The following is a 57,671-nucleotide window of genomic DNA, read 5'->3' as shown; positions in this document are numbered from 1 at the left end:
CACTGACATCAGCTCAGGGATGGGCTCCCACCCCTCCCGCTTCTCCCAGAGGTCAGCCCGCAACGCTTCGATACTGACTGCCTCGCCGAACTCTCGCGCGATCGACTCGCCCATGACGACCGCCTGTCGTGCCGACTCCGCCGGAACAAACATGCTCATGACGGGGCCGGCGCCCGGGTTACTGCCGATGGTTCCGTCGAACTCGTGCAGGCGGTCCATGATGGTGTCTATCTCGTCGTCATCGGGGAATCTTCGGTCCAGTTCGACCTCGACCCTGTAGGTGTTCATTCGTTTGCCTTTCGACGTGGTGGAGAATGAAGGGGCTGGGCCCCACCCGGGGCAGTTGGAGTGCTCCGGGCGGGGCTCTCGCCTACCGTGGCGGCGGCCACTGGAAGCCTGCCTTACGGCAAGCGATCAGGGCGTTTAGCCATGATTACTGCAAGCTGGGCGTTCCAGAGAACGTCGTCACGGGGACGCCGTTCAGGCTGACGAACAGGCGACTGTTGCTGGCCACTCGGGTCGTGAACCCCTGGGGCGCCAGTGCCTTGCGGTACTGGCGCAGCTCCTTCTTTACTCTTCCACCTCCTTCCTTGTTGACAACAGAACACCAACGCAAACTGTTGTTGATTAGCAACACTGGACCGTGACGATAAGGGCGCGACGAAAGGGGCCCCAGGGATAGCCCTGGGGCCCTTCACTATTTCGCCTGGTCACTCGCTCTGGCGAGGCCTGCTTCCACGCCGATTTTCGCCGCGGGTGCGATTGCCAGGACCTGGCCGACCAGCCAGCCACTCAGTGACCTTGTCCTTGTCGTACATAGGTGTGCGCTTGTCGGGCCAGGTCTCGGCAGGAGCACGCAGCTCAATGCCCTCCTGACGCGCACGGCTGGCCAGGCCACGGAGCGAACTAGGGGAAACCCCGACCAGCTCCGCTGCCTGGGCGGTGGTGAGCAGATTCACTGCGCCGCCTCCAGTCGCTTGTAACGCTCGGTGCTGATGAGCGTGGCGATGTCGGCGACGAGTAGCACACCGAAGACCACCAGGAACCACGTCGGCAGCTGGTAGGTCGTCAGGTGGATCGTCGTAATGACGGTCACCGCGAAGACATCCCTGAACCGGTATTTACGCACTGCTTGCTCTCCTTTCCGTGATGGCACCGGCCCGTGTCGGCTGTTGGACATGGTCGCGGGCCGCTCCACGGCCGCCGCGGCCGAACCCTGAAGAAGCGTGCCGGCGACACCCTGGCCTACTTTGATCGACCCGGCACATCCAACGGCCCCACCGAGGCCATCAACGGCCGCCCGGAACACCTGCCAGGCTCCGCCCTCGGGGTCCGCAAACTCACGAACTACATCGCCCGATCCCTCCTCGAGACCGGCGGATTCAGACCCCGACTACACCCTGCTTTCTGATGAGCCCCATAACAGCCGTGCTGGGGTTTGCACTTTCATATATATGCTGGGCTGAACAAGCCTCGTTCCGTCCCATTGCCCCGTCGCTTGCGCTTCGCAGTTTTGGTCTTCAACTACGAGTCGTGACGGCATCGGCGGAGAGAAGCGACAAATCCAACTCCGGAACATACAGCGATGACGAACATCATCAACAGCATGAAGATGCCGAAAGTCGACCGCTCACGAAGCACTAGGACAGTCGCTATAACTACACCAACCGTCGAAGCAGCAAAGGAGAACAGCCAAGTCGCTCTCATGATCACCCGCAATCATTCTTGATTGAATACAACGATCCTGCGAGTCCGGCCCACGACGCTTCATACCCGATCACCGACGCCCATAGTCCTGCAGTGGCCAGACCGCCGGAAGGAACTTCAGCAACCGTCGATGCGACCAGGCCTACGGTGGACGCCGCCAGACCTACAAGGGAGATGGCTCCGAACAAGAAATCCTCACCGCAGCCTTCGCCAGTGATATCGGTCTTAGCGCAGGTGTTTCCGCTGGCGTAGAGGTATTTGTTCTTTTCTTTGCCGCTCGGGTCGGGGGTAGTGAAGCGGCCGGTGGCGGGGTTATACCAGCGGACGCCGAACCGTGTGAGGCCGGTGGTTTTGTCCAGGATGCCGCCAGCGTAACGGTGAATGTTATACCCCGCGAGGGTGCCTGTTTCGGTGGTGGCGCGGGGTAGGCCGGTGGGGTCGTAGGAGTAGGACGCGATCAACGCACCGGTGTCGTTAGCCAGGCCGATGATCGTGCCGAGCCGGTCGGTCAGGAACCACGCCTGCCCTTCGGGGGCGGCATATCCGATGTTGCTCCCGTTGGGGTGGATCAGGTAGCGGATGGTTGTGCCGCCGGTGGTGTGGCTGGACAGGGCCAGCCCCAGAATCGAACGGCCATACCTGCTGCCATGGGCGCTCAACAGCTGGTTGTACATGCCCGGGCTGGTCCCGCCATAGCCGAAGGACAGCCCGGACCCGGCCACGGTCATGGCCGTGGTGTTCCCCACCGGGTCAGTGACCTGCCCGGTGCGGGCCGGGATACCCGTGCCGTTGGGCCCGGCGGGGGCGGTGGTTTCGTTGCCGTTTCGGTCATAGCCGAACGCCCCATAACTGTTCGAGGTCAGCATCGACGCCGCGTCATAGGCGGCGGTCTCGTTCCCCGCGGCCAGGCCGGTGGCGCCGGTACGGGCCAGGGAGGTTCGATTCCCCATCTGGTCATAGCCGTAGGTCCACGACGCCGCACTGCCGCCGGTCTCGACCACCTTGGTGAGGCGGTTCAACGAGTCATACGTGAACGTCTGCGACGCCCCACTAGCCGGTCCCGGGGACGAGGTGGCCGCGCCGGTGGACCAGGACTGCACGTTCGTCTTGTCCCCGCCGTTGTTGAACGAGTATCCCTGAGAGGTCAACAACGGCCCCGCGTTGTTCAACTGAGACGAGATCGCATCGATACGTCCCGAGGCGTCCATGTGCCGGGACTGGATCACCCCACCAGGGTAGACCCGGGCCAGCTCGGCACCGTTGTTGTCATACCGGAACTTCACACACCCCGCCTGAGCCTTCCCCACCAGATCCGTACCCGGCAAGGTCTGCGCCGGGGTCGCTTGGCGACCCCAATTACAGGAGGCGCCGCTGATCGCAAACACGTAGGCCGCCAAAGCAGACGACCGGCACTCCTATTTGTCCTCCCGTCTGGCTTCTCGATGGGCCCCATCCGGGGGAAACGTTGACTTGCGAACCAGACCGCAGCCGCCTTTTCGCTGATTAGATGGCTTGGGCTTGACTAAAACATGAAAGGCAGTCAAAGTCCCATCGTCGTTATAGACAAACCCCAGAGCCTGGGCCAACCTGCGGCAACTTCTTTTCATGAAACCTCCCACAATGCAAGCAATCTAGTAGCATCACATACCGTATTCGCCATAGCAGCCTCAGTAGTCTATCCAATGCCGTGGCCGACGTGCAGGCTCGAAATCTAGGTCCGCGATGCAGGTAACAACCCAACCGCCCGCGCCGACAAAAGTACCCGCAACAGCGCCATATCCGCCTCCTAGAAGACCACTTAACGGCCAGCCAACTCCCCCAGTTGCGAGACCGCCAATGAGGGCGCCGCCGACCCCACCGATGAACGTTCCGACAATCGTGCCCTTTCCCGTCCACTCCCAGAAATCACCACACACGCTGCTCGGATCCACCCGCTTGCAGGTGTTTCCGCTGGCGTAGAGGTAGTTGTTCTTTTTTTGCCGGTGGGGTCGTTGGAGTAGGACGCGATCAACGCCGCTGCTGGATTTCACGATCTTCCGTAGCCGAGCGGTGGTTGCCGGTGTCGTGGCGGCAGGGCTGGCCACATTCGTCTTTGCCGGAGTTGGGGAGGTGACTTCTCAACACTTTCAATTGACTCGTGGGTTCTCACCCCTGCAGAGTGGACTCCTGCTGGCGACGATTGCGGTGGGCGCGACGCGATCTAGTTCTGCAACGCCCTTTCGATTCAGGACGAACTCACGCCCGTCTACACGGTCACACGCCGCACCGTTCCCACGCCGACCCAGTGGCGCCCACACAATCAGCCCGTGGCCGATGACTGGGTGGTGGGATGGAACCACGAGGCTGACGGGTATCGACTACCCACGGTCGCGGAGTGGCAACTCGCGTGCCGCGCCGATACAACGGGTTCCCGATACGGGGAGTTGGACGACATCGGCTGGTACGCAGAAAACTCCGGCGGGCGCATCCATCCCGTGCGACTCAACCAGCCCAATGCATGGGGATTATTTGACATGCTAGACGGGGTGTAGGAGTGGTGCTGGGACCTCTACGACTGAGCGGTCTATGGCTCCTACCGGATCATCCGCGGCGGTGGATGGAGGGATCCGCAGTGAAGTTGCCGGGCAGGTGTTCGACGCAAAACGAACACCGCATCTTCATTCGGCAACCTAGGATTCCGTATTGCCCGTGGGGCTGCCACCTCGCCCGCCGTGCGACCAGAATGGATCAATTAGCACTCAATCGCTCAGCGTCAAAGTAGTGCGTTCAGTGGTGGCGCCCGTAGGTGAATTCTTGGTGCCCCGCCTCGGTGGTGTCGACCGGGCCAGTCCTCGTGAATCCTGCGGCTTCGAGGACCTTCTGACTGGCGATGTTGCCAGTGTGGACGCGAGTGGGGACCTCGGGCAGGTCCCGTTCCGACAGGGCCCAGTCGGTGACTGCGAGCAGGGCCCGGCGGGCAATGTGGCGATCTCGATGAGCGGGATGGACGAAGTAGGAGACGTTCCAAGCCCCCTCGTCGAGCTTCAGGTCGATGCCGCCAGCGAACCCGGTGGGTGCGCGGATGGCCCAGGTGTAGCTGTCGGGATCGTGGGCGCCGGTCACGTGCGCGAGGTGGTCGCGGCATCGTTCGACGGGTGGTCGGCATGGCCAGCCGAACCAGCGGGCGCACTCGTCGTCCTGGGCGTCAGCCTAGTCTTCCGCGTCATCCAGCGTCGGTGGTGTCAGGGGAGAGTTCGTCCACGATGAGCAGTGGCTGTTGCATGCAGGAAGCCTGAGGACAAACCCAGATTCAAACAGTGAATATTGGTCCCAATTCAGCGGCGGTAGCGTACGTCTCCGACTCCGCGCAGATGCCACTACCGTTGCAGCAGCCCCTCACTCGCCGTAGACGTACTGCTGGAAGCGAGCCGGGAGGCCATCGCTCTGACGATGTAGCTCATTCGCCAGCTGGGACCCTGACAGCGCTTTGCGCGTGTAGCCCGCGAGGCGGCGAGCATGCGCGCCCATATGGGCGATGGCGATCACCTGACCGCAGGCACGCGCGACGGCAGTCGCGGCGGGGTCCTCGCAGTCACGGGCCGCGGCATGGCACGTGAAGGCCAACTTGCGCATGGGCCCCACACCCAGGGACCCCTCACAGAAGTCGTCAACGGCTCCCAGCGCGTTGATCAGGCGATCATCGTCGGGTTGATGGGCCTCGAACACCGGGAGCAGTCGGCCTGCGCAATCCCGCGCCCATCTGATTAGCTCCTTCCTGTCCTGTTCGGCCAAAGTCAGGTCTGCGGGGTCTGGGGCATCTTGGAGTGTCACACCCATTAAGTTACAACTGAAGACTCTGTGTGAGATTTTTGCGACACTTCATGCATAGAGATTCCTCCAAACCTCAAACAGACGCTCAGGCCAGTCGATTTGGCGCGGGCTATAGGTCTTTCAACCCAAGCCATCCGCAACTACGAAGCTGAAGGCGTCCTTCCACCCTCACACCGGTTGGCATTGGGGCACAGGCGGTACACCACAACACACGCTGACGCGCTGCGCGCGTTCCTGGCCTTGACTCGAGCAGCCGGCCGGCCGCAGGCCGTCGCCATCATGCGTCCCATGGCCGAACGGGACTTGGATTCGGCCCTGATGGAGCTGGATCACGCCCATGCACAGCTTCTCGCGGATCGTCACGTCATTGATGCTTTCGTCGTCCGGATCTTCGAAGCCCCTCAGGACGACTCACAGGCATTCCACGAGCTCTTCACTCCCATCGAGCTCGCGCGAAGGGTCGGGGTGACTACGACCACCCTGCGTGCATGGGAGGATGCCGGCATCCTTCACCCACAGCGCGAACCGGGGAGTGGTCGGCGTCAGTACCGCGATGCCGACGTGCGGAATGCCGAACTTGCCCACCTCTTACGCCGAGCAGGCCACGGACTTCGCGAGATCGCGGAAACAATCAATGCCGTGCACACGCAGGAAGTGGCTAAACTGGAATTATCTCTATCGCGCTAGCGCGCACAACTCGAGATACGCGCACGTACTCTCCTGACCGCCGCTGCCGCCTTGGCCAGCTATGCGGACCAGCTTGAGATAACCGGTTCTTCGGACTTGAGCGTGGGTTGAGCGCGGCGGGGTGATGGCGGGTGTGAGGGTCGAGGTCCCTGGCAGGATCAGAGGACTTCTACCCCCTCTGTGCGCCAAGGACCTCGACTGTGCCTGACTCTACTTCGCCATACCCTGCTGCCGGTTCCTGCTCATCATGCGACACGTGGCTGGGCTTGCGGGCCTGCGGGTCCTCGACGTCGTGAATCGCCCCGGGTTCGTTGGAGGCTCTGATTCCTCGGAAGGATGATGAGTGTCATGGCGGCACCGAGGAAGTACAGCTTGGAGTTGAAGGAGCGGGCCACGCGGATGGCGGTGGAGGCCCGTCAGGACCCGGCGTCACGAGCTGGGGCGATCAAGCGGATCGATGATCGGCTAGAGGTGCATCCGCAGGCGTTGCGCACGTGGGTGAAGCAGGCTGAGATTGACGGCGGCCTGCGGGCGGGGACGACCACTGAGGGACGGCGCGTGCGGAAGTACGTCAAAGTGAAGACGCGCGAGAACGTCAGGGCCAAGCAACAGAGGTTGCAGGAGCAGGCACGCCGGGGGCCGGTGGATCCGGAGAGTCCCACGATCGATATGTACCTGCGTCGGTGGCTGGCGGAGGTCTTCGACCCGTGCCTGTCCGCTCACACTCGCGTGTGAAGGCGCGTTCCTCTGAAGCAGTGCTTCCGCTGCCTCAGACCTGCGTCGATGCGTTGCTCGATCCAGCCAAGAGGCAGGCGGTCGAAGCGGCTCGGCTCGGTGAGGTGTGGCAGCCCTCGGGGCTGGTCGTCACTTCCTCTATCGGGACCCCGATGGACCCGCGCAACTTCTACCGCAAGTTCAAAGAGCGCGCGGCCAAGTCCCGCGTACCGGTGATTCCGGTGCACTCGACGCGGCGGACGTGCGCCTCGTTGCTGGTCCACCTCGGGGTGCACCCGCGCGTGGCGATGCAGATTCTTCAGCACTCTCAAATCGCCGTGACGATGGACATCTACGCCCAGGTGTCTTCGGACTCGACCCGCGACGCCCTCGCCCAGCTTGACGCGTCGTTGGGGGTCCGGCTGTGACCAACTTCGGCGGCATAGATGCCGGGGCATGAAAAAGGCCCCTCGCCGGGAAGGAAAAGGGCCTCTGACCTGGGTGGGTGCCCCAGTCAATGCGCTGACAGGGGCCTTTGCGACCCCTCCGGTTGAGCCAGGTACGCCGTAGGTGGCGGAAACCGTACAACCGGATGCCGTTGGGATTGCGTCGCCCGCTCAGACAGCCTTCGGCGTCTCGTGGACGTTAGTGATCCCGTGCCGGTAGATGGCGTCGGAGCCGGTCAGAGTGTCGATCCGCTGGGCGAAGTCGATCCGCTGTTCCTTGGGCAGGAAGGTGGCAAGGTTCATGAAGGCCCAGTGCATGGACTTGGGGTGCACGTTCTTCAGCCGGTTATTGAAGAGGCGGGGCTTCTTGGCGCTGTCCGACGTGGGGCGCATCCACAGGCGGGCGTGGTGGGCCACTGAGTTGCGCAGGTAGGCCAGCGACTTGACCTGGGTCTCGAAGACCTGAGCACTGATCTCTAGGTCCTTGGCGACCGCCTTCCAGACAGGGGACTCGGTGTCCTTGTCGCAGTTCATGACGAACTGGCCGAGCAGCCCGAGGCTGAAACTGTCCACTACGGCCCACAAGGGAAGGTCGGTGGCGAGGTCGAGGCACGTGTCGTGGCACGAGGCTTCGTACCGGCGGGGCTTGGTCAGCGACTTCGAGGTGGCAGCCTCGCGGAGGCACTCATCGACGTAGGGCTCGTCATGACGGTAGATGTGCAGCAGGATGCCCTCCACCAGACGGCTCGGGCTATCGGCGTCGGTGGCCCGGTACTGAGCGGCCTGGAGGTAGGAGTTGGCCGAGGCGAACTTGGCGCAGTAGTGCTCCACAGCCGCCGCACGCAGTCGCCACTCGGCAGTCCGCAATCCCTCGTGAGCGAGTGCCGAGACCTTGGCGTCCAGGTCGATCACCCGGAACACGTCGTCAGGCGACTTGTGAGAGACCTGAACCTGCCGCCGACCCACGAGGGCACGGTAGTTCCGGGCGTAGCCGAGAAAGTAGTGAAAGTTGAGCCGGGAGAGTCGCTCTGCGTGCTCGTCGGTGACGGAGCCTGGCTCGAAGTACCCCCGCGCGTACAGATAGTCCACCCGCTCATCGACGGTGAGGAAGGGCGGAATCTGCACGTTTGGACCTAGAAAAAAAGAGGACCCCCGCAGTGTGCATCACCGCTGACGCGATGAGAGGCGGCGGGGGGACTATTGGTAGGAACCGTACCCTCCGCGCGGGCAGCGATCAAGTCCAGCGGGGCCGTGTCTCGCTGGGGCTGCGGGATCAGCGGGGCGTCTACCTCCAGCGGTCGGCACGGTAGTACGCAAGGGTCGAAGCCTTGGGAAGCAAGGCGAGAGGGTCCACGCCAGGCTACCGTCCAGGTGCATGACCAACGATGTCACGACATCTCAGCAGCCCTTAATCTCCGCCGTCTTCGAGGTAGCCGAGCGCGCGACGACCAGCCTCACCCACCTCGTCCCCGATCTCGACCGAGACCGCACCGAGTACGCGCTGGCGTCGTTACTGCTGGAGGAGGCGTGGGTGGCGCAAAAGTAGCGGCTCAGCAGCGGGCGTTCAGTCTCGGGGAGCGGCCCCACCGTCCGCGAAGCCGCCGAAGGCCCGGATGTCCCGCTTCGGCTCTGGGAGTCCGTCACGGCGGCGCTGAGCCTCGCGGCGGCGGTCTTCTCGGTCCTCGGCCTCGAAGACTTCAGCGAGCGCCTCCAGGTCGGCCTGGAGCGAGTCCTCGGGTTTGTGCTGGGTCATGACGGTCCTCTCTGGCCGGGCTTGTGTGAATGGGTGCTAGCGAGCGTAGATGTACAGGTGTTCGAGGAGACGGACCGTTGCTTCTGGATTATTCACACTCTTCATGCACCGTCATCCCCTTGGACACCTCAGCCGTGGGGAGCGCCGAACTATAGGCGAGCGACGCAGCGCTACCGCGATCCGGTTCTCTCCGGCACGATGCGCTGCGCGAACAACCCCGCCTCGCTGCGCCTCGACGCAGCCCGCTACCCGCAGACCCAGTGCGTCGAAGGCGATCCGTGCCATTGCGGCACCACCGTGACCCTTGGCCCCGACGACCTGCTCAACCTGCGCCAACGTGTCCTCTACGGCACCACCAAGTGGAAGGCTTCCTACGGTCGCCGCTCCGCCGTGGAGTCGACAAACTCCTGCGCCAAGGTGCACCATGCCCGCCTCACCCGGCACTCGACCCGGGTCCGAGGGACCGAGCGCAACGGCATCCTGCTGTCGTTCATCCTCGCGGCGGTCTACGCGTCGCTCCTTCTGACGCGCTACGGCTACGACGTGGGCGATCCGCCGCAGGTCGCAGACGACGAGGTGATCGAGCCGCTGCCCAGCGCAAGGCCGACGAAGGCCCTGCACCGGCAACGGAAGTTCAGCCGACCGCATCGCGCCCAGGCACCACCCGGTCTTGCCCACACCGGACCCCCGACGACGCCCTGGGTCACGGTGAAGCGGACAGCCCAGTCCCCCGGCAAGAGAAGCGTCAAGACGAAGTAACACCCATAGCGACGGCCCCTGCCCGGAAACACCCGAGCAGGGGCCATTTCGTGCCTTCAAGCGGTCCGCGCGCGCTCAACCGCCCGCCGTGACGACGTGGAGCGCTGGGTGGGAGGGTCGAGCGGGGAGATAGGTCTGGCCAGAGGCCCCGAAGGACCTCTGGCCAGCCATTTCCTGAGTCGATGGAGTCACATTGTCTGTGACAGCCTGGGTGGAGCCTAGGGGACTCGAACCCCTAACCCCCTGCTTGCAAAGCAGGTGCGCTACCAATTGCGCCAAGGCCCCGGCCAGCACCGGACTGGTGCTGTTCGGTTGGTCATCACCACGGCGTGGACGGTGACCTCCCTCAGGATACGTGGTTTCAGCCGTTTCTCCGCATCGGGGGCACCGGGTCGGTGACGGAGGCCCACAGCTGCTGCTCTTCGCGCTGCTCTTGGGCCTTGCGGTAGAGCACGAACCCGACGGCGGCGACAGCGGCAAGTGTGACGAGTTTTCGCATGTGAGCAACCTTACGCGACAGGCCTGGTGGGCTGTGTGGGGGTGGCGAGGAGGTCACAGATGTAGGTGTGGAATGCGGTGGCGTCGATGGCTTCGATGACGGTGGCGTTGGGGGTGAGTCCGTGGACGGTACGTCGCTCCGTGGGCGCCGTTGCGGCCGTCTCCTGGCTTTCTGCGGCCGAGGCCTCCGGTGGGAGCCAGGACATCGCCGCGTAGCCTCTGGTGAGCTCTGAGGAGGTGTCTACGGCCACGTGGTAGGGAGCGGCGGCGGTGATGAGTTCGGGGTGCAGCACGATCGCTGCGGACAGGGAGTCGGGGTGGGTGGATCCGGGGATGCCCACGGATTCGTCATAGGCGAGGGTCGCTGAGACGATCCGGGTGAAGAAACGCGACAGTGGGGTGTCGAGCGCGTCGATGCGGGCGAGTGCGTCTCGGCCGAAAGTGGCGTCACGCAATGTCAGCGGCGCCCAGGGCACGAACACCAGATCGGTGAAGCCTGCTTCGCAGACGATGCGGCCCGCTTCGGGGTCGACGTACAGGTTGAATTCGGCAGCGGCGGTGATGTTGCCGCGAGCGTTGTTGGAGCCGCCCATCACGACGAGTCGTTTGACGTTCGCCACGAACTGGGGATCTTTGACGACGGCGGAGGCGATATTGGTCAGCGGACCGATGGCGACGATGGTGAGTTCACCGGCGTGCTCTGCGGCTAGTCGGATAAGCGCGTCGACGGCGTGTTCGTCTTCGGGGTGGCATCCGTCGTCGTCCATGCTCAGGCCACCAGAGCCATCACCGTGGACGTCTTCTGCGGACACCCATTCCCGCATCAGTGGCCGACGGCATCCGAGGTATACGGGGACGTCACCGAGTTTCCCGGCTACTGACAGGGTCATCCAGGCGTTCTTGACTTGCCGGTCAAAACCGACGTTGCCAGCGACCATGGTGATGGCTTGCAGGTCTGCCTGGGGGTCGAGCAGCCCGACGAGTATGGCGACACAATCGTCTTGAGCAGTGTCAGTGTCGATGACCAGGGGGATCGTCACGTAGGGTCCTTTCCTCGCGGGTTTCTTCAGCCTACGGGGCATCTACCCCAGCCATGAACGGACCTCGTACGACGGGCCTGGGTCACGGGTTGGCGGCGAGGAACACGAATGCCGCTAACAACGCCAGATGCACTCCCCCTTGGAGTCTGGTGGCCCGGCCGGGAACGATAGTGAGCATGGTGACTGCGCCAGTGATAGCGAGCAGCGCCATTTGCAGGGAGTCCAGTCCCAGGTGGAGTGGCTCAGTGAACCAGGTCGAGGCGATACCGATCACGGGGATGGTCAGTCCGATAGATGCCATCGCTGAGCCGAGCCCCAGATTGAAACTGATCTGCATCCGGTCTCGCCGAGCAGCTTGGACAGCCGCCAGGGTTTCAGGGGCCAGGACCAGCATCGCAATGACAACGCCGACAAACGAATGGGGAAGGCCGGCGCTGCGAACGACAGCTTCAATGGCGGGGGATTCTGCTTTGGCTAGTCCGACGACGGCCACCAAGCAGACCAGGAGCAGCGCAAGGCTGGTCCATGCCGCTGTGGCTGTCGGCGGGTCAGCATGCTGCTCAGTGTCCTCCGTGTCGGTGTTGACGGGGAGGAAGAAGTCTCGGTGCCGTCCGGTTTGGGTCAGCACGAACACGGCGTACAACACCAGTGATGACACGGCAGCGAACGCCAGTTGACTTCCGGAATATCTGGGGCCGGGCTCGGCGGTCGTAAACGTCGGCAGCACCAAGCACAAGGTGGCCAAGGTGAGCACGGTTGCCAGAGCCGCGCCTGCTCCTTCAGCGTTGAACGAGACGATGTCATGTTTGACCGCACCCATCAGCAGGGATAGGCCGACGATGCCGTTGAGGGTCAGCATCACTGCGGAGAAGACGGTGTCTCTGGCCAGTACGGCGGCTCCTTCGCCACCGGCTGACATCAAGGAGACGATCAAGCCCACTTCGATGACGGTGACGGCGACGGCCAGGACTAATGACCCGTAAGGTTCGCCGACTTTGTGGGCGACGACTTCGGCGTGGTGCACTGCGGCGATGACGCTGCCACCGAGGGCGAGGGTGACGACGAGAATCGCAGTCCACGGCAGTGCGCGGCCCCAGGCGAGCGTCAGGACCGCAATGCCGACCAGGGGGACGACGAAGGTCCAGTCGTGTAGCAGCGACCTCGTGCGTTGGTCCATCGCCACTCCCGTCGTCGAGGTCGTCTGTTCATCGACGATCATCCCAGGCGGCAGGTGAACCAACGACGAAGGGCCCCGAAGCGGTGAAGCTTCGGGGCCCTTCGTCTGTTCTGCTAGTGGGCCTAACAGGACTTGAACCTGTGGCCTCTTCCTTATCAGGGAAGCGCTCTAACCGTCTGAGCTATAGGCCCATGAGAACCCGCTTGACCTTGTGAGTCGCGCGGTTCCCCAGGTTACCCCACTGTTTCATCAGTGACAAAACGAGAGGAGCTGGCGCCATGTCGAGCTGGCCCCGCCGGTCGACGATGGCCGCCAGATTCCTCAGTCGTCGGAAAGCACCATCTGCACTCCGCCCAGCAGAGCAGCGCACAGGTTGTAGATGACAGCAGTCAACGTGGACATCGCGGTGAGCAGGATGACATCGAAGACGGCGAAGACCACGGCCAGCGCCAGGACACGGGCCAGGCTGAACCAGTCAGCAATGTTGATTTTGGTGGCGCTGGATGCCCCGGACTGTAGTTCGTTGATCGTGTCAGTGACCGTGGAGAAAACCCCCATTCCGCTGAGCATCCCCCAGAGCACCCCCACCGCCACCACTGAGGCGATTCCCAAGGCCACAGACAGCAGGAAGGAAATCTTCAGCACGGAGAACGGGTCAATCCGCGACAAGGTGAGTTTGACGCGGCGAGTGTTTTCAGGGCGCGGTGTGCTCGGCGCTGATGGTGCCGGAGCTGGAGTGGGCGCTGCCGCGGTCGTCGCGGCTACCGGAGCCGGACGAGAAGGCTGCGGCGGTGCCTTCGGCGGAGGTGTGGCTTGTTTGGGTGGGGCCGGGGGACGAGCGGCCGCTGCCGGTTTAGTGGGCTGCGTCGGCGGTTTCCCTTGCGGGGCCGGCCGCCCTGGAGGCGTCGGTGGGCGTTGTCCCTGGGGCGGGCGGGCCGGTTGGGCCGGTCCTGGACGTGATCCCTGCGCTGGCCTGGGTGGTTGTCCAGCCGGGGGTTTCCCTGGTTGCGCAGGCCTGTTCCCTGGTTGGGCCGGTCGGCTGCCTTGCGGTGCCGGTCGCCCTTGCGGGGGCACTGGACGTCCAGGAGCTCCTGCCGGCCGGCCTGGTTGCGGCTGCGGGGGACGAGCCGCTTGACCAGGACGCGAGGGCTGCGCTGGCGGTGGCTGCTTAGCAGCCTGAGGCTGCTTTCCCGCCTGGGGGTTCTTTCCAGGCTGTGGAGACGGTTCGCCGGGACGTGAATTCCCTTCCGCTCCCGTCGTCGTACCTGGCACTTTCGTGCTCACTCGCCACCTCCGGCGTCGTCATCTTTCGGAACTACGCTACCTGCCCCATTCATCGACGGATCATTCCTGCCGTCGGTGCTCTGGACGCCGGTTTCAGTGGTTGCCCCGACCGTGTTCTCTGGCCCACCAGGAGTACCTGTCGCCTCAGGTTCCTCGTCGTTGCCATCATCTTCCTCTGTTTCCGCGTTACGGGCGACAGCCACGATCGCATCACCTTTATCGGGCTTGGCGAACTGCACTCCCATGGTGTTGCGACCGGTGCGACGGACTCCGTCGACGCGGCTGCGCACGATCTTGCCTTTCTCCATGACCACCATGACTTCGTCGTTCTCGCCCACAGCGAGTGCTCCGACGAGGTCGCCGCCGCGTTCCGACAACGCCGCGACACGGACGCCAAGGCCGGCGCGACCCTTGACGGGGTAGCCGGAGGCTGGTGTCCGCTTGGCCAAGCCATTTTCGAACACCACGAAGATGTCCGGGTCTTCCCCTTCGGGGATCAGACACATGGACAGCAGTTGGTCGCTGTCTCGGAACTTCATGCCGGTGACTCCACTGGTGGCACGCCCCATGGGACGCAGCACCTCGTCGGTGGCATGGAATCTCAGGCTTTGTCCCTGCTTGCTGACCAGCAGCAGGTCATCATCTGCTGATCCCACGCGCACTCCCACCAGCTCATCGCCGTCGCGCAGGTTGACCGCGATCAGGCCACCAGACCGCGGTGAGTCGTATTCAGCGAGGCGCGTTTTCTTCACCAGGCCGTTACGAGTGGCCAGGATGAGGTACGGCGCGACGTCGTAATCATCAATGGCCATGACCTGGGCGATGTGTTCGTCAGGTTGGAACGCCATGAGGTTGGCGACGTGCTGTCCCTTGGCGTCCCGTCCACTTTCGGGAAGTTCGTATCCCTTAGCCCGATAAACCCGTCCCAGGTTGGTGAAGAAGAGCAACCAGTGATGGGTCGTGGTGACGAAGAAATGCTCGACGATGTCATCGCCGCGAAGTTGGGCTCCACGTACTCCCTTGCCGCCGCGTTTCTGGGAGCGGTACGCCGAGACTTGGGTGCGTTTGGCGTACCCACCGCGGGTGATGGTGACGACGACGTCTTCTTGGGGGATGAGGTCTTCCATGGACATGTCGCCGTCGAAAGGCACGATTTGGGTACGTCGGTCGTCGCCGTACTTTTCGACGATCTCGGCGAGTTCTTCGGAGACGATGGTGCGTTGACGTCCCGGAGTGGCGAGGATGTCCTGGTAGTCGGCGATCAGTCGGGCGAGTTCGTCGTGTTCGTCGATGATCTTCTGACGTTCCAGCGCGGCCAGACGGCGCAGCTGCATGTCGAGGATCGCCTGAGCTTGGTCTTCGTCGATGGTCAAGAGTTCCATCAGACCGCTCTTGGCTGCATCAGCTGAGGGCGAGCGCCGGATGAGGGCAATCACCGCGTCGAGAGCGTCGAGGGCTTTGAGGAGTCCACGCAGCAAGTGGATGCGTTTTTCGGCCTGATTGAGCCGATATTGGGTCCGACGTACGACGACCTCGATCTGGTGCTCGACCCAGTAACGCACGAATGCACTGATCGGCAGGGTGCGGGGCACGCCGTCGACCAGGGCGAGCATGTTGGCCCCGAACGTGGTCTGCAGTTGGGTGTGTTTGTACAGGTTGTTGAGGACAACCTTGGCGACAGCATCCCGTTTGAGGACGACGACGAGTCGTTGACCGGTCCGACCGGATGATTCGTCACGGACGTCGGCGATCCCTGCCAATTTTCCGTCTTTGGCCAGCTCAGCGATTTTACGGGCCAAGGAGTCAGGGTTGACTTGGTAAGGAAGCTCAGTGACCACCAAGCAGGTGCGTCCAGCGATCTCTTCGACCTCGACGCTGGCGCGCATGACGATGGATCCGCGGCCGGTCCGATATGCGTCCTCGATGCCTTTTCGGCCCATGATGAGGCCCCGCGTCGGGAAGTCCGGACCTTTGATGTAGCGCATACACGCTTCAAGACGGTCTTCTTTGGTGGCGTCTGGGTGAGCTAGCACCCACTGCGCCGCTTCGGCGACCTCTCGCAGGTTATGCGGCGGGATTTGGGTGGCCATACCCACAGCGATTCCGGCGCTGCCATTGACGAGCAGGTTCGGGAACCGTGCGGGAAGGACGTCGGGTTCTTGGTTTTTCCCGTCGTAGTTGTCCACCAAGTCCACGGTGTCTTCGTGGATGTCGCGGACCATCTCCATCGCCAATGGCTTCAAACGACATTCGGTGTATCGCGCGGCGGCAGCACCGTCGTCACCGGCGTTACCGAAGTTGCCCTGCCCATCGATCAGCGGGTAACGCATCGACCAGGGCTGCACCAGCCGGACCAGGGCGTCGTAAATAGCTGAGTCACCGTGCGGGTGGTATTGACCCATGACGTCCCCGACGACGCGGCTGCATTTGTTGTAGCCGCGGTCGGGGCGGTAGCCGCCGTCATACATGGCGTAGACGATCCGTCGATGCACCGGCTTCAGGCCGTCCCGCACGTCCGGCAGCGCCCGACTCACGATCACGCTCATCGCGTATTCGATGTAGCTGCGCTGCATTTCGGCGTTGAGGTCGACCGGTTCGACACGGTCGTGGTCGGCGTGGCCTGTGTCGGGCTCGCCGGTGCCCGGGGTGATGTCGGTGTCCCCGGTGGGCGGGTTCTGCTCGTCAGTCACGATTCATCGTCCTGTTCGGATCGGTTCGTACGTCGAAGGGCTGGCGCTGTCCACTGCTCGTCCGGTGGCATCGTCACAGGTCCAGGAATCGCGCGTCGCGGGCGTTGCGTTGGATGAAGCCCCGTCGGGATTCCACATCCTCACCCATCAACACGCTGAAGATTTCATCGGCAGCGGCGGCATCATCCAGGGTGACCTGCAGCAACACTCGGTGCGCGGGATCCATGGTGGTCTCCCACAGCTCCTGTGCGTTCATCTCGCCCAGACCCTTGTAGCGCTGGATGCCGCCGTCCTTGGGCAGCCGCCATCCCTGGCTTTGACCAGCAATGACCCGTTCGTCGCGCTCTTTGTCAGAGAAGACAAAATCGTGCGGGTGGTTGCTCCACTTGAGGCGGTATAGCGGCGGCTGAGCGAGGTAGACGAACCCGGCTTCGATCAGGGGCCGCATGAACCTGAAGAGCAGCGTCAACAGCAGGGTGCGAATGTGCATCCCGTCCACATCCGCGTCAGCCATCAGGATGATCTTGTGGTAGCGGGCTTTATCCAGGTCGAAGTCCTCCCCGACGCCGGTACCGAAACCACTGATCAGGGCCTGAACCTCCTGGTTGGCCATGACCTTGTCGATGCGAGCCTTCTCGACGTTGAGGATTTTGCCTCGGATCGGGAGGATCGCCTGGTTGAAGGGGTTGCGGCCGTCCTTGGCGGAGCCGCCAGCCGAGTCACCCTCCACGATGTAAATCTCTGACACGCTCGGGTCTTTGGACTGGCAGTCCCGGAGTTTGCCAGGGAGGCCTCCGGATTCCATCAGACCTTTACGGCGAGTGCTCTCCCGAGCCTTCCGGGCTGCGATGCGGGCAGCTGCAGCTTGGACAGCTTTGCGGACGATGTCCTTACCTTCAACCGGATGACGTTCCAACCAGTCGCTGAACTCACTGGTCATGGCGCCCTGGACAAACCCCTTGACTTCGGAGTTGCCCAGTTTGGTTTTGGTCTGTCCCTCGAACTGGGGCTCACCCAGTTTGACGGAGATGACTGCAGTCAAACCTTCACGAATGTCATCGCCGGTGAGATTGTCGTCCTTCTCCTTGAGAAGGTTTTGCTTTCGGGCGAATTCGTTGACGAGCCGGGTCAGGGCTGCCCGGAACCCTTCTTCGTGGGTGCCGCCCTCGTGAGTGTTGATGGTGTTGGCATAAGTGTGCACCGACTCGCTATAGGCAGTGGTCCACTGCATGGCGACTTCGAGGGAGAGGTTCTTGTCCGAGTTCTCCAACTCGAAGGAGATGACGTCAGGGTGGATCGATTCACTGCGCTTGCTGTTGTTGAGGTGGTTGACGTAGTCGACCAGCCCACCGTCGTACCGGTAGGTGACTGTCCGTCCTTTGGCTCGCCCCTGCTCGTCGGTGGCGACGGCCTCGACAGGTGCTTCCTCAACTCGAGGAGCCTCGTCGAATCCCTCGGCTGCTGCGAGCTCAGACTCCTCTTCCAACACACTTTCAGCGGCCTGCACTGCCTGTTCACGCTCATCAGTGAGGGTGATGGTCAGGCCTTTGTTCAAAAAGGCGTACTGCTGGAAACGGGCCCGGACAGTCTCGAAGTCGTATCTGGTCGTCTCGAAAATATCTGGGTTGGCCCAGAAGGTGATGGTGGTGCCTGTTTGGTCACTGGGTTCCATCTGGCGCAGCGGCGCGGTGGGAACACCGTGGTCGAAGGCCATCCGGAAGGCGTGGCCTTTTTGGCGGACCTCAGCTTCCAACCGGGTCGACAAGGCGTTGACCACTGAGGAGCCGACACCGTGCAGACCACCGGAAACCTTGTAGCCACCGCCACCGAACTTGCCACCAGCGTGCAGCTGAGTTAGGACCAGTTCGACTGCGGAGACACCTTCTACCGGGTGAATGTCGGTGGGGATGCCCCGGCCGTCGTCGCGGACTCGGACGCCTCCGTCAGCCAACAAGGTGACATCGACCCGGGTGGCATACCCGGCCAATGCCTCATCCACCGCATTGTCGACGATCTCCCACACGAGGTGATGCAGACCGCGTTCCCCGGTGGAACCGATGTACATTCCCGGGCGCTTCCGAACGGCCTCAAGGCCCTCCAAAACGGTGATGGCACTGGCGTCGTACGCCGGATCGGTCTGGTGCGCACTGGTCTCGGTCACGACGCTCCTGCAGACATGGGCCGTCATACCGGCACACGCTCCGTACCCGGCGCAGCACTCTCCGGGCGTCGGCGTACGGCTCCGGCACGAACGACGAAACTGTTCTAGCCCGGCCATCCTACCGGGGGACCAGTCAGCTGACCGACCACCGGGGCACCGGCGAGCCGCCCTGAGGCGATAAAGGCCCTCCGTCGACTCCCCGTATGGGAGAGCGGTGGCTGAGCCTCAGAGCGCCGTTTTCAATGCACCTGATTGCATCAGTGAAGCCTGGACGTCGCGGTTCACCCATAGGTGTCGCGCGGTCCTCGCCCTCCTGGCGCGGCCCGACCTCCGCGCCGCCAGCTCGGAGCCGCTGGCCCAAGAATCTGTAATTCGGTGACCACCCCTGGTCCAACCTCGGCGGCCAGACGCTCCAGCAGCATCGGCGTCATATATCGCAAGGTGGTCGCCCAGCTTGTCGAATCCGCCTGGACCGTAAGGATTCCCTGGTCAAAGGTCGACGGGACCACATGGTGCGCGACGTCCTCTCCGACCACCGATGGCCATCGGGAGACCACTGACCCCACAGCAACGTCACTGGACCATCCACGCTCAGCCAACAGTCGACCTAGTTGGTCACCGAGAAGGACAGGATCACGGCCATCAGCTCGCGAGGAGCTAAAGGTGATGTCGCTGGCCGGTCGGCGGCGCCTGCGAGAGACGGCCCGTGAACTCGGACTCAGCCCAGCGGCTTTAGCTGCTGAGCGAGCTCGCGCCAAGGCACCGGCGGCAGCATCGTCCAACGGGTTATCCACAGGCTGTGGATCATCGTCCACATCCTGTGGATCGCGCTGAGAATCATCGTTTGACATGCTGTTTTCCTACTGTGGCGTTCATGAAGTCATCGACTTGTCCACCGATATATCCACAGATGTGGATGGCTCCTCCACCGAGGTTGGCCCCTCCATCGATATCACCTGTCCTGGCTCCACCCGGCAGGTCGCGCCCGACAATATCTCGGGGACATCTTCAGGGACCGCTGCAGTGATCACGACCTGTTCGGCGTCAACAATCATGGACGCCAGCTTCTCCCGCCGACGAGCATCCAGCTCCGCAAACACATCATCAAGAATGAGAACCGGGTCGTCTCTGAGGTCACGGCGAAGCAGCTGGAAAGCAGCTAGCCGCAAGCCCAAAGCCAAGCTCCACGACTCACCATGGCTGGCATACCCCTTCGCCGGCATATCGCCCAAGGTCAGCACGACATCATCTCGGTGCGGTCCGGTCAACGACACGCCCCGCTCGATCTCTGACGATCGCACTGCTGCCAAGGCGCGCAGCATCGCCTCTCTCAGCTCTTCCTGCTCGGGCACCTCTCCCTGCGCGATCCGTTCGGCATCGACGTCACCGAGCGAGGACTTGTACGCCGCATGGGCCCGCACCGGGGAAGAACTCACCTGTTCGTACGTGTCAGTCAAGAACGGCCGAAGATCTCGCAGGAGACGCAACCTCGCGTAGAGCAAATGCGACCCGACCCCAGCGAGCTGGTCGTCCCACACATCAAGGGTGTGAAGCGCGTCGGCCACCTGTGCGGACAGTGCCATCCCTGGGGCGCTGCGCGCTGAGGACCGTCGACCTGACTGCCGTAGTTGTGCTGTGGCGGAACGTAATAGCGCATTTCGCTGCCGGACAATCTTGTCGTAATCAGCTCGCACTCCAGCCCAGCGCGGCTGGCGGGAGACCAACAAGTCGTCAAGGAAACGCCGACGCTCAGCAGGTTCTCCCTTGACCAGAGTCAGGTCTTCGGGTGCGAAAAGCACCGTACGAATCGCCCCGAGCACATCCCGCGGCCGTGGCACCGGGGAGCGATTCATTTTGGCCCGATTCGCACGCCCTGGGACGATCTCGATCTCGAGGAGTTGTTCCCGCCCGTGCTTGACCACGGCACCGCGCACCACAGCTCTCGCAGCGCCGAATCGCACCAACGGCCCATCCTGAGCGACCCGATGGCTGCCTAACGTAGCCAGATAACCGATCGACTCGATCACATTGGTTTTCCCTTGGCCGTTGTACCCGACCAAAGTCGTCACGCCAGGAGAGAGCGCTAACTCCAAACTGTGATAGCTACGAAAATCACCCAGGGACAGATGCCTCAGATACACCCCAACCTGCCGCTGCCGGAATTACTGCGGCGCGACGTGGTCGGGAACGTGGTCTGGCGAGGGGGCGAACCCGTCGTCAATCATCGCGACCGCATGACCGCCAAACTGGCCACGAAGAGCCGAGACAGCCTGCATGGTGGGGGAATTTTCCTGACGAGAGGCGAACCTGGCAAACAGAGCTGCCGACAGCACTGGCATCGGCACAGAGTGGTCGATGGCCTCCATCAGAGTCCAACGCCCTTCCCCTGAATCAGGCGTGAACTCGTCTACCCCTTCAAGGTGCGGGATCTCTTCGACCGCTTTCACGAGCAAGTCCAGGAGCCACGACCGCACTACCGTGCCCCGGGTCCACGCTTTGAAACAGCCGTGCACATCAGTGACGAGATCCTTCGCTTCCAGGAGTTCCCATCCTTCGGCGTAGGCATGCATCAATCCGTACTCGATGCCGTTGTGCACCATCTTGGCGTAGTGACCAGCTCCGACGTTGCCTGCGTGGACAAATCCCTCGTCCCGCGGACCCTCGGGGCGCAACGCATCGAAGATAGGCATGAGCTGATCGACGTGCTCCGCCTCACCGCCGACCATCAGCCCATAACCGTTATTCAAGCCCCAGATGCCTCCGGAGACCCCGCAGTCCAGATAGCCGATCCCCTGGGCAGCCAACAGCTCAGCGTTGACAGCGTCGTCTTTGAAGTAGCTGTTACCCCCGTCAATGACGATGTCGCCCGGTGACAACACCTCCGAGAGCTCCCGGACCGTCTGCTGGGTAGCGGCCCCGGCTGGCACCATGACCCACACTGCTCGCGGAGCAGACAACGACCGGACGAGATCCGACACGCTCGAGACATCGCTGACCTCAGGGTTGCGGTCATATCCGATGACCTCATGCCCAGCGCGGCGGAGACGTTCGCGCATGTTGTGGCCCATCTTCCCCAGGCCGATCAATCCGAGCTGCATGGCGTGAGCCTCCGTTCGTGGGGTGCTGACTTCGGTGCGATGTGCCGGGTTGGTCTGGGCACCGGCCTGCACCTGAGACGACATTAACCCGCAGGAAGGTGGTCCAGCGGGGCGGGTGTACTCATCAACGAGTTCCCAACCGCTCCCCAGCATGACATCCCGATGGGGGTGCCTCGGGGTCAGCTGCCGAAGCGGACCGGCATCAACACATACCGGTACGACGTATCCGGCTCGGCATCCAGTTGCCCCTGACCTGACAACACCGCAGGACGGGAGCTTTGTGTGAAGGCCATTCGCGAGAACTGTGTCCCCACCGCGTGGAGACCGTCCAGGAGGTATTGCGGATTGAAGGCAATCTCAATGTCTGGACCGTTGAGAGAGCACTCAATGGCTTCTGAGGCCTGAGCGTCTTCACCTGCACCCGCATCAATGGTGACGTGGCTTTCAGCAAACCGCAGTCGAACAGGGGTGTTGCGCTCCGCAACAAGGGCGACTCGCTTGACTGCTTCGACCAGTGAGGCTGTCTCTAGCACCGCCGAGGTCTCCACCTTGGACGGGAAAATGGACGTCACCTTCGGGTACTCCCCGTCCAACAATCTGCTGGTGGTACGCCGTTGACCAGCTTCAAACCCGACCAGACCATCACCCCCTGCCGCATCACCGATAGCGATCTCAACAGAGGCCGAGGCACCGAGGGCTTTGGCCGTTTCAGCCAGTGTGCGAGCAGGCACGAGGAGCACCGCGGACATATCGCTGTGCCGAGGGTTCCATTGGAGTTCCCGCATCGCAAGGCGGTAGCGGTCGGTCGCGAGCAGGGTCATAGTGGACCCTTCAATCATGACCTTGACTCCGGTGAGGATCGGCAGGGTGTCGCTGCGGTCTGCCGCAACGGAGACCTGCGCCACAGCCTGTGTAAACAGATCTCCAGCGATCGATCCGCTCGGGTCTGGTGCCACTGGGAGCGTGGGGTAATCCTCGCTCGGCATCTGCAACAGGCTGAACCGGCTCGATCCACAGGTGAGCTGGACCTTGTTGCCCTCCGTCGCCACCTCGATAGGGCGCGCAGGGAGGTTCTTGGAAATATCCGCCAGCAGCCGACCGAGAACGAGGACCTTTCCGCCCTCAGTCACGTCGGCGGGCACGGTGATCTTCGCTGAGGTCTCGTAGTCGAACGCCGATAACGTCAACGTCCCTGACGGATCAGCCTCTACTAGCACTCCAGCCAGTACGGGGACAGGCGGTCGGTTCGGTAGGCCTCGCGCGGCCCAGGTGACGGCCTCGGCGAGGACGTCACGATCCACACGGAACTTCACGGGATTCTCCGCCTCTTCTGCTGCAGGTCAATGCCCCCGACTGTAGTGCGGTTCAGCGTACCGGCCAATCGGATCTGTCGGGGTGTCTCGGGGTCCAGGATGCACGGGAATCACGGTTTCGCTCAGCTCCGCCCCCGATCGGCCGATGAGGTCCCAAAGCCCGAGTTGTCCACAGCGCTCGTACTCAGAACCTTCATCTTCCTAGTTATCGTTCATCGTCATCATAGGCCCTGTGGATACTGTGGAAAACCGACGTAACAGCAGCTCAGGGCCTGTTTTTAGGTGTGGACAACCATGGGGATAACCCTGTGGATACACAAGGGCCCCTGTGGATGATCACACGCTATCCACAGGGGGGCCCTAATTTTTCCACAAGTTGTCCCCAACTTCTCCACAGATCTGAGGCAGTTATCCACCGGCCCTGCACAGGTCGCCGAGCCCCCTGTGGGCGGCATCGCAGGTCAGAGCTGCTGAATCGCGGGCTTGTCCACAGGTTTTTCCACAGGTGTGCATGACATCACTGCACGTCGCTGTGGATAAGGAGACGTTTTCCCCTGGCCTCATCGCCGAGTTGTCCACACCTGTGGACAAGTGTGTGGACAGGGTGATGATTCACAGTACTCCGGGCGTGTCGTACGGCTCCAAGAGCCGAATACAGTCGTAAATATCTGCTTTGACCTGGTCAAACGTGCTGTGCACAGGAGTTATCCACAATCCACAGGCTGCTTGTGGAGAACCTGGGGAACGGGCTCCGCGTCCACTCAGCCCACAACAGACCTGTGGATAGACATGACAACACCGTCCTGACACCGGCATCCCGGGTGTCAGGACGGTGACTTATCACGACGTCACCGGCCTCAGCCGACCGTGGTACGGATCCTCGTCGTCAGCTCGGTCACCTGGTTGAAGACGCTGCGTTTCTCCGCCATCAAGGTGCGGATCTTGCGGTCTGCATGCATGACCGTGGTGTGATCACGGCCGCCGAACTGCTGCCCGATCTTGGGGAGTGACAGGTCCGTCAGTTCACGACACAGATACATCGCGATCTGTCGAGCGGTGACCAGGACCCGTGATCGTGAGCTGCCACAGAGGTCTTCCACGCTCAGGCCGAAGTACTGAGCAGTCTGCGCCACAATCGCCGCAGCAGTGATCTGGTTAGCGTTACCGTCTGGCATGAGGTCGCGCAGGACGATCTCGGCCAGCGGCATGTCCACGCCTTGACGGTTCAAGCTGGCGAAGGCAGTCACCCGGATCAGCGCACCCTCAAGCTCCCGAATGTTGGTTGAGATCCGGGATGCGATGAAGTCCATCACTTCGTCGGGGATGGTGAGCCGCTCTTGTATCGCCTTCTTGCGCAGGATGGCTATCCGGGTCTCCAGGTCCGGAGGCTGGACGTCAGTGAGGAGCCCCATCTCGAACCGGGAGCGCATTCGATCCTCGAAACCCTGCAGCATCTTCGGGGCCACATCGCTGGTGATGACCACCTGCTTGTTGCTGTTGTGCAGGGTATTGAAGGTGTGGAAGAACTCTTCCTGCGTCTGCAGCTTGCCCCCGAGGAACTGAATATCGTCGATCAGCAAGACGTCCACCTCGCGGTACCGACGCTGGAAACTCGCAGCTTTGTCGTCGCGGATGGAGTTGATGAAATCGTTGGTGAATTCCTCGGAATTGACGTAGGTGACCCGGACATGCGGGTAGATCTGGCGGGCGTAGTGGCCGATGGCGTGGAGGAGATGCGTCTTACCGAGCCCAGAGTCTCCATAGACAAACAACGGGTTGTAGGCCTCAGCAGGTGCCTCAGCTACTGCGACGGCAGCTGCGTGAGCGAAACGATTGCTGGCACCGATCACGAAGCTGTCGAAGGTGTACTTCGGGTTGAGTCGAGCCTCAGTGGCAGCGTCCACGGTGGTGGGCGCTTCAGCTCGCCGTACCGGACCATCGATCTCGACAGGTGGCACCATCCGTGGGGAGGGCTCGTCCATGGTCGGGGCAGGTGACCCTGACCCGATGTCGGTCAGTGGCTGCTCTTCGACCGCACCGAGTTGAGTGCGCAGGTGGGGATCCACCGTGACCGCGACGTTCGTCGCCTCGCCCACCCGGGCACTTAAAGCGCGGGCGATGTCCTGACGGCACCGGGTTTCAACCACATCCTTGGTGAAGTCGTCAGGGACGGCCAAGATCGCCGTGCCGTTAAGAAGGCCGAGGAGACGGGCCTGATTCAAAAAAGCGCGATCGCGGGATGTCAGATCAAGTGATTCGAGAGCGTCACGCCAGACAGCGGCGTAGGCATCGGTCTGGTCTGTCACGTGGATATCCCTGCTGGTCGAGGCCTTGTCTGCCCGGTGGGGCAAGCAAGTATCGTACGCTCTCGGGTTGTCTTGCAGCTACTGACGTGACGAGTTGTCCACAGGATTATCAACAAGCTGTGTATAAATGCGCCTTGGCGGTGTCCCGGGTGTGAACCCTTGTTCTTGAATGTGTATCGATCATGTTCGGCGTCATCGTGTTGTCACCGCAGTTCTGTGCCGGGGTCACCGCGAACGATGCAAGCTGGATGTGGACATGCTGACGGATGTGCACCATGGCGAAGACGCGGGGCTATTCCTTTGTGAGCAGGCGCCGTTCATCAAGGCACGTCACAGTTGTTCTAGGCTGCTACAGCAGGATGGTTCCGTGATCGGGACAGGCAGTTTGACCTTGGTTCGCCAGGACAAGTAACGTGAGTTGCTGGCCTTCGTGGCCGTCTTCGCATGCCCGCATCCGGGTGCCGATGATTTTGCTCACGCGCCTTGTGCGGTTCATGAGCGTCGGCCTGACCGGTGTGGACGTCCGATTGCGGCCACAAAGAAGCCGTAAGCCGTACCCGCTCGTGACCGGAGACCATCGTGACCAAGCGCACTTTCCAGCCCAACAACCGTCGTCGCGCCAAGACGCACGGGTTCCGCAAGCGTATGGCTACCCGCGCCGGCCGCGCCATCCTCGCTGCGCGCCGCCGTAAGGGTCGCCTCGAGCTGTCGGCCTGAGCGCTGTCGGCGTGCTCCCTGCGCGCCATCGCCTACGGGACCGCACCGACATCACTGCTGCCGTGCGTGCCCAGCGCAAGGGCGGACCGCACCTCGTGGTGCATGCGATCAACACCGGCGCGCGGGCGGGTGCACCGCCCCGCGTCGGTTTCGTCGTGTCCAAAGCCGTGGGTACGGCAGTGGTGCGGAATCGGACTAAACGTCGGCTTCGTGCGCTCATGGCACCTCGGATGCTGCTCTTGCCCACCGGGCTGGACCTTGTCATCCGGGCGCTTCCCTCAGCTGCTGAGTGCGCATTCACTCAGCTCCAGGGAGACCTAGACCGACAGATCGCAGCTGTGTTGCGCCGGACGCCAGTACCCAGCCGCGCGCTGTCGGGCGACGGACCCAGCGAACAGGTCACTTGATGAACCTTTCATCAATCAGACCCATGCAGGTGATGACGCTTCCGATAGAGGCAGCGATCCGCTTCTACAGATCGTTTCTCTCACCACTGAAGGTCACACCGTCATGTCGGTTTTACCCCAGCTGTTCGAGCTACGCACTCACCGCTGTTCGCCGGTTCGGACCAGTGATCGGGGTGTGGTTAATGCTGCGACGACTGGTCCGGTGCCATCCTTGGAATGCTGGAGGTGTCGACCATGTCCCACCTCGAGGTGCTAATGGTCGCCCAAACTGGGAAGCTGCTCGTGCTGAGTTAGCCCGAAAGGAAGCTGTATGGGCACACACCGCACGCGGCGATGATCCTGATACCCCTGCTCATCATGAACCGTCAGGCCTAGCCTCGACGCGGCAATCCCCGATTGGTGGAGCGGAACATCACTCGATGGGAATCATGACCGACAGAGTCGACTCTGTCGTGACCGGCACGACAGACGCAATGATCGGGCGGCACAACGCCCCGAGACGAGGAATGCACTGATGTCTTGGTATGACCAGATGTTGTGGCCGCTGCGGTGGGCCGTCGAGTGGGTCCTCGTGGGATTCCACGCAGTCTTCAGCGCGGTGGGAGCCCCCCATGCCAGCGGATGGACGTGGGCCGCTTCCATCGCCGGTCTCGTTGTCGTCGTACGGATCCTCCTGATCCCGTTGTTTGTCAAGCAGATCCAGAGTTCTCGCCGTATGCAGCTCATCCAGCCGGAGTTGCAGAAGATCCAGGCGAAGTACAAAGGCAAGACGGACCCGGAGTCACGTCAAGCGCTGACCGAAGAAACGATGACGCTCTATAAGCGCACCGGTACCAACCCGTTCAGCTCCTGCATGCCGATCCTGCTGCAGATGCCGATCTTCTTCGCGCTGTTCAGCGTCTTAAATAACCTTGGACGGGTCGCCAGTAACGGGGTGCACGCTGCCGGACCGTTGACTGCTGACCTGGCGCGACAGGCTGACGAATCCACCCTCTTTGGTGCGCCCCTGAGCAGCACCTTCATGTACTCAGGATCTACCTCCGCGAAGATCCTCACGGTCGTCCTCATCATCTTGATGTCTGTGACGACGTTCTGGACCCAGCATCAGCTGATGCGGAAGAACATGCCTGCGTCCGCGCTGGACAACCCATTTGCCCAACAGCAAAAAATCCTGCTGTACGTCATGCCGGTGATCTTTGCCGTTTCAGGTGTGAACTTCCCCATCGGTGTGCTCATCTACTGGCTGGTCACCAACCTGTGGACTGCTGGTCAGCAGTACTACGTCATTAAGCGGATGCCAGCCCCTGGCAGCCAGGCAGAAAAAGACCTGGAGGAACGCCGGCGCCGTCAGGGTAAGGAACATAAAAAGTTCAGTATCCCTGGTCTGAGCCACGACAATGAGCAGGACTCAGAAGATCTGCCTTCTGCTGTACAGGAGCATGGATCTAAGCCTTCTGGGCAGCGACAGCAGCCGGTACGGCGTAAGAGCAAGCGCCGCTGAATTGTCCGATCGACATCGGTGTCCTGGCTGTTGGGTACATCGATGGATGTCCACCCAGCGGATGGATGAAATCCGCCCAGTCCCTCGAGGAGATCGCGATGAGTGAGCAGGAGAACAGTGCAGGCCTGAGCGCCGGTGCCACGGAGGTCATGCCAGACACCCCAGCTGTGTCGCGGGAAGACGAGAATGACATCTCCCAGGGCGAGGGAGGCGCTGTACGCGTCAAGCGACCTCTCAGCCAGGAACGCGCCGAAGAATTGGAGCGCGAAGGTGAAGTAGCCGCTGATTTTTTGGAACGGCTCTTGGACATCGCAGATCTCGACGGCGACATCGATGTCGATGTCGATGGTGATCGGGCTGCCGTGGCCATCGTTGACTCCGAGGACGGGCGCGTGCCCCGTCGACTAGTAGGGACTGAGGGCAAAGTTCTGGAAGCCCTTCAGGAACTGACCCGGCTCGCGGTGCAAGCATCGACTGGTGATCGCACCCGCCTCATGCTGGACGTGGCAGGGTACCGCGCGTCTCGTCGGGAGGCGGTACTGGTGGAGGCTCGGGACGCGATCAGCAAGGTGCGTGAAGGAGCAACCAAGGTCGCGCTGGAACCCATGACTGCGTTTGAACGCAAAGTTGTGCATGACGAAGTACTGGCTTCCGGATTGGTCAGTGAATCCGATGGTGCTGAACCTCGACGGTTCGTGGTGATTTACCCGCACTGATGTACCAGCAGACCCGCAGGATTCTGAGGATCCTGCGGGTCTGTCGTCCGACCACCATCGGTGAAGATTCGCAGGACGATGGGGGGCCGCTCCGATGGGACATGAGGCAACGCCGGAGACGCCACGGTGTGCAGGAAAGGTCAGAGACATGACAGATGAGGGGCAGCTGAGCGAGGGAAGCGGCCAGATCCCTCCGCCACCGCAGGCTGCTGTCGATCTCTGGGGGGATCGTCTCGGTCTGGCTCAGGCTTATGTCGATTTGTTAGCTGGAAGCGGCGTCTCGCATGGTTTGATCGGCCCCCGAGAGGTTCCTCGGCTGTGGGACAGGCATGTCTTGAACTGTGCCGTCGTCCAAGAGTTGATCCCTGCCGGGGCCAGCGTTGTCGACGTGGGTTCTGGGGCAGGACTGCCCGGCATTCCCCTTGCGATCACCCGGCCTGATCTTCAGGTGACCTTGGTAGAGCCGCTGTTACGGCGTACGAGGTGGTTGACCGCCACCATCGAGTCACTGGACCTGACGCAGGTGACTGTCCGTCGAGGTAAAGCTGAGGCTTTTGCGGGAGAACTCCAGGCTCCAGTGGTCACAGCACGTGCTGTGTCACGACTGAGCAACCTAGGATCATGGTGCTCTCCGCTGCTTCAGGACGGCGGACAATTGATGGCGCTGAAAGGAGAGTCTGCCCCAGAGGAGCTCCGCCAGGATTGGGCGGAGTTGTGCTCCCTCGGTTTTGTCGATGCTGAAGTTCGACAGGTCGGCATCGACGTGCTGTCGCAGCCCACCACAGTAGTGGTTTTGACGTACGACGCTCACCAGTCACGCCAGCCTCGGCCAGGCCAGCGCCGACAAGGCTCTTCCTCATCCACAGCTAGGGTGCCAGCGGCTGGTCGAGATCGACGCCGAGGAAGAATGCGCCCCCAACGGTAGATACCGATCGGCGCGGCCGCCACCTCTGATGTCCTTGACGCGATAGCGTGGGCAGTCATCGACCATGATCCGTCTTGATGACAGAGGAGAAGTCGGGATGCCCCATCGCGACGACGACGGTGTTGGGTGGCCACCAGTGGATCGAAAACGCGCCTACCAGGACCGTCTCGGATGGCCGTCTGTGTGGGGAACTGTCGCTGTTTCACGTGAAACAGTGTCACTGGACGACACTCATGCGACTGTTTCACGTGAAACATGGGCCAGCACCAGGTGGGAAGATGGCGAGGCTCTTGGTGATGTTTCACGTGAAACATCACCGTCCACCAGTCGTCGGCCGTGGATGCCAGCGTCATCGACAGTGCAGGATGACCCGGTGGATACATCATTGAGGGAGACTCGACTCAGGCCGGACCTCAGTCTCGCCGTCTCCTTGGACTCCCAGTCCACGGTGCTGGCTGGTGAGGTGACTGCTCCGATTCCTACGGGAATGCCGTTGTTGCCTCGCCCTCCGTCGCCCCGGGTGATTACGGTGGCCAACCAAAAAGGTGGGGTGGGTAAGACCACCACGGCAGTGAATCTGGCTGCCGCGTTAGCTCTGCGCGGACTCCGAGTGATGGTCATCGATGCTGACCCACAAGGTAACGCCAGCACTGCTCTGGGCATTGAGCACCGACCCGGCACCCCAGGGGTATATGAGGTGTTGATTGACGATGTCCCATTGCTGAACGTGGTGCGTCCTTGTCCTGATGTGCCAGGTCTCGACTGTGCGCCCGCCACGATCGATTTGGCCGGTGCCGAGGTGGAGCTCATCTCTTTCGTGGCACGAGAAACCAGACTTCAGCGCGCGATCAGGTCTTATCTGCAGCAATGCGGCGAACAGCGACCCGACTACGTCTTTGTCGATTGTCCGCCGAGTCTTGGCCTGCTGACCTTGAATGCCTTCGTCGCTGGCGATGAGGTGTTGATTCCGATCCAGTGTGAGTACTACGCCCTGGAAGGTCTCTCGATGTTGCTGAAAAACATTGAGATGATTCGCAAACACCTGAATCCGTCGCTGCACGTGTCCACCATGCTCTTAACGATGTATGACGCCAGGACCAAGCTGTCCTCCCAAGTAGCCGACGAAGTGCGGACCCACTTCCCAGAACTGCTGCTGCGAAGTCGGGTACCTCGATCCGTCCGAGTCTCCGAAGCTCCTAGCCACGGACTGTCTGTGATGACCTACGACCCAGCCAGTACCGGTGCCCTGTCCTATGCGGAGGCGGCAGCAGAACTGGCGATGCGTGCTTGGGGGCAGCGATGACTGAGAAGCGACGCGGCCTTGGTCGCGGCCTGGGAGCCCTGATCCCCACTGCTCCGGTGGTCGAAGGCAGGCCCACCGACGTCTTCTTTCCCGATGCGGGTGATGTTTCACGTGAAACCAGCGATGTTTCACGTGAAACATCGCGTGCAGACCTCCTCGTGGGCCGGTTCCCGATTCCCGACGTGGTTTCACGTGAAACATCACCGATGGACTCGCCAGTCGGGGATCGAATGAGTACGGCGTATGCGAACCCCCCGAGCTCCCCAGCGCCGCCGGGACAGCTGGCGTCAGACCGAGAGGTTTCACGTGAAACCGGCGATGTTTCACGTGAAACATCGTTGACTGATTCCCCGCAACGGACATCGGCTGAGTCTGACCCGACCGGTCTCAGAGATGTGCCTGGTGTGCACTATGCAGAGATTCCTCTTGACATGATCAGGCCGAATCCGCGACAACCGCGTACGGTCTTTGATCCTGACGAGCTCGCGGAGTTGGTGGCCAGCATCCAGGAGATCGGAGTTCTTCAACCTGTCGTCGTACGACGAGTCCCGATGCCCGACGCTGACTCAGCGGTGCTCTCGGGGGCTCCCAGCCCGGTGCAGTTTGAACTGATCATGGGGGAACGACGATGGCGTGCCTGCCAAGAAGCTGGCTTGTCTTCCGTGCCAGCACTGATCAAGGACACCGCTGATGATGACCTCTTGCGCGACGCTCTCTTGGAAAATTTGCACCGCAGCCAGCTGAACCCCCTTGAAGAAGCTGCGGCCTATCAGCAACTTCTCGACGATTTTGGGTGCTCGCACGAAGAGCTGGCTCAGCGCATCGGCCGGTCGCGACCACAGATCAGCAATACCGTCCGGCTCCTACGCCTTCCTCCTTTGGTTGCTCGTCGGGTGGCTGCAGGGGTGCTCTCGGCTGGCCACGCCCGGGCATTGCTCGGACTAGACGACGGAGCCGCGATGGAACGCCTGGCTCAACGGATCGTCGCTGAGGGTCTGTCGGTGCGTTCAGTCGAAGAAATCATCGCGATTGGTGGTCCCGGAGAGCCGGTGGCACCGCGGAAGGTGAGGTCCCTGCCAGAGCGGAATCACCGGCTTGATGACGTCGAGACCCGGCTCGCTGAGCGCCTTGACACTCGAGTCCGAGTAGCGATGGGGAAGCGAAAAGGGAAGGTGACGGTGGAGTTTGCCACGCTTGATGACCTCGACCGTATCTTGGCTCTCGTAGAAGGGCGCTGACCAGATGCCGACCGCTGTCGAGGGCCGATTTCGACTGGTCCCCGCGGTGTATGTGCTCCTGCAGCGGACTCATGGTGGTGGCCGCGAGGTCCTCTTGCAGTTGAGGCGCAACACGGGATTCATGGATGGACATTGGGCCAGTGGGGCGGCGGGACATGTCGAACTGGGTGAAAGTGTTCACGCCGCAGCAGTACGGGAAGTCCGCGAGGAACTCGGCATCACCATCACTGCAGATGATCTTGTCCCGTTAACGGTGTTGCATAAACGGGACGGAGATGACGCGCCTCTCAGCCAACGCGTCGATTTCTTCTTCACGTGTGATCGGTGGCACGGGGTTCCCACGATCCAAGAGCCACTTAAATGTGGTGGCCTCGACTGGTTTTCTCTCTCTGTCCTGCCGACGCCGGTTGCTCGCACAGAACTGTTTGTCCTGACTCAGCTGGCTGCGGGACAGGTGTCACTGATGTCGTCGCTGGGCTTCGATTCGGATTAGCAGCAGTGAACACTCTCCGAGATCCCATCCGGACGTCACATGAACCGATGGTGGGAGACGAGAAATCGTCTCCCACCATCCGGGTATCACCAGGAACGATTCGGATCAATGAATAGCCCTGGAGCGTGGATCGAACTCAGATAAAGTCGGCCAGTTCACGCAACAGCATTGGCTTGGGCCGAGCGCCAGTGATCGACTTGACGACCTGTCCACCAGAGTAGAGATTCATCGTAGGAATGCTCACGATGCCATACTCGGCAGCAGTGGCCTGGTTGGCCTCAATGTCCATCTTGACGATGGTCAGCTTCTCACCGTGTTCCGCTGCGATCTCTTCAAGGATCGGGCCGACCTTACGGCATGGACCGCACCACTCTGCCCAGAAGTCCACGAGGACAGGCTTGTCGCTCATCAGCACGTCCTCAGCGAATGTGGCGTCAGTGGTCTCTTTAAGTGTTCCCACAGAAGTTCCTTTCATCGATGTTCCACAACAATGTCGGTCCAGGAAGTGCGCTGCACAGCAACGCAGTGGGGGCTGGTCAGACACACTTCCGACACCGTCACGCAGATCTGAGCTAAATGATCAGACCGTCAATGAGGCCTCTGCTGCGACAGCTGTACCGGCATCCTCGAGCTCAGCGAGGAAACGCTCCGCATCCAACGCTGCTGAGCAACCCGAGCCAGCAGCGGTGATGGCCTGACGGTAGGTGTGATCGACCAGGTCACCACAGGCGAAAACGCCACGGACGCTGGTCATGCTCGACCGGCCTTGGCACACCACATATCCTTCGTCATCCAGCTCGACCTGGCCGCGCACCAGTTCATTACGCGGGTCGTGACCGATGGCGACGAAGACCCCTGTCACCGAAATATCGCGCTCGGCGCCAGTCTGGGTGTCCTTCAACGTGACTCCAGAAACTTTGTTGTCCCCATGAATCGCGCTGATCTGAGAGTTCCAGGCAAAAGTGATCTTCGGGTTACTGTGTGCCCGCTCAGCCATAATTTTGCTGGCACGCAATTCGTCGCGACGGTGCACCAACGTCACCGACTTGGCGAACTTCGTCAAGAAGGTCGCCTCCTCTACAGCGGAGTCCCCGCCACCGACGACGACAATGTCGTGGTCACGGAAGAAGAAACCGTCGCATGTGGCGCACCAGCTGACACCGCGGCCAGAGAGTCGCTTCTCGTCTTCCAAGCCGAGCTCGCGGTACGCCGAGCCCATCGCCAGGATCACAGCGTGGGCGCGATGCTCCACACCCGCTCCGTCAGTCACGACTTTGATGTCGCCAGACAGGTCCACTGCGGTGACATCGTCAGCCACGAGCTCAGCGCCAAAGCGCTCAGCCTGGGCCCGCATGTTGTCCATCAGATCGGGGCCCATGATGCCTTCGGGGAACCCCGGGAAGTTCTCGACCTCGGTGGTGTTCATCAACGCGCCACCGGCAGTGACCGAACCAGTGAAAACCAAGGGAGCCAGATTTGCGCGGGCCGCGTACACGGCGGCGGTGTAGCCGGAGGGGCCCGAACCGATGATGATGATCTGGCGTACGTCGTCCGTCATACATGCTCCTCAATCACGATCAGCAGACACCCGCGGGTGTCCAGTGGAGAGCACCGAGGCAGGTTGCCCGCGGTACAACCGTCGCCCGGCCCACTCGTCGACGATGAAACATCGCGAGGACTCCCATCATTCCAGGAACCCTCCGATCATCAGCGGCTTCGCGTCGATGTCGTAACTGCCGGCCAGAATCAGTGTCGAACGGAAAAGGACGGATGCTCATAATCCGTACGGTCCCGCGATCAACCCCGGATCCCCCTCGGTGCAACTGCGCCTGACGACGCGTACCTGCTCCACCCCTTCGTGCTGAGATGCCACTACTGCCACTGGTTTGCCTTCGTAGGTGGCAACGTCCACCACGACGGAGGCATCGCTGGGGATGTCCAACGCCTGAAGACATCGCTCCAACCCCGTCAAGGTCGAGAGACGCCCCGACTTTGACGTGACCGGACCGAGATGCGCAGTTGAAGCTGAGGACAGCAACTGCTTCGCCTTGGGGAGGAGCTCAGCCGGCACATAGGTGTGTGGCGACTCTCCCCACATCGTTAACCCTTGCCGCTGCGGACTGCTCGGTGGGTTGATTCCGCTCTGACCGTGTGCCATCACTGCCGATGAATCGTGGGATTCATGCGGATTTGCCCCGTGGTCAGGAGACTCACCGACCTCCGTGCTGAGTGACGGCGTACCCTCATCTGTGGGGCCAGGGCCGGTCAGCGCACGAGATAACGCGGACTCAGGTTGCTGCAATGACGTCGCTGCCATCACACCGGCAGCCAACACCGCCGTCGCCGTACCTAAGGCTCGCCAACACCGCCGAGAGATCGATTTGGTGCCTCGCCCAGCAAAAAGGGCGTAGTGGACATCCTCTGCACGCTGCGACTCCTCCCGCAACGATGCATTGATGCGATCGACGAGGTCTCGTGGCATCGGCGCAGGATCAGGAAGTGTCGACAGCAGGCGCTGCACGCCGGTGGGGTCGTCGTCGTGGGGAGAGTGCTTCGGCGTTTCCGGTTCCTTGCTGGCCACCTGGCGAATCCCCTATCTCCCGAAATGAGGGTTGAGTTCCTCCACCCGCAGCATGCCGTGACCTGTGCTCAACAGCGTGCCCCATTGGAAGGATTCCACTCAGAGGACGGTTCGGACCCCCGAAGAGGTTCCCAGAAAGTCTGAAAGTGATCTCCGTCTCGACGATGACGGGAAAGATGATGCAGCTCAGAGGTGGGATAATCCGGGCACCGCTGTGGACGATGTCAGGCTCTCAGCAAGGACATATTCCCAGCTCACAGGGTGACAACAGGTCGATTCAGGAAATCATTAACCCAGCGGGACGATCTCATTGAGCGCCACCCGGAACCCACCGTTGTCCTTCGCCGCTTTGGTGAACCACACCATGACGTACGCCGCACGTGGCGCGTCAGTCACCTCAACCGTCGTCGTCCCCGTGGCCTCGGAGAACGACCCGACCTTCGTCGCACCCGTGATCTCCGGGCGATCCGAGACGTAGATCGCACCGGTCTGCGATGTTTCCCCGAACGACAATTTCACCTGTTTCAGCGCTGTGGGCGAGCCCAGTTGAAAGGCAGCGCCCACCCCACGGTTTCCGTCGCCGCCCCAGCCGGGATCACTGAGGTACCGCTCTGAAGCCCACCGGGTGGCGGGATCACCGTCGAACGCCCTGGGGAGTTGGCCGTCGTTCTCCGAACCGTCACCGTACGGATCGACACTGACTCCCTTGACGATGGATATCGGCTTGCCTGGGGCTGCCGGCGTCGAAGAATCCGCAGGCACTCGACTTGATGCCGGACCCGCTGCTGAAGGCTTCGCAGGTTGAGGTGCGTCATCACCGCCACTTACTGCCTGCAACAACACCACCATCGCAATGAGCAGCGCTACCACGACTGTCGCAGCCACAATGCTCAATACCAACCGTGAATGCGTTCCCGGCGGATCCTCAGGCACGAAATGCAGCAAAGGACCAGCGGACGGATACTCCGACGGGGCACTGGGAATGTCAGAGAGTCGAACCGAGTGCTCTAGCTCTCGACGCTCAGCTTGCTCTGCGGCTTTCCGGGTGGCGTACTGCTCTTTCTTCAGTTGTGCTTTATCTGCAGCAGCTCGAGCGAAGGTGCCTAATTTAGCGACGGCTTCACCCGGATGGTGGCGAGCCGCTTCCGTCGTCTCTTCGCTGGGAGAACGATGAGGTCCAGAGCGGTCCGAGGCCTTCTCCGTGGCGTTGTCCGGGCTCTGCGGCACTGATGCCGCTACTGGGGCGTCGGTCTTCCTTGGCCGACCGCCCGGCGAGATCTGCATGGGTGCAGGCCCCGCAGGAGCGGGCGAAGCAGGAGCGGCCGAAGCAGGCGCAGGGCGTGCCGGACGAGGCGTTGGCGACTTTGCCGCAAGGCTAGGCGGAGGCGCAGCAGGCTCCTGTCGTCGACCCTGAGGAGGCGGGGCTGTCGCCAACGATGGCGGCGCGGACTCGCCCCGGGGAGGCGCTGTCGGCTGTGCTGCTGGAGCTTTGCTGTCTTTGGTCGCAGGCACACCTGGTGTTGCCGGGCCTACCACCGGAGGTCCCTGCGGCGGCGGCGCCGAAATGGGAGGGCGCTTGCGTCCAGGTTGCTGGGGCATGGGTTGGGTTTTCTGCGCAGCGGAGGCGAGACGGTCTTCTCTCGAAGGTTTGTTCGCGGTAGGCCGGGCCCCACTCTTAGCCGATGCCGACGATTCCGCTGGGGATGACGGTGCCGCTGCTGGGGTGTCGTCGCCCGTGGCTTCCTTGGGGGCTGACTGGTCCTGGGACGGTGCGGCGGTGTTCTTGCGCTGCTTCCCTGGACGCCCCGACTGCACCGGCAGGGCCTTAGTGGTGTCGTCGTCATTGTCAGACGTGGGTTTTGCGGCAGGAGAGGGCTTGTGCTTCTTCAGAGCGGTCGTGACCTCATCGTCAGGACCCTGTGGGTGCTGATCCATGTTGAGGCCACTCGACGGTCGGTGTGGTTTCGCTGGCTCCTTGGCGTCATCATCACGGACGCTCATGGTGTCCCCTGGCCTGGGATCGGAACCGGGAAGATCGGGTTCTTCGGTCGAAGGTGTTGCAGCTGCAGCTGATTCATGTTTTTTAGCCCCTGGCACTGCTGGTGTGGTCGGTCGTGCTGATGACTTCTGAGAAACCGGGTCCGGGTTGTATAAAGACGGACGCCACGGCGCGACTTCGCGAGCCAGTTGGGCCGGACCCACCGGTCCCGGTTTGCCGTTGAGTGCAGTCCGGCAAAGCATGTCGAGATCAGCGGGGACACCAGCCGCAATCTCTGATGGTGCCGGGACCCCACCCACGACCTTCGGCGCAGGAAGAACGCCCGCCACGGAGGTTGGCAATGGCCACCGCGTGGTCATGGCGTAATACGCCAAAGCGAGCAAACCCACGCTGTCAGCGCGTGCGGCATCCTCAGTGGTGGGTTCTTCACCACCGTCCAAAGCGATCGCCGTACCTAACCCGCTGATGAGGACACCACCGGTGGTGGTGACCTGCACCATGTACGGCGTCAACCTCATGTGGTGCATCCCCCGGCGGGCCGCGACCGCCAAACACGACGACGCTTCACCCAGTAATGTCCTGGCCTGCTCGCCAGTCAGGGGCTTGTCCTCAATGACGTCAACCAAGGAGCGGGTATCCCGGTGGTGTTCCTCGACCACCCAGGACACTCCATCGGTGCTTCCGACGTCGAGAACCCGCACCAATCGGTGATCTCGGACATGTGCAGCACGCCGTGCCGCATCCAACATCCCCGCTGCTCCGTCGGAATCTGCGGGCACCAGCGTGACGCTGACCTCGGCCTGCAACGTGGTGTCTGTCGCCGTCCAGGACTCTCGACCGTCCGCGGAGGTGAGCAGACGCTCGTCGAGGGTATACCGGCCGCCAATAATGCGCCCGGGCGCTAACTCCTGCACGCCAACTCCTTCAGTGTGGCCGGCGCGCCCCACGGCGTGCCCTTCACCTCCCACGGCCATCTTAGAGGGGAGTGCGGGTCAGGCCCTGTGCGCGCCCTTGCGCGATCCGGAAGCCGCATCGTGCTGCACCCCGGTTTTCTTGCGGGAAAGGCCCTCGACACGTCGTAGTAAAGGTCCCAACAAGTCGTTCAGATCGCGGATCCACAGCCACCTCGCCGACACGACGTAGATGACCAAGAAGGCAGCACCGCCGAGGACGAGAGTGAGGAGAGCCCCAAACCGATCCGGGAGCAACCATTGCAGAATTCCTACGACCAGCAAAGTCCCCAACCCGGCAGTCAGTGAGGCGAACAAAGCCCGGGTCCAGCTCTCCCAGACGTCGATCATCGGCATGTCATCCAGACGCTGACCCACCCACCGCAGCCCTACCAGCGCGGCAACAATGTCTGAGGCCACCGCGGCAGCTGCCACCCCCAAAGCGCGGTGCTCCGTCCCGAAGAGCATCACGGCCGCCACTGAACCGATCGAGAAGATGACTGCTGCCAAGAACGACAACCAGAACGGAGTCCTGGCGTCCTCAAAGGCATAGAAGACCCGCTGCACCAGGTACATCACGCCGTAGGGCAGCAGAGCCAACGACAACAACATGAAAACCTGTGACACCTCACGGGTGGTTTGGATGTCATTGCCGCTGAAAACGATGGAGGTGCCCGCGTTGGCCAGGCACAAGGCGGCGATGGTGGTCGGAATCAACGCGACACCAATCAGCCGCAAACCCCGCCGAAGATGCGTGCGTACGCCGTAGATGTTTTTCCGAGCAGCCGCAGTGGACATCTGCGTGAACAAGGTGGTCGCCAAGGACACGGTGATCAGACCATGTGGCGTCATGAACAGGAAGAAGGCATTGTCATAACCAAGTTTTCCCAGACCAGAACCAGTGCTGGAGGTCAATACCTGGGAACTCACCGCCAAGGCAACCTGTGTCACCCCGATCCCCGCGAACGTCCATCCAGCGACCTTCCCTGCGGAGCTCAACCCGATCCCGCGGAAACCGAACTTCGGATGAAACCGCCACCCGGACCGCAACAACGGCACGATCAGAATCAAGGCCTGCAAGGTCACCCCGAGGGTGAAGGAGCCGCCGATGATGATGATCGAAGACATTGACCAATCCGACAGCTTGGTGCCCACGTCGGGGTGGAGGATCATGAACGATCCCATCCCGATCAACCAGACGATGTTGCACAACGCCGGGGCCCACCCGTAAGCGCCGAACATTTTCTTGGCGTTGAGCACCTGACCCAGGACCGTGTAGACGCCGTAGAAAAAGATTGCTGGCAGCACCGTGTAGGCAAACTTCACCGACAAGGCAAACGTCGGGGAGTCAGTCGGCCATGAGGCAAAACTCGACACCAGCACGGGTGCTAGCGGTATGGTCAGCGCCGTTGTCACACCCAAACAGATGAATGACAAGGTCAGCAGACGGTCGATGAAGTCCTTGCCCCCGTCCGCTGACTGCTCAGCACGGGTCAGCTGTGGGACGAAGATGGCATTGATGGCACCAGCCGCCAGCAGCATGTAGACGGTGGTAGGGAGAATGCTTGCTACTTGCCAGGCATCGCCCGCGGCAGTGTTTACCCCAAATAGTGCAGCAATCAACGACATTCGTACGACGCCAAGAACTCGGGAGACCAAGCTCCCGGAGGCCATCAGAGCGCTGCCACGGGCCACTCCGTCGTCCTGCGTGGACTTCTTCTCCCCTGGGGTGGGCGACGTCGAGTCCGCGGACGCCTCAGGAGCGGTTCCGGTGGTCATTCGAGGTCGATCTCCTTGAGGTCCTCAGCGCTGACACGGGGACGATTATGACGGATCGTCCGCAATAGGCCCACGAGGAAGATCACCCCGGTGGCTCCTCCGAGTCCCAGGATGAGCCAACCATTGGTCGGTTGGACATGCACCGACAAAGTGGTGTCCGGAACACCTAGTCGTGTGCCATCAGGAGTAGTCAACTCCGTAGCGATGACAACAGTTCCGGCTGCTACTGACTCGGCAGGGATTCGTACCGTGGCTCGACTTCCTGCTGCCACGCTCACTGGCTGTGCTGATTCAGGGACACGAAGTCGTGGGCTTCGTCCGGGAGGAACCAGGCGAAGTTGGAGGTCATGAACATCAATGCTCAACTTGTTGACCACTGTGACCTGAATCATTCCGGAGTCGGCAAAGAAGTTTACCTGGCTCGGGATGACCGACACACCTTCGATCAAGGAAGAGACTCTGCCGTCCAAAAGTCGACGGGCCTCTTCCCATTGGCCAGCCCGGCCCCGCCAACGCACCGAGAGCAGGCTCCACAAGTCTTGGCTCACTGCAGAGGGGTCGACCGGGCGAGTGTTAGCGGTGGGCTGAGCCGCTGGAGCGGTGGTCGATGTCGGCCCGGCCAACGCGCTGGAGAAGCCCTGCAGCCGGTCGACATCGTGTTCCATAGCGCCGAGGCGGGACGGGTCTAGCGGCGACCCGCCAGCATCGATCGCACCTGAAGGGACTTGTCCAGTGGGGAGTTGCGTGACGGTAGCTTCGGGGCTGCGGGCGGTGGTCAGCAGGCTTCCGGTGGAGATACTGCGCAGCCAGGGTGTCGATCGGGCAATCGACAACATGCTGTTCAACGTTGACGGCTGCGGATTCAACGATCGAGGTGCCACCGCGAGGAGGCGACGGGCCTTGCCCGGTGACTGCTGGAGCAGCGTCATCGTCTCAGCGAGGAAGCGTTGGACCAGACCGACCCGGTCCGGTGCGGAGCTGTTGGCCAAGAGTTTGCTGAGCGTCTCGTCATAGGCCAAGACAGCTGTGCCATCAGATAGTCGCCGGGCCGCATCTGCCGCCGCAGCGGGTGCGGCAGGTCCTGCTGGTCCAGCAGCCGATCCTGGTGCCGTTGCGCCGGAGGGGAGGAGCAGTGACGCAGGGCGATCTGGGCCGTAACCGCTTTTGAGCTCCCCGAATTGTTGTTGAGTCAACGAAGAGGTCGGCCAGGCCACCGGGGTGCTGTCTGGAGACACCCGATCAGCGAGGCGACGGTCAGAGCGCAACACCGAGGCCAGATGTTCCTTGGATACCCCACTGCCCAACAAAGCGGCCAGATCAGGGTCCCCCGAGGGAAGCTCCCATAACGGATGAGTCGTGGCCAGCGAAGACAGTCGTTCTGCGAGCCCAGCACGAGGCCCGCTGCCTGCGGGAGACCCTGGCGATGGTGATGGGGAGGGAGATGAGCCGTTGGGCGAGGACGTAGAACTGGTCGCAGCACCAGATGGTGGCGCCTCAGTGCCGTTCTTCGAGTTGTCCTTGCCAGGGTCCTTGGGCAAGGCACCGGTCAGCGCAGGATCGACGGCATAGGTCACGTCGGCGTCATTAGTGCCCTTGAGAATCCGGTCGATGCGGGATCCGTCCTTGACCGCTCTCTCCCAGGCGCGTTCCCGAGTGCCCGGGTCAGGGGAGACCATCTCCGGGTCCGGGTCAGCGGTCAGAGGGATCGCTACAGCTAAAGAGATGGGTTCGTATTCTTTAGTGCGTTCAAATGGCAAGAACGTAGCGAGGGTGGACGTTTGACCCTGTCGGCTCGCCTCCACGACCAGAGGAAGGACGCCGTACGACGCAGGGAAGGAAAGGCGGGCGGCAGGAATCTTCACGGTCACCTGGGTGCCGTCTTTGCGGGCGGTGACCGGAGTGTCAGCGGAGACCACTGGAAGGGTCGCGACGTCTCGGTCGGCGTCCAACTCGGCGCGGGATAAGAGCGCACCACCGGCGCGCACCCGCACTGTGGTGTCCAGTCGATCGGCGGTCAGGGCCTTCACATTGACCTGGACCGTAATGTCCTTGCCTGGGCTGGCGACGGTGGGGCTGAGATTATCTACCTTCAGCGCAACACCGGCAGCAACCGTGGAGCGGGGCATCAACTCGGGGTGGGGGGTAGTCGCGGTACCAGGTTGCACATCCGCGGGTGACGCATTGGTCACCATCTTCTTCGATATGACTTCAGTGACGGGTTCAGACGCGGGGGCTGAGGCGGGATCCGCCGCCCATGCGGGCATCACCCCACAGCCGAGGGCCATCACGACGACTGTCGTGGCACAACTGTTCCGGGTCATTCGCCTGCGTCGTGCCATTGCGCGGTCACGACGCTCTCGGGGCGTCATCGTTGTCCAGCCAGCCTCTCCCAGGCCACTCTCGCGATCCGGCGCTCGTTGGGGAATGTCAGACGTTCGTGCACGGACGTCAACGGAAACCACCGCACGTCGATCGCTTCATGGTCCGGGTCGTTCTCCACTGTGAGTTCTCCACCGATGGCTTCTAGCAAATAATGATGGACCACCTTGTGGATCCGGCGATCCTGCGTCGAGAACCAGTAGTCGATCGTCCCCAACACGGTGAGCACCCGGCCCTCAATGCCGGTCTCCTCAGCGACCTCCCGAGCAGCTGTCTGCTCCAAGGTCTCTGATCCTTCCTGATGTCCCTTTGGAAGACACCACTCCACCCGCCCAGCTCGGTTCCGCCGGGCGATCACCGCAATTCTGGCCTGACCTTCCACGACGTCGACCACGATCCCACCGGCTGAGGTCTCCACCACCGCCGGTAACCGGCGCACTGGCCGGTCGGGTCGTGGAGGCGTGCTCATTCCGTCACTGTAACGGGACCGGGGTGCCAGTCCATGTGGGTCTAGCGCTCGCTCTCTTGCGTGCTGGCCTCCCCCTGGGGCGACCTCACGTCGGTGGTAGCCCGGTCGAGCGCATCCGCCGTCCACAGATCTATGGCACCTCCCCTAGGCTTGGGAACTGTGTCTTCTCCTGCTCAGACCCAGATCGACGACCTCTTGAAAGAGGCCGTACGCCGTCTCGCCCCTGTCCTACCTGTCCTTGGCGAGCTCGGCGAGATATTCGCGGCCGCAGGACATGAGCTGGCCCTGGTGGGAGGTCCAGTTCGCGACGCTTTCCTCGGTCGGTGCGCACCTGACCTGGATCTGACCACCTCAGCTCGTCCAGAAGAGATCGAGAAACTCACGGCTGGCTGGGCGGATGCCCAGTGGGATGTGGGGCGGGCTTTCGGCACGATTGCGCTGCGCAAGGGTGCAGATCTCATCGAGATCACCACCTATCGGGCTGACTCCTACGACCACACGACGCGGAAACCGACGGTGGAGTTTGGTGATGATCTGGTCGCGGACTTGGTCCGGCGAGATTTCACCGTCAACGCGATGGCATTGCGGCTTCCCTCCCTGGAGTTCGTCGACCCACACGGGGGCCTAGCTGATCTGGCAGCACGGCGCCTGGACACTCCTGGGGCTCCTGAGGTCAGTTTTGCTGATGACCCCTTGCGGATGATGCGGGCGGCCCGGTTTGTCTCTCAGATCGGGTTTGACTTGGCTCCTGAGGTGCGTACGGCGATGGTCGAGATGGCTGAGTCGCTAGGAATGGTCTCGGCGGAGCGGTTGCGGGATGAGTTCACGAAATTGATGTTGGGTGCTGACCCGGTCGCGGGGATCCGGGTGATGGTGGACACCGGCTTGGCCGAGCGAGTCGTGCCGGAGTTATCCGCGCTGCGGCTAGAGATTGATGAACATCATCGCCACAAGGACGTGTACGAGCATTCCTTGACGGTGTTGCGGCAAGCCATCGCACTGGAATCTGCCCCTGATGCCGACCCTGACGAGGATGCCGGGGTGGTGGGAGGCGTCGTACCAGGCCCGGACTTGGTGCTGCGGTTGGCAGCCTTGCTGCATGACATTGGCAAGCCGCCAACTCGGCGTTTTGAAAGTGGGGGCGGGGTCAGCTTCCATCATCACGAGGTAGTCGGGGCGAAGATGACGACCCGACGGATGCGCGCGTTGCGTTATGACAAGGAAACGACTCGGTCGGTGGCTCGGCTGGTTGAGCTGCATCTGCGCTTCCATGGGTACGGCGGGGGTGAATGGACCGACTCCGCCGTACGTCGTTATGTCACGGACGCGGGGCCGATGTTGTCTCGACTGCACCGTCTGACGCGGGCGGATTGCACCACCCGGAACGCCAAGAAAGCGGCTCGACTCTGGCGAACGTACGACGAGTTGGAGGCACGTATCGCCCGACTCACCGCTGAGGAGGAGTTGAAGAAGGTCCGGCCTGAGCTCGACGGCAACGACATCTCAGCGATTCTCGGGATCCCCCCAGGGCCGGTTCTGGGACGTGCCTACAAGCATCTGTTGGCGTTCCGCCTGGACGCCGGTCCGGTGGGCAAGGAAGCCGCTGAGGCTGAACTGCGTCGGTGGTGGGCAGAACAAGCTGAGTGCGGTGACTGACGCACCCTGCGGGTGACTCGTGATACCGCTGCAGCTGGCTCAGGCCCGGAGGTCTCTACGCTCGAAGAGCAGGTACGACACGGCGATGAGCATGAGACAGACAGCGCCCAAGAGCGCCAATCCGCCCATGTCGACGCCGTGTCGCAAGGGTGTTGCGCCGTAGGCCCAGTGGAAGGGTGAAAGCTGCGGGAGCCAGTCGGCGACCTTACCTCCCATGTGGTGGAGGAACCACCCGCAGATGCCGACGAGCGTGGCGAGACTCGAAGCTACTGCTCGACGGGCCCCTGCTGCTCCGGCTGCGAACGCGGTTAACGCGTGGAGCGCGGTGAGTAACCCCAGGGCGAGTCCTTCCCCGAGCAGTCCCGCAGCGGTCAGGCCCAACTGTGATGGTGCGGAGAAAGCCGCCACAGTGAGAGCGAGCAGGGCGGTCATGCCGAGCACAATGCCTAGTAGGGCGACCAGTCGCGCGCTGATCAGGGCGCGCCGGTCGGTGGCATGGGCCAGAGTCATCTCTAGCGATCCCGATTCCTCGTCGCCAGCGATGGCGGCTGCTCCGGTGCTGATTCCCAGGACGAGCATGAGGAGCAACCCGAGCATCCCGAAAATCATCTGATGGGTATATCCCCACCCCGTAGAGATCGTCACGATGTCCATGCCAAACGAATCGATCATGCCTTGAGGCATCACCGCGAGCTTGTCGCCGATGAGACCGCTGTCTCGCATGGACGGAAATAGCGGCAGGTAGAGCAGACAGATGCTGATCAAGCCGAGTCCCCACCCGAGCAGGGCACGTCGTGCATCCAGCAGCCATCGAGCGCAGATCGTCCAGGTGTTCATCGGATCGTCCTGCCGGTGCCGGTCGAGGGGTCATCGTGGTCGAATTGCCGGGGGCAACAGGCAGGGTCGGTGTAGAGCCGCATCACGGCTTCCTCCAGATCGGGACGCGCGGCGTCCAGGTCGAGCACGGTGAATCTGGCCGCTGTTTTCACGACCTGATCTGGTGGCCCGTCCGTGGTGATGGCCAGCGTGGTGGTCTCTGTCGGCTCGCCTGCGGTCGCAGAGGGAATGACCTCGACGGATTTGACGCCGGGAAGGCAAGCGAACACCTCAGGGGAGATGGAGCCCGCCAAGCGCAGGGTGATCCGCGGGGCCACGCTGGCGCGCAGGACTGCAACCGTTGATTCCAGGACGACCTCGCCGCGGCGTAGGACGATCACGTGGTTCGCTGCCTGGTCAATTTCGGAGAGCACGTGGCTGGACAGGAAAACGGTCTGACCGGCATCTCGAGCCTCCCGAACCATGCCGAGGAATTCGGCTTGGACGAGCGGATCCAAGCCGGAGGTGGGTTCGTCGAGGATCAACAGTTCAGGGCGGTGAGCAAACGCTTGGATCAGTCCGACCTTCTGCTTGTTGCCTTTAGAGAGACCACGCACGGTCTTGGTGGGGTCAAGGTCGAGCCGTTCGGCCAGCGGGAGCCAGGCCGTACGACAAGGGGTTGTCCGATCGTTTCCGGACAGCTTCAGGTAGTGGTCGAGCAAGGTGGCCACGTCGTACCGACCGTTGAGGCGAAGCTCGCCGGGCAGATAGCCCATCCGTGACCTGAGGGCGGCTCCGCCGCTGCGGGGGTCGTGTCCGAGCACCCGGACCTCACCGCGGTCTGGGCGCAGGATGTCGAGCAGGATCCGCATGGTGGTGCTCTTTCCAGCGCCGTTGGGGCCGATGAAGCCGACCACGTCCCCCGTGGGCACGGTGAGGTTGATGCCGTGGAGCGCGACGTGGACGCCGTAACTCTTGTGGAGTCCGCGGACGTCGATGGCTGCGGTCATGGCTCCTCCGGTGTCGGCGGTGGCTGGGGCGGTGCGGCGGGGGCCTCGGGGGAGGTTTCTGGGGCGAAATCGACCGGGGCGGTGAGCATCCCGTGGGTGTAGAGGTCCACAGTGAATGCGGTGTAACGGTCCAAGACGGCTGGGTCGAGGATTGACTCGCCCCCAAGGTGACGAGCGATCTGGGTGTCAAAGAGCATCAAGCCCAGGCTGATGGCCGCTGTGATGACGGCTCGGGCGTGGGGATCGCCGTACGGACGGATCGTCCCGCTGGCTTCGCCGACACTCAAGGAAGAGGTGATGTCAGCGACGAAGTGGTCAAAGAAAGCGTCGGCGGTGCTGCCGCCGTCATGAATGCTGCGTTGCAGATAGGCGTACAGCACGACGAACTCTGGCCGTGCAGCGAAGTATTCAGCGCGCGTCGGCAGTGACATCCCAGAGAGTACGGCGGTGTGTTCCCGGCGGAACCAGGCGAGCAGGTATTCGTCGCAGGATCTGCGAAGGGCGGTTTTGCTGCCGAAATGGTGGATCACTAGAGCGGGGGAGACTTTTGCCCGAGCGGCGATGCTACGCACGGTCGCTGTGCTGAAACCGCTGTCAGCGAATTCAGCGAGAGCCGCGTTGCGGATGCGAGCACGGGCAGTCAGATCATCCTCGACTGAACTCATGTTTAATATGCTAAACACAAGTTCAGTCGATGGTCAATGGCACCATGGCCGATCGCACTCCGCCACTGACGACGAGGGCCCCGCACCAGTACTCCACGGAGTAGGTGCGGGGCCCTGCTTGGTTCGTGATCGACGAGGTCAGCAGGGAGTCTCAGCTCGGATGAACGCTTCCACTTGGGCCCGTCCGATGTCGTCGGGACGTTGTTCCGGGGGGGACTTCATCAGGTACGCCGCCGGAGACAGCAACGGCCCCCCGATGCCCCGGTCGAGTCCGATCTTCGCTGCTCGAATCGCGTCAATGATGATGCCCGCAGAGTTCGGGGAGTCCCAAACCTCCAGTTTGTATTCCAGGTTCAATGGAACATCCCCGAAGGCGCGCCCCTCCAGACGGACATACGCCCACTTGCGGTCGTCAAGCCACTGCACGTAGTCGCTCGGGCCGATATGAACGTCCCGACCCTTGATCTCTTGCTGCAGGTTTGAGGTCACTGACTGGGTCTTGGAGATCTTCTTAGACTCCAGTCGCTCACGTTCCAGCATGTTCTTGAAGTCCATGTTGCCGCCGACGTTGAGCTGGTAGGTCCGGTCGAGGACGACGCCTCGATCCTCAAACAGTTTGGCCATCACTCGATGGGTAATCGTGGCCCCAACCTGGCTCTTGATGTCGTCTCCGATGATCGGGACTCCAGCCTCACGGAACTTCGCAGCCCATTCGGGGTCACTGGCAATGAAGACGGGCAAGGCGTTGACGAAGGCGACCTTCGCATCGATGCAGCACTGTGCGTAGAACTTGTCGGCCTCTTCCGAGCCCACGGGCAAGTAACTGACGAGGACATCCACCTGACGCTCGCGGAGAACCTCGACGATGTCGACTGGCGCTTCGGGCGATTCCTCAATGGTCTGTCGGTAGTACTTACCCAGTCCGTCGTAGGTGTGGCCGCGTTGCACGGTGACCCCGAGTTCAGGGACGTCGCAGATACGGATCGTGTTGTTCTCCCCGGCCATGATCGCCTTGGACAAATCGGTGCCGACCTTGCGGGTGTCGACGTCGAAAGCGGCCACGAATTCCACATCGTGGACGTGGTAGCCACCGAATTCAACATGCATGAGTCCGGGGATGCTGACCCCAGGGTCGGCATCGGCGTAGTAGTGCACACCTTGGACGAGAGAGCTGGCGCAATTACCGACGCCAACGATGGCGACACGGATGGTGCTCATAGGGGTCCTTTCCGGGGTGGGGTGACAGCAATGAGGTACGTCGACCTGCTTGTTTCCGGGTGCTGAAGGCCCAGGGGAGATGGCAACTGCCAGGGAGCTCCGGCGCTCGTTGCCGGAGCAGATGCTGCACGCGACGATACAGAACAAACTATGTCTTTGTCACCAACTTGTGGGACCTTGTCTGGGACGTCTGTCAGACTCGTCTACGGCGACAGCCATGCGGACCCAGGGTGGTCGGGGGATCTTCAAGTACTACTTGGTGGGGCTTCTGTGGTGTCTGTCGTCATACTGAGGCTGATGCCTTCAAGCGCCTGTCGCTGTCTTGCGTCGGTTTCGACGCCGGTGCAGGCCCGATGGGAAGAGGACTGTGTGACGCCTTCCAGTAACCCGACCAGGGGGACGTGGACGTCTCCAGATGTGATGGTCGTCGATGCCCGACGGCGCCCTAGCCGTGCCACTTCCGGAGATAGTGGTGGCCAGAGTGGCCAGAGCCGTGGTGGTCGCGGCAGTAGTAGTGGAGGGCGCTCCGGCGGTAAGAGTGGAGGGTCTGGAGGGAAGAGCAGCGGGTCGCGAGGGGCGGGTAGCTCCGGGGGGCGTCCTGGCAAGCCGAAGCGTCGTCGCAGGTTTCCCTGGAAGGGCATCCTCCTCACGATGCTGGCACTTTTCCTGGCAGGAATAGGCCTTGCTGGCCTCGCTTATTCGATGGTCAGCATTCCTAACCCTAATGATTTAGCCAAGGCCCAGGCATCTATTATTTATTTTGCAGACGGTAAGACTGAACTTGATCGACCATCAGGTGTGAACCGAGAGTCAGTGCCCCTTAGTAAGGTTCCTAAGGGTGTCCAGCATGCCGTCATTGCCGCTGAGGATCGTGACTTCTATCAGAATGGTGGAATTTCGGTATCCGGTATTGGGCGCGCCGTGGTGGGTGCTCTCAAAGGACGGGATGCCGGTGGTGGATCCACGATTACCCAGCAATATGTGAAGAACTACTTCCTTACCCAGGACCAGACCATGGAACGTAAGGGTAAGGAAATTATCATCTCGATCAAGATTGACCGTGAACTGACGAAGGATCAGATCCTCGAGAACTATCTCAACACGGTGTATTACGGTCGAAACTCCTATGGGATCCAGACTGCTGCTAAATCTTATTTCGGTAAAGATATCAGCGAAATCACTGTCGGTGAAGGCGCCCTCATTGCGACCATCATCAACCAGCCATCTCGACTAGACCCCAACCTCAGCCCGGCTGCAGCTAAGGCAGCCGAGGAGCGCTGGAACTACGTCATGGATGGGATGGTTCAAAAGGGGTGGCTCTCCCAGGCGGAACGCTCCAAGCAGACCTTCCCCAAGGTGATCGCCTACAAACCGAAGCAAGCTCTCGGTGGCACCAATGGCTACCTTGTTCAGGCCGTGATGCAGGAACTGCGGGATCGCGGGATCCCGGACCAGCAGATCCGAGGTGGCGGTATCAGGGTGGTGAGTACGATCGATCCCAGCATTCAGGCCATGGCTGTCAAGTCGGTCGAAGACAACAAGCCCACTCAGGGTAAAGGCGCTGGTGTGCGAATCGGTGTGGCATCGATCAAGCCGGGCGATGGGGCGATCCTTGCTATTTACGGCGGATCGGACTTCCTGAAACAGGAATATAACAACGCCACCCAGGCTCATATGCAGGCCGGATCGACAATGAAGGCATTCACTACACTGGCAGCTCTGCAGCAAGGAATCAGCACGAAAGCGACGTTCGACAGTTCTACGCCGCTCAAGATCCCCGGAGAGCCTAAACCTATTCAAAACTGGGACTTTGCCGGGCACGGCATGGTCGATATCAAACAGATGCTGGCCGGATCGATCAACACGGCTTTTGTGCGTTTGAATGAGAAGGTTGGCCCCGAGAGCACGCTGAAGGCAGCTCTAGCCGCAGGTCTCCCCCCAGAAAACGGTGAAGGCGATGCTCGGACAATCGGTCTGCAAGCCAACATCGGAAATGTGCTGGGAAGTGCTGCGGCTCGTCCTCTCGACATGGCCAATGCCTACGCGACAATTGCCGCTCAGGGGATGCGGGCTCGGCCATACATCGTGAAATCGGTGACGGCTGCTGATGGCCGGGTCTTGCTAGAGAACAAACCCGAACTGACCAAAGCCTTCGAGAAGGACCAGGCCGCTGACGCCACCAACGCTTTGCAGGCGGTGGTTCAGCCTGGTGGCACAGCTTCGGCCGCGTCCTCGCTGGGTCGCCCAGCCGCTGGTAAGACCGGTACCTCGACGGACAGTAAATCGGCCTGGTTCGCCGGATACACCCCCCAGGTGTCCACCGCGATCGGCATGGAACTTCCCGGTCCAGACGGCAAGACGCCCCAGTCGATGACGGACATCCCCTCCCTCGGGTCAGGCGAACTACCCGTGAAGATCTGGACGGCGTTCACCTCTGCTTACCTGCAGGGCAAGCCGGTGGAAGAGTTCCCGCCGCGAGCAGGTATCGGTGACGACAAGGTCATGCCGACCTCGACTCCGACCTTCCAGCCCACTACGCCGGTGCCGACCGTGCCAGTACCGACTGCCCCGGTGCCGAGCCAGACCCGTCTGCCGGAGCCGACGTACACCCGGCCTCCTCGACCGACGTTCACCGTCCCGACTATCCCTGGGGGCGACAGCGTGCCACCGCCAGGGAACCGACCGGGGGGGCCCGGATCAGGAGGCTTCCCGATCCCACCACCACAGCCAGGTCAACCACTCCGGCCACCGGTTGGCTGGGGTGAATGACCGTGACCAAGGCGCCGCCTGACCCTTCACTGCGACAGACACCGCTGTCCATCCGGGACGTCCCGGTTGCCGCGGACGACCCGGTGGTTCGAGCGGCCAGCACCCTGATCGGTGGCCCAATCGGCAGGTATGCCCGAGTTGGTCAGGCGATGGGATGGTCAGCGGCGAGTTCGGCGCTGACCTTGATCGCGTCGCTCATGGTTGCGGCAGGTCTGTTGCAGAAGGGGCATTGCGTTGCCAACGGATGGCATGTCCCGGATGTGTTTTGGCGGGCCTGCTATTCCGACCTGCCATTTCTCTACGCCGGAACTCCACTGTCCAACGGCGGCTTTCCTTACGGGCATGGTGTGACTGGCACGACACAACCTCCCCTGACCGGTGCAGTGATGTGGCTCGTGGCTTTGTTGGTGCCCAGCGCGGACATGGGTGCCCGCCAGCGCTGGTTTTTCATGGCCTGGGCGGTGTTGACCGTGGCACTGCTGGCAATGCTGGTGCGCACCGTGGCCCGTAGCAGTCGGCGCGACCCGTGGCGGGCAGCGCACGTGGCGGCAAGTCCCATCCTGATCACCGTCGCGCTGGTTGCCCCAGACCTCCTGGGCGTGACTCTTGCGGCGTACGGCCTTTATCTGTGGTCACGACAGCAACCTGTCTGGGCCGGCGTCCTGCTGGGGCTCGCCGTGGCTGCCCGCACCTACCCGATCTTGCTGATTCTCGTCCTTGGCATGGTGTCACTGCGTGCGGGTCGGATCCCGGTGTGGGCCAAGACTGCGGGGACAGCTCTATTGACATACGTCGGGACGCTGGCGCTCCTGGCTGGGGTGGGTTTAGCCACCGGGGCGCTCCGCAGCGTGGACGACGTGTCCTGGATGCTCCTGCCTTACCAGCAGTGGATCAACGCTGGTCCTGACTACGGGTCACTCTGGTATCTCCCGCACGTCTTCGGAGTCACGGTGGGTCCGTCCATCACCGCATCGTTGACTGTGATCGGTTGGGTATTGGCTGTGCTGGCTGGGGCGCTGGTCACCTTGTCCGCTCCGCATCGCCCCACCATCGCCGAAGTGAGTCTGATCGTCGTGGGAATCGTCCTTCTCACCGGCCGGTCATTGCCGGTGCAGACCGCATTGTGGGTGTTGCCGTTGCTGGCAATGACTCGGCTGCGATGGCGGGACCACCTGATTTGGGCCTCCTGCGAAATCCTGTACTTCGTGGCTATCTGGCTCTATCTCGCTGGCCAGAGTGATCCCAATCGGGCTCTGCCACTGCCGTGGTTGATGTTTTTTGCCACGATGCGACTGCTAGCCGTGGCCTGGTTGGTGGCGATGGCATGGCGGCACGCATGGCGACGATCCAGCGCTGATCCTGATCCGGTCACTGCCGTTGAGGAGCAGTCAGGCGAGTTGTCGTTGAGTGACCTCGTCACCGCTGGGCCGCAGGGCGGGAACCGAGAGCCTCGCGCTGATCATGACGGCGACCCTGAAGTTTTGATGCGTGATGCTGCCATTGAACCGGATGAATTGGCCGGTCCTTTGGCTGGACGGGCGGACCGGATGATCATCGCGCCGGTCTGATCGGAGACGCTGAGGCATCCCGGCCTTTAGAGCAGACCATGGTCATGACGATTGGGTCTGGGTGTGGCGCAACGGGTAGTCTTGGACAGTTGGCTCGTGCCATCCGCTCTGCGACAGATCGCTGAGCGAGGCATAGAGCGACGCTGCAACCCTCCTGTCACGGAGAGACCGTGACCGCCTAGACCAGAGGAGGTGGGTGTTTCGCATGCGTCAGTACGAAATGATGATCATCGTCGACCCTGAGATCGACGACCGCCAGGTCCCGACCGCGCTGGAGAAGTTCCTCGCCGTCATCAAGAACGACAACGGCACCGTCGAGAACCTGGATGTCTGGGGCCGCCGTCGTATGGCCTATGACATCAAGAAGAAGTCCGAGGGGATCTACGCGGTGGTGAACTTCACCTGCGAGCCGGCGACGGCCCAGGAGATGGACCGCCAGCTCGGCCTGTCCGAGATGATCCTGCGCACCAAGTTGCTTCGTCCGAGCGCCTGAGCGCTCTGACGGCGGTACCTGAGATATCCACCCAGCACCATCCTGCAGTCACCATGGTCGGCACTTTCCGATGCTGACCTGGGGGACGCGACCTTGACGAGGGGAAACGCATGGCCGGCGAGACCACGCTGACGATCATCGGCAATCTCACCTCCGACCCCGAGCTCCGCTTCACGCCGTCCGGTGCGGCCGTGGCCAACTTCACCGTGGCTTCGACTCCCCGGACGTTCGATCGGCAGAGCAACGAGTGGAAGGACGGCGAAACGCTGTTCATGCGCTGCTCAATCTGGCGTGACGCCGCTGAAAATGTGGCTGAGTCGCTGGTGCGTGGCACCCGGGTGATCGTCACCGGTCGGCTGAAGTCCCGGTCCTATGAGACCAAAGAAGGGGAAAAACGTACGGTCATCGAGATGGACGTCGACGAAGTCGGCCCCTCGTTGCGGTATGCCTCGGCAAAGATCACCAAAACCCAGCGCGGTAATGGTGGCGGTTTCGGTGGCCCGAACGGTGGCCCTGGTGGTCCCGGTCAGGTTCAGGGCGGCGGTTATGGCGGTCCTGGGGGCGGTTACGGCGCCCCGGGTGGTCAGGGTGGCAATGGTGGTTACGGCGGGCAGCCCATGTCCGATCCGTGGGCCACTGGCCCGGCTAATACCCCAGCTCCCGCCCCAGGGCAGCACGGTGGAGGACACTCCGGCGGCGGCCATCCTGGTGGTGGCTGGGGCAACGGACCCAGCTACGACGAACCCCCGTTCTGATCAGCGGTCGCTGCTGACCGACGCTGGGTGCGACCCCGCCAGTGTCAGGAGCGTCGCGGTGAGCGACAGGTACTGTCTCGCAACTTCCTCACCGTTCCACGTAAGCTCATGCTTTTGAGCAGGGTTGGCGTGTGACGGTCTCCGTGGCTTCGGTCACGGTCTCGACGACATCATCCATCCCGAGGGGATCCTCGGGCTCTTCCAAAGGAGAGCACCACGATGGCCAAGCCCGTTGTGCGTAAGCCCAAGAAGAAGGCGAACCCGCTGAAGGTCGCCAAGATCGAAAACATCGACTACAAGGACACGGCGCTGCTGCGCAAGTTCATCTCTGACCGCGGCAAGATCCGCGCGCGTCGGGTGACCGGTGTCTCCGTTCAGGAGCAGCGTCTCATCGCGAAGGCCGTGAAGAACGCCCGCGAGATGGCGCTCCTGCCGTACTCGAGCTCGGCTCGCTGAGCCGGGCGACACGACGCGACGAGAAGGAGTGCACAGATGAAGCTCATCCTGACGCATGAAGTGACCGGACTTGGCGCTGCTGGCGACATTGTTGAGGTCAAGGACGGCTACGGCCGTAACTACCTGATGCCCCGCGGCCTGGCGACCCCGTGGACCCGTGGCGGTCAGAAGCAGGTTGACTCGATCCGTAAGGCTCGTGAGACCCGGGCGATTGCTAGCCTCGACGACGCCAAGGGCCTCAAGGGCCAGTTGGAGTCCCGCGTCCTGAAGGTCGCGGCACGTGCAGGGGCGAACGGCCGTCTGTTCGGTGCCGTGTCCCAGGCCGATGTGGCTCAGGCGGCTGCCGCTGACGGGCTGTCCATCGACAAGCGCACCGTCGAATTTGCAGCTCCGATCCGTTCCCTCGGTGACGCCAAGGCCACGGTTCGGCTGCACCCCGAGGTGCAAGCGACCGTCAAGCTTCAGGTCGTCTCTGGCTGACTGTCTCCATCACGCATCTCCATCATGAGGTGATCGGTGCAGACGCCGAAGGGCGCTGGTTTCCCCATCAGGGGCGGCCAGCGCCCTTCGGCATGTGGGTGCGACCGCATCCCTAGATCAGGGGTGGGGGCCTGGCGTCGCGGAGGCCGTCAGGAGGAATGTCACTCTATTTTCCTGTGCGGCAGAGTATTTGGATTTTCTGAGAGTCTTTTGGGGATACCGTACGTGTCGCAATCGTGACATCACGTCAATCATCTCCCCTCCAATGAATTACAAAGTATCCCAATGAATTTCGCTCGTGATAGCGAAAAGCGCAGGTCAGGTGCTTTCTGGTGGCGTCTTCTCGTGGTTTGAACGGGCGTCTCAAGATGCATGAGTCGTTGAACAGAGTGGGCGAGTAGGTGTATCGTTTTGGGCGGTCGTCCATATCTGGCCGATTGAGTTGCTGCGGGGGCGGTGACTCCAGGGGGAAGCACAACAGGCGCACCTGGCGCAGAGTGGGGAGATCTGTGAAGAGTCGCTCTCAAGTGGCGGTGCTGTGCGGATTGCTCATCTGTGCCATCGCCGGATGTAGCTCCGCCGAGACGACAGCGAAGGACACTCCGACCGGAGTATCTGCGCCGACATCCCGGCCGAGCCGGTCTCCGATCCCCGAGCCACCAGCAGGGACCGCACCCATCAACAGGCCCCCTGACCGCCGTGCAGCCGCCACGATCACCCCGGTGTCTCGACCTGGGGCCAGTGCTGCATCGCGATTGCCCGTCACCGAAAAATCCAGTGCTGATGACGCGGTCTACTCAGACAAAGTCACCATCGCCATCGAAAAAATGACCCGTAGCAAAGCCTCTGGTCAGGGACCTGGCGTGATGTCCGGCGCGCCGCTGTTGAGCGTCCAGGTCGTCGTTCGTAACTCCTCCTCGAAACCTCTTGACCTGTCAGCAGTCGTGGTGTCACTGCGCTACGGCTCCCCGGAGCGGATTGCTCCCGGTTCGTACGACGCTGCATCGGTTGATTTCTCCGGCAAACTCCAGCCCGGTGCGCACGCCACAGCGACCTACACCTTTGTCGTCCCCGCGGACGCCGGTGACAAAGTTCGAGTCGTCGTTGACATCGACGGTTCTCATCAGCCCGCCGTGTTCCGGGGGATGCGCCGTAGCTGATCACTGAATTCACGCTCGTCGGTGCAACCACCGGTGCTAACCGGACGTATGCACCTGTGCCCGCACGGAAGCTCAGCCGTGCCGACCACCCCTCAGAGCCACCTGAGCCTGCGATATCCACTTCTCACTGCAAGGAATCATCATGAGTGAATTGCGCCGTCGCTCGCTTCGGTGGGCATGCGCTACCAGTGTCGTGGCCTTGACCACCGCGGTGACTCAGTTGGTGCCGGCCAGCGCAGCGCAGGCCGAGACCCAACCCCCTCAGGGGGTTCCCGCTACCGCCGGTGCAGTCGCCCTGCCCACCTGGCAGATCACCGGCGTGGTGTGGGCACAGGTCGTCGTCGGAGACACCGTCTACGTGACCGGCAACTTCACCAAGGCACGGCCGCCGGGCATCGACGCCGGAGGTGCTGGCGAAATCGATGTGGCCCATCTGATGGCCTATGACATCCGGACCGGCGAACGTATCTCGTCGTTCTCCCATCAGTTGAACGCGCAGGGTCTGGCGCTCTCGGTGTCTCCGGACCGTAAGCGCCTCTACGTCGGTGGCGACTTCACCACCGTTGACGGCATTCCCCGTGGCCACGTCGCTGCCTTCGATGTCGCCAGTGGGCAACTCGTCGAGGGCTTCGACCCCAACGTCAACGGCCAGGTCAAAGCGCTGTCTGCGACGAATGACACCCTGTACGTCGGTGGTGCCTTCGAGGGTGCTCAAGGGCAAGCCCGCAAACGTCTGGCATCGTTCCGTACCTCTGACGGGACAATGACCAACTGGAACCCCAAGGCTGACAACGGATACGTCTGGGCGCTGCTCGTCGTACCGGACGCATCGAAAGTCATCGCTGCTGGCGCCTTCACCACGATCAGTGGTCAGGACGCTTCCGGAACGGCCGCCTTGCACCCAGAGACCGGTGAGCTGCTGCCCTGGGCGATGAACCGGAAGATCTTCGTCTCCGGCGGCAGCTCTGCCATCACCAACCTGTCCACCGACGGCCAGGCCGTGTACGGCGGCGGATACGTCTACGGCCAGGTCGCCAACCTGGAAGGCACCTTCGCCGCTGAGATCGGTGACGGCAAACTCCGTTGGGTCGGTGATTGCCTCGGCGACACCTATAGCACCAAACCGTTGGGTGGTGCGGTGTACGTCGCGAGCCACGCGCATGACTGCAGCGCCATCGAGGGCTTCCCAGACACCTCGCCACGTCAGCGCTGGGAGCACATGCTTGCGCTGAGCACCACCTCGGCGCGTCCTATCACCCGTAAAGACGCCTACGGGTACGACTTCACGGATCAGCAAGCACCTGCCCTGCTGCACTACCACCCCGACCTGGGGATCGGGGTAGCTACGGGGCAGTATCAGGCATCGTGGACAGTCGACGGCAACGCGGACTATCTCGTCGTCGGTGGAGAGTTCCCCACGGTCAACGGTGTTCCGCAGCAGGGGCTGACCCGGTTTGCATTGCGGCCCACCACCACCGCTGCTCCCAGCTTCCAGACTCGCCCGAAGCGGCAGATCAACGACCCCGTCGCCACGGCAAGCGGAGCGGTCGTGACCACCCGGTTCCCCTCAGCGTGGGATCCCGACAACGCCACGTTGCGCTACGACCTGGTCCGTGACCGGGGCACCAACGCAGAAACCACTGTGGCCACCAGCACTATGACCACCAATTTTTGGACGCTGCCCGACGGCCAACTTGTCGACGTCAACGCCCCTGCGGGAGATCA

At 62.1% G+C, this 57,671-nt stretch carries 55 protein-coding genes, 2 tRNA genes and 3 pseudogenes (2 of these 60 cut by a window edge); 26 read left to right on the top strand and 34 right to left on the bottom strand.

From position 1 onward, the window contains the following. From KEM60_RS01815 to KEM60_RS01805, 3 genes are all read right to left on the bottom strand, one after another. Window positions 1–288: the 5' portion of a helix-turn-helix domain-containing protein gene (locus tag KEM60_RS01815; protein ID WP_219105773.1), read on the bottom strand. 150 nt of this gene lie to the left of the window's left edge; only the first 288 of its 438 coding nucleotides appear in the window; its start codon is at window positions 286–288; the stop codon falls past the left edge of the window. 422 nt (window positions 289–710) lie between these two features. After that, window positions 711–959 carry a hypothetical protein gene (locus KEM60_RS01810; RefSeq protein ID WP_219105772.1) on the bottom strand — a complete coding sequence of 83 codons (249 nt, stop codon included), beginning with the start codon at window positions 957–959 and terminating at the stop codon, window positions 711–713. Continuing rightward, complete coding sequence (locus KEM60_RS01805) at window positions 956–1,156, bottom strand: hypothetical protein (protein WP_219105771.1); 201 nt, start codon at window positions 1,154–1,156, stop codon at window positions 956–958. Before KEM60_RS01805 ends, KEM60_RS01810 begins: the two co-directional genes overlap by 4 nt. A gap of 51 nt (window positions 1,157–1,207) precedes the next feature. On the opposite strand from KEM60_RS01805, the pseudogene KEM60_RS01800 reads away from it, so the two are divergent. Beyond that, window positions 1,208–1,411, top strand: a pseudogene (locus KEM60_RS01800) (transposase); the annotation flags it as partial. 298 nt (window positions 1,412–1,709) lie between these two features. Here the strand turns inward: KEM60_RS01800 and KEM60_RS01795 are convergent. Both KEM60_RS01795 and KEM60_RS01790 read right to left on the bottom strand, forming a co-directional pair. Further along, window positions 1,710–3,104: an RHS repeat protein gene (locus tag KEM60_RS01795; RefSeq protein WP_219105770.1), complete on the bottom strand. Its 1,395-nt coding sequence runs from the start codon at window positions 3,102–3,104 to the stop codon at window positions 1,710–1,712. A 270-nt stretch (window positions 3,105–3,374) separates the two neighbouring features. After that, window positions 3,375–3,791 carry a hypothetical protein gene (locus KEM60_RS01790; protein ID WP_219105769.1) on the bottom strand — a complete coding sequence of 139 codons (417 nt, stop codon included), beginning with the start codon at window positions 3,789–3,791 and terminating at the stop codon, window positions 3,375–3,377. Window positions 3,792–3,929: 138 nt separating this feature from the next. Here KEM60_RS01790 and KEM60_RS01785 point away from each other — a divergent pair, with 138 nt between their 5' ends. Continuing rightward, the gene (locus KEM60_RS01785; protein WP_219105891.1) at window positions 3,930–4,238 is read left to right on the top strand and encodes an SUMF1/EgtB/PvdO family nonheme iron enzyme; all 309 of its coding nucleotides are present in this window, start codon (window positions 3,930–3,932) and stop codon (window positions 4,236–4,238) included. A 235-nt stretch (window positions 4,239–4,473) separates the two neighbouring features. Here the strand turns inward: KEM60_RS01785 and KEM60_RS01780 are convergent. Further along, window positions 4,474–4,878, bottom strand: a pseudogene (locus KEM60_RS01780) (GNAT family N-acetyltransferase); the annotation flags it as partial. A gap of 204 nt (window positions 4,879–5,082) precedes the next feature. After that, window positions 5,083–5,523, bottom strand: a complete 441-nt coding sequence (locus KEM60_RS01775; protein ID WP_370626258.1) for a putative immunity protein — start codon at window positions 5,521–5,523, stop codon at window positions 5,083–5,085. Between the two features lie 93 nt (window positions 5,524–5,616). On the opposite strand from KEM60_RS01775, the pseudogene KEM60_RS16795 reads away from it, so the two are divergent. The 4 genes and pseudogenes from KEM60_RS16795 to KEM60_RS01760 form a co-directional block, all read left to right on the top strand. Continuing rightward, window positions 5,617–5,754, top strand: a pseudogene (locus tag KEM60_RS16795) (MerR family DNA-binding transcriptional regulator); the annotation flags it as partial. Window positions 5,755–5,805: 51 nt separating this feature from the next. Continuing rightward, window positions 5,806–6,204 carry a MerR family transcriptional regulator gene (locus KEM60_RS01770; RefSeq protein ID WP_255574125.1) on the top strand — a complete coding sequence of 133 codons (399 nt, stop codon included), beginning with the start codon at window positions 5,806–5,808 and terminating at the stop codon, window positions 6,202–6,204. A 348-nt stretch (window positions 6,205–6,552) separates the two neighbouring features. After that, window positions 6,553–6,939, top strand: coding sequence for a transposase (locus KEM60_RS01765; protein WP_219105767.1), 387 nt, complete (start codon window positions 6,553–6,555; stop codon window positions 6,937–6,939). Beyond that, complete coding sequence (locus KEM60_RS01760; protein WP_255574124.1) at window positions 6,936–7,346, top strand: tyrosine-type recombinase/integrase; 411 nt, start codon at window positions 6,936–6,938, stop codon at window positions 7,344–7,346. The genes KEM60_RS01765 and KEM60_RS01760 overlap by 4 nt, the downstream gene beginning before the upstream one ends. A gap of 189 nt (window positions 7,347–7,535) precedes the next feature. Here KEM60_RS01760 and KEM60_RS01755 read toward each other — a convergent pair whose 3' ends face one another. Beyond that, window positions 7,536–8,489 carry an Abi family protein gene (locus KEM60_RS01755; RefSeq protein ID WP_219105765.1) on the bottom strand — a complete coding sequence of 318 codons (954 nt, stop codon included), beginning with the start codon at window positions 8,487–8,489 and terminating at the stop codon, window positions 7,536–7,538. Window positions 8,490–8,739: 250 nt separating this feature from the next. Between KEM60_RS01755 and KEM60_RS01750 the strand changes: the two genes are divergently transcribed. Beyond that, a complete protein-coding gene (locus KEM60_RS01750; protein ID WP_219105764.1) occupies window positions 8,740–8,910 on the top strand; it encodes a hypothetical protein in 171 nt (56 codons plus the stop codon). 18 nt (window positions 8,911–8,928) lie between these two features. Here the strand turns inward: KEM60_RS01750 and KEM60_RS01745 are convergent, their stop codons facing one another. Then, entirely contained in the window at window positions 8,929–9,117 is a 189-nt protein-coding gene (locus KEM60_RS01745; protein ID WP_219105763.1) for a hypothetical protein, read from the bottom strand. A 57-nt stretch (window positions 9,118–9,174) separates the two neighbouring features. On the opposite strand from KEM60_RS01745, the gene KEM60_RS01740 reads away from it, so the two are divergent. Then, window positions 9,175–9,876 (top strand): hypothetical protein, encoded by a 702-nt coding sequence (locus KEM60_RS01740; protein WP_219105762.1) that lies wholly within the window; start codon window positions 9,175–9,177, stop codon window positions 9,874–9,876. Between the two features lie 212 nt (window positions 9,877–10,088). Here KEM60_RS01740 and KEM60_RS01735 read toward each other — a convergent pair. The 13 genes from KEM60_RS01735 to dnaA all read right to left on the bottom strand — a co-directional run bounded on the left by KEM60_RS01735 (window position 10,089) and on the right by dnaA (window position 25,443). Further along, a tRNA-Ala gene (locus KEM60_RS01735) sits at window positions 10,089–10,161 on the bottom strand. Window positions 10,162–10,237: 76 nt separating this feature from the next. After that, window positions 10,238–10,375, bottom strand: a complete 138-nt coding sequence (locus tag KEM60_RS01730) for a DLW-39 family protein (RefSeq protein WP_219105761.1) — start codon at window positions 10,373–10,375, stop codon at window positions 10,238–10,240. Between the two features lie 10 nt (window positions 10,376–10,385). Next, window positions 10,386–11,414 carry a nucleoside hydrolase gene (locus KEM60_RS01725; RefSeq protein WP_219105760.1) on the bottom strand — a complete coding sequence of 343 codons (1,029 nt, stop codon included), beginning with the start codon at window positions 11,412–11,414 and terminating at the stop codon, window positions 10,386–10,388. Between the two features lie 82 nt (window positions 11,415–11,496). Continuing rightward, the gene (locus KEM60_RS01720; protein ID WP_219105759.1) at window positions 11,497–12,591 is read right to left on the bottom strand and encodes a calcium:proton antiporter; all 1,095 of its coding nucleotides are present in this window, start codon (window positions 12,589–12,591) and stop codon (window positions 11,497–11,499) included. Between the two features lie 117 nt (window positions 12,592–12,708). Next, a tRNA-Ile gene (locus tag KEM60_RS01715) sits at window positions 12,709–12,782 on the bottom strand. A 130-nt stretch (window positions 12,783–12,912) separates the two neighbouring features. Further along, window positions 12,913–13,665, bottom strand: a complete 753-nt coding sequence (locus tag KEM60_RS01710) for a DUF3566 domain-containing protein (RefSeq protein WP_219105758.1) — start codon at window positions 13,663–13,665, stop codon at window positions 12,913–12,915. A gap of 206 nt (window positions 13,666–13,871) precedes the next feature. Continuing rightward, the gene (gene gyrA / locus KEM60_RS01705) at window positions 13,872–16,565 is read right to left on the bottom strand and encodes a DNA gyrase subunit A (RefSeq protein ID WP_370626256.1); all 2,694 of its coding nucleotides are present in this window, start codon (window positions 16,563–16,565) and stop codon (window positions 13,872–13,874) included. A 73-nt stretch (window positions 16,566–16,638) separates the two neighbouring features. Then, window positions 16,639–18,726 carry a DNA topoisomerase (ATP-hydrolyzing) subunit B gene (gene gyrB / locus KEM60_RS01700; RefSeq protein ID WP_370626255.1) on the bottom strand — a complete coding sequence of 696 codons (2,088 nt, stop codon included), beginning with the start codon at window positions 18,724–18,726 and terminating at the stop codon, window positions 16,639–16,641. A gap of 281 nt (window positions 18,727–19,007) precedes the next feature. Beyond that, on the bottom strand, window positions 19,008–19,577 hold the full coding sequence (locus tag KEM60_RS01695; protein ID WP_219105756.1) for a DUF721 domain-containing protein: 570 nt from the start codon (window positions 19,575–19,577) through the stop codon (window positions 19,008–19,010). A gap of 21 nt (window positions 19,578–19,598) precedes the next feature. Next, window positions 19,599–20,867, bottom strand: a complete 1,269-nt coding sequence (recF, locus tag KEM60_RS01690; RefSeq protein WP_219105755.1) for a DNA replication/repair protein RecF — start codon at window positions 20,865–20,867, stop codon at window positions 19,599–19,601. A gap of 21 nt (window positions 20,868–20,888) precedes the next feature. Beyond that, window positions 20,889–21,977 (bottom strand): phosphogluconate dehydrogenase (NAD(+)-dependent, decarboxylating), encoded by a 1,089-nt coding sequence (gene gnd / locus KEM60_RS01685; RefSeq protein WP_370626254.1) that lies wholly within the window; start codon window positions 21,975–21,977, stop codon window positions 20,889–20,891. 26 nt (window positions 21,978–22,003) lie between these two features. Next, the gene (gene dnaN, locus KEM60_RS01680; RefSeq protein ID WP_219105754.1) at window positions 22,004–23,137 is read right to left on the bottom strand and encodes a DNA polymerase III subunit beta; all 1,134 of its coding nucleotides are present in this window, start codon (window positions 23,135–23,137) and stop codon (window positions 22,004–22,006) included. 857 nt (window positions 23,138–23,994) lie between these two features. Then, complete coding sequence (gene dnaA, locus KEM60_RS01675) at window positions 23,995–25,443, bottom strand: chromosomal replication initiator protein DnaA (RefSeq protein WP_219105753.1); 1,449 nt, start codon at window positions 25,441–25,443, stop codon at window positions 23,995–23,997. Between the two features lie 579 nt (window positions 25,444–26,022). On the opposite strand from dnaA, the gene rpmH reads away from it, so the two are divergent. The 9 genes from rpmH to KEM60_RS01630 all read left to right on the top strand — a co-directional run bounded on the left by rpmH (window position 26,023) and on the right by KEM60_RS01630 (window position 32,743). After that, complete coding sequence (gene rpmH / locus KEM60_RS01670; RefSeq protein ID WP_219105752.1) at window positions 26,023–26,160, top strand: 50S ribosomal protein L34; 138 nt, start codon at window positions 26,023–26,025, stop codon at window positions 26,158–26,160. 11 nt (window positions 26,161–26,171) lie between these two features. Then, complete coding sequence (rnpA, locus tag KEM60_RS01665; RefSeq protein WP_219105751.1) at window positions 26,172–26,567, top strand: ribonuclease P protein component; 396 nt, start codon at window positions 26,172–26,174, stop codon at window positions 26,565–26,567. Then, window positions 26,567–27,082: a membrane protein insertion efficiency factor YidD gene (gene yidD / locus KEM60_RS01660; RefSeq protein ID WP_219105750.1), complete on the top strand. Its 516-nt coding sequence runs from the start codon at window positions 26,567–26,569 to the stop codon at window positions 27,080–27,082. Before rnpA ends, yidD begins: the two co-directional genes overlap by 1 nt. After that, complete coding sequence (yidC, locus tag KEM60_RS01655; RefSeq protein ID WP_219105749.1) at window positions 27,082–28,068, top strand: membrane protein insertase YidC; 987 nt, start codon at window positions 27,082–27,084, stop codon at window positions 28,066–28,068. Before yidD ends, yidC begins: the two co-directional genes overlap by 1 nt. Window positions 28,069–28,166: 98 nt before the next feature. Beyond that, window positions 28,167–28,784 carry a R3H domain-containing nucleic acid-binding protein gene (locus tag KEM60_RS01650; protein ID WP_255574123.1) on the top strand — a complete coding sequence of 206 codons (618 nt, stop codon included), beginning with the start codon at window positions 28,167–28,169 and terminating at the stop codon, window positions 28,782–28,784. 148 nt (window positions 28,785–28,932) lie between these two features. Continuing rightward, the gene (gene rsmG / locus KEM60_RS01645) at window positions 28,933–29,709 is read left to right on the top strand and encodes a 16S rRNA (guanine(527)-N(7))-methyltransferase RsmG (RefSeq protein ID WP_219105748.1); all 777 of its coding nucleotides are present in this window, start codon (window positions 28,933–28,935) and stop codon (window positions 29,707–29,709) included. 373 nt (window positions 29,710–30,082) lie between these two features. Beyond that, window positions 30,083–31,012, top strand: a complete 930-nt coding sequence (locus tag KEM60_RS01640; RefSeq protein ID WP_370626253.1) for a ParA family protein — start codon at window positions 30,083–30,085, stop codon at window positions 31,010–31,012. Beyond that, window positions 31,009–32,250, top strand: coding sequence for a ParB/RepB/Spo0J family partition protein (locus tag KEM60_RS01635; RefSeq protein WP_219105746.1), 1,242 nt, complete (start codon window positions 31,009–31,011; stop codon window positions 32,248–32,250). The genes KEM60_RS01640 and KEM60_RS01635 overlap by 4 nt, the downstream gene beginning before the upstream one ends. 4 nt (window positions 32,251–32,254) lie before the next feature. Beyond that, window positions 32,255–32,743, top strand: coding sequence for an NUDIX domain-containing protein (locus tag KEM60_RS01630; protein WP_219105745.1), 489 nt, complete (start codon window positions 32,255–32,257; stop codon window positions 32,741–32,743). A gap of 136 nt (window positions 32,744–32,879) precedes the next feature. Here the strand turns inward: KEM60_RS01630 and trxA are convergent, their stop codons facing one another. The 7 genes from trxA to KEM60_RS01595 form a co-directional block, all read right to left on the bottom strand. Beyond that, a complete protein-coding gene (gene trxA, locus KEM60_RS01625) occupies window positions 32,880–33,218 on the bottom strand; it encodes a thioredoxin (RefSeq protein ID WP_370626251.1) in 339 nt (112 codons plus the stop codon). Window positions 33,219–33,323: 105 nt separating this feature from the next. Beyond that, entirely contained in the window at window positions 33,324–34,301 is a 978-nt protein-coding gene (gene trxB, locus KEM60_RS01620) for a thioredoxin-disulfide reductase (RefSeq protein ID WP_219105744.1), read from the bottom strand. 216 nt (window positions 34,302–34,517) lie between these two features. Further along, a complete protein-coding gene (locus KEM60_RS01615) occupies window positions 34,518–35,324 on the bottom strand; it encodes a hypothetical protein (RefSeq protein WP_219105743.1) in 807 nt (268 codons plus the stop codon). A 288-nt stretch (window positions 35,325–35,612) separates the two neighbouring features. Then, window positions 35,613–38,237: a protein kinase family protein gene (locus tag KEM60_RS01610; RefSeq protein ID WP_219105742.1), complete on the bottom strand. Its 2,625-nt coding sequence runs from the start codon at window positions 38,235–38,237 to the stop codon at window positions 35,613–35,615. Between the two features lie 78 nt (window positions 38,238–38,315). Next, the gene (gene murJ / locus KEM60_RS01605; RefSeq protein ID WP_219105741.1) at window positions 38,316–40,052 is read right to left on the bottom strand and encodes a murein biosynthesis integral membrane protein MurJ; all 1,737 of its coding nucleotides are present in this window, start codon (window positions 40,050–40,052) and stop codon (window positions 38,316–38,318) included. Further along, the gene (locus KEM60_RS01600) at window positions 40,049–42,373 is read right to left on the bottom strand and encodes a DUF6049 family protein (RefSeq protein ID WP_219105740.1); all 2,325 of its coding nucleotides are present in this window, start codon (window positions 42,371–42,373) and stop codon (window positions 40,049–40,051) included. The genes murJ and KEM60_RS01600 overlap by 4 nt, the downstream gene beginning before the upstream one ends. Window positions 42,374–42,417: 44 nt before the next feature. Then, window positions 42,418–42,900 (bottom strand): NUDIX hydrolase, encoded by a 483-nt coding sequence (locus KEM60_RS01595; protein WP_219105739.1) that lies wholly within the window; start codon window positions 42,898–42,900, stop codon window positions 42,418–42,420. A 132-nt stretch (window positions 42,901–43,032) separates the two neighbouring features. Here KEM60_RS01595 and KEM60_RS01590 point away from each other — a divergent pair, with 132 nt between their 5' ends. Next, complete coding sequence (locus tag KEM60_RS01590; protein WP_219105738.1) at window positions 43,033–44,556, top strand: CCA tRNA nucleotidyltransferase; 1,524 nt, start codon at window positions 43,033–43,035, stop codon at window positions 44,554–44,556. Window positions 44,557–44,595: 39 nt separating this feature from the next. Here KEM60_RS01590 and KEM60_RS01585 read toward each other — a convergent pair whose 3' ends face one another. From KEM60_RS01585 to KEM60_RS01570, 4 genes are all read right to left on the bottom strand, one after another. Further along, a complete protein-coding gene (locus tag KEM60_RS01585) occupies window positions 44,596–45,393 on the bottom strand; it encodes an ABC transporter permease subunit (protein WP_219105737.1) in 798 nt (265 codons plus the stop codon). Continuing rightward, window positions 45,390–46,382 (bottom strand): ABC transporter ATP-binding protein, encoded by a 993-nt coding sequence (locus tag KEM60_RS01580; protein WP_219105736.1) that lies wholly within the window; start codon window positions 46,380–46,382, stop codon window positions 45,390–45,392. The genes KEM60_RS01585 and KEM60_RS01580 overlap by 4 nt, the downstream gene beginning before the upstream one ends. Then, complete coding sequence (locus tag KEM60_RS01575; protein ID WP_219105735.1) at window positions 46,379–47,047, bottom strand: TetR family transcriptional regulator; 669 nt, start codon at window positions 47,045–47,047, stop codon at window positions 46,379–46,381. Before KEM60_RS01575 ends, KEM60_RS01580 begins: the two co-directional genes overlap by 4 nt. 138 nt (window positions 47,048–47,185) lie before the next feature. Next, window positions 47,186–48,265, bottom strand: a complete 1,080-nt coding sequence (locus KEM60_RS01570) for an inositol-3-phosphate synthase (protein ID WP_219105734.1) — start codon at window positions 48,263–48,265, stop codon at window positions 47,186–47,188. Window positions 48,266–48,415: 150 nt separating this feature from the next. Between KEM60_RS01570 and KEM60_RS01565 the strand changes: the two genes are divergently transcribed. From KEM60_RS01565 to rplI, 6 genes are all read left to right on the top strand, one after another. Continuing rightward, complete coding sequence (locus KEM60_RS01565; protein ID WP_370626249.1) at window positions 48,416–51,034, top strand: transglycosylase domain-containing protein; 2,619 nt, start codon at window positions 48,416–48,418, stop codon at window positions 51,032–51,034. Then, window positions 51,031–52,602, top strand: a complete 1,572-nt coding sequence (locus KEM60_RS01560) for a glycosyltransferase family 87 protein (RefSeq protein ID WP_219105732.1) — start codon at window positions 51,031–51,033, stop codon at window positions 52,600–52,602. Before KEM60_RS01565 ends, KEM60_RS01560 begins: the two co-directional genes overlap by 4 nt. Before the next feature lie 205 nt (window positions 52,603–52,807). After that, window positions 52,808–53,095: a 30S ribosomal protein S6 gene (gene rpsF, locus KEM60_RS01555; RefSeq protein WP_219105731.1), complete on the top strand. Its 288-nt coding sequence runs from the start codon at window positions 52,808–52,810 to the stop codon at window positions 53,093–53,095. A gap of 110 nt (window positions 53,096–53,205) precedes the next feature. Continuing rightward, the gene (locus KEM60_RS01550; protein ID WP_219105730.1) at window positions 53,206–53,850 is read left to right on the top strand and encodes a single-stranded DNA-binding protein; all 645 of its coding nucleotides are present in this window, start codon (window positions 53,206–53,208) and stop codon (window positions 53,848–53,850) included. 219 nt (window positions 53,851–54,069) lie between these two features. After that, window positions 54,070–54,306: a 30S ribosomal protein S18 gene (gene rpsR, locus KEM60_RS01545; RefSeq protein ID WP_006503798.1), complete on the top strand. Its 237-nt coding sequence runs from the start codon at window positions 54,070–54,072 to the stop codon at window positions 54,304–54,306. A gap of 36 nt (window positions 54,307–54,342) precedes the next feature. Continuing rightward, on the top strand, window positions 54,343–54,786 hold the full coding sequence (rplI, locus tag KEM60_RS01540) for a 50S ribosomal protein L9 (protein WP_219105729.1): 444 nt from the start codon (window positions 54,343–54,345) through the stop codon (window positions 54,784–54,786). Between the two features lie 523 nt (window positions 54,787–55,309). On the opposite strand, the gene KEM60_RS01535 is transcribed toward rplI, so the two are convergent. Continuing rightward, window positions 55,310–55,552, bottom strand: coding sequence for a hypothetical protein (locus KEM60_RS01535; protein ID WP_219105728.1), 243 nt, complete (start codon window positions 55,550–55,552; stop codon window positions 55,310–55,312). Here KEM60_RS01535 and KEM60_RS01530 point away from each other — a divergent pair. After that, window positions 55,542–55,946, top strand: coding sequence for a DUF4352 domain-containing protein (locus KEM60_RS01530; protein ID WP_219105727.1), 405 nt, complete (start codon window positions 55,542–55,544; stop codon window positions 55,944–55,946). The two genes, KEM60_RS01535 and KEM60_RS01530, sit on opposite strands and share 11 nt — an antisense overlap. A gap of 142 nt (window positions 55,947–56,088) precedes the next feature. Next, window positions 56,089–57,671, top strand: the 5' end (the start) of a protein-coding gene (locus KEM60_RS01525; protein WP_219105726.1) for a PKD domain-containing protein. The gene runs 1,714 nt beyond the window's last position; only the first 1,583 of its 3,297 coding nucleotides appear in the window; the start codon lies at window positions 56,089–56,091; its stop codon lies off the right edge, out of view.

Source organism: Austwickia sp. TVS 96-490-7B (assembly GCF_019331795.1).
Lineage (GTDB): Bacteria > Actinomycetota > Actinomycetes > Actinomycetales > Dermatophilaceae > Austwickia.
This window is presented reverse-complemented; position numbering and strand designations above follow the sequence as displayed.

Coding starts and splice junctions, on each gene's coding strand:
- KEM60_RS01775 (WP_370626258.1), bottom strand. CDS start 5,523: ATGGGTGTGACACTCCAAGATGCCCCAGACCCCGCAGACCTGACTTTG.
- KEM60_RS01770 (WP_255574125.1), top strand. CDS start 5,806: ATGGCCGAACGGGACTTGGATTCGGCCCTGATGGAGCTGGATCACGCC.
- KEM60_RS01765 (WP_219105767.1), top strand. CDS start 6,553: ATGGCGGCACCGAGGAAGTACAGCTTGGAGTTGAAGGAGCGGGCCACG.
- KEM60_RS01750 (WP_219105764.1), top strand. CDS start 8,740: ATGACCAACGATGTCACGACATCTCAGCAGCCCTTAATCTCCGCCGTC.
- KEM60_RS01745 (WP_219105763.1), bottom strand. CDS start 9,117: ATGACCCAGCACAAACCCGAGGACTCGCTCCAGGCCGACCTGGAGGCG.
- KEM60_RS01730 (WP_219105761.1), bottom strand. CDS start 10,375: ATGCGAAAACTCGTCACACTTGCCGCTGTCGCCGCCGTCGGGTTCGTG.
- KEM60_RS01720 (WP_219105759.1), bottom strand. CDS start 12,591: ATGGACCAACGCACGAGGTCGCTGCTACACGACTGGACCTTCGTCGTC.
- KEM60_RS01695 (WP_219105756.1), bottom strand. CDS start 19,577: ATGTCAAACGATGATTCTCAGCGCGATCCACAGGATGTGGACGATGAT.
- gnd (WP_370626254.1), bottom strand. CDS start 21,977: ATGCTGGGGAGCGGTTGGGAACTCGTTGATGAGTACACCCGCCCCGCT.
- yidD (WP_219105750.1), top strand. CDS start 26,567: ATGAACCTTTCATCAATCAGACCCATGCAGGTGATGACGCTTCCGATA.
- yidC (WP_219105749.1), top strand. CDS start 27,082: ATGTCTTGGTATGACCAGATGTTGTGGCCGCTGCGGTGGGCCGTCGAG.
- KEM60_RS01650 (WP_255574123.1), top strand. CDS start 28,167: ATGAGTGAGCAGGAGAACAGTGCAGGCCTGAGCGCCGGTGCCACGGAG.
- rsmG (WP_219105748.1), top strand. CDS start 28,933: ATGACAGATGAGGGGCAGCTGAGCGAGGGAAGCGGCCAGATCCCTCCG.
- KEM60_RS01635 (WP_219105746.1), top strand. CDS start 31,009: ATGACTGAGAAGCGACGCGGCCTTGGTCGCGGCCTGGGAGCCCTGATC.
- KEM60_RS01630 (WP_219105745.1), top strand. CDS start 32,255: ATGCCGACCGCTGTCGAGGGCCGATTTCGACTGGTCCCCGCGGTGTAT.
- trxA (WP_370626251.1), bottom strand. CDS start 33,218: ATGAAAGGAACTTCTGTGGGAACACTTAAAGAGACCACTGACGCCACA.
- trxB (WP_219105744.1), bottom strand. CDS start 34,301: ATGACGGACGACGTACGCCAGATCATCATCATCGGTTCGGGCCCCTCC.
- murJ (WP_219105741.1), bottom strand. CDS start 40,052: ATGACCACCGGAACCGCTCCTGAGGCGTCCGCGGACTCGACGTCGCCC.
- KEM60_RS01600 (WP_219105740.1), bottom strand. CDS start 42,373: ATGACCCGGAACAGTTGTGCCACGACAGTCGTCGTGATGGCCCTCGGC.
- KEM60_RS01595 (WP_219105739.1), bottom strand. CDS start 42,900: ATGAGCACGCCTCCACGACCCGACCGGCCAGTGCGCCGGTTACCGGCG.
- KEM60_RS01590 (WP_219105738.1), top strand. CDS start 43,033: ATGGCACCTCCCCTAGGCTTGGGAACTGTGTCTTCTCCTGCTCAGACC.
- KEM60_RS01585 (WP_219105737.1), bottom strand. CDS start 45,393: ATGAACACCTGGACGATCTGCGCTCGATGGCTGCTGGATGCACGACGT.
- KEM60_RS01580 (WP_219105736.1), bottom strand. CDS start 46,382: ATGACCGCAGCCATCGACGTCCGCGGACTCCACAAGAGTTACGGCGTC.
- KEM60_RS01575 (WP_219105735.1), bottom strand. CDS start 47,047: ATGAGTTCAGTCGAGGATGATCTGACTGCCCGTGCTCGCATCCGCAAC.
- KEM60_RS01570 (WP_219105734.1), bottom strand. CDS start 48,265: ATGAGCACCATCCGTGTCGCCATCGTTGGCGTCGGTAATTGCGCCAGC.
- KEM60_RS01565 (WP_370626249.1), top strand. CDS start 48,416: ATGTCTTTGTCACCAACTTGTGGGACCTTGTCTGGGACGTCTGTCAGA.
- KEM60_RS01560 (WP_219105732.1), top strand. CDS start 51,031: ATGACCGTGACCAAGGCGCCGCCTGACCCTTCACTGCGACAGACACCG.
- rpsF (WP_219105731.1), top strand. CDS start 52,808: ATGCGTCAGTACGAAATGATGATCATCGTCGACCCTGAGATCGACGAC.
- KEM60_RS01550 (WP_219105730.1), top strand. CDS start 53,206: ATGGCCGGCGAGACCACGCTGACGATCATCGGCAATCTCACCTCCGAC.
- rpsR (WP_006503798.1), top strand. CDS start 54,070: ATGGCCAAGCCCGTTGTGCGTAAGCCCAAGAAGAAGGCGAACCCGCTG.
- rplI (WP_219105729.1), top strand. CDS start 54,343: ATGAAGCTCATCCTGACGCATGAAGTGACCGGACTTGGCGCTGCTGGC.